The sequence below is a fragment of the Pseudoalteromonas sp. MQS005 genome, from assembly GCF_001661605.1.
GTDB lineage: Bacteria > Pseudomonadota > Gammaproteobacteria > Enterobacterales > Alteromonadaceae > Pseudoalteromonas > Pseudoalteromonas tetraodonis.
Genome location: NZ_LYRQ01000013.1, coordinates 1 through 57671 on the forward strand (window position 1 = coordinate 1; position 57671 = coordinate 57671).

Sequence of the window (57671 nt, forward strand, 5' to 3'; positions counted from 1 at the left end):
AAAAGTAAAAAGTAAAAAGTAAAAAGTAAAAAGTAAAAAGTAAAAAGTAAAAAGTTTAGGTTTTAGTTCAAAGGTTGATCAAGATCATAAAATTATTTTTATAAAGTGGCTAATATTGTAGGTGATAAATAAGGAATTAAAATGTTTGGACTTTTCAAGTGGTTTAAAATAGTGGTAATTACTCTGTTGCTTACGCAGCATGGCTTTGCTATTGCTAAACCAATGAATTGTGAAGAACATCAAAATGGATCTTCCGACACGCATATTATACAACCAAGCAAAAATATGCATCATCAATCAATGAATGACAATAGTCACTATCACACTGAAAATTCGCAAGATTCTAAAAACCGTCATGGTGATGAAGACTGTGAAAAATGTAAAGCTGGTGATTGTGTTTGTTGTGAAGGCGGTTTTTGTACAAGCTTTCATTTAAATGCCTATCTTGTGGAAGCGCAAGACGAAGGTATTTGCAATATTCATTCTGAGCTAATTCTACAGCGTATACCCCTACCAAAATCTGGTATCCATCTCTTACTTTATCGTCCACCAATTATTGGCTAATCACGGGATCAGTGCGCCTTTTTTTCGCCAGTCCCATCAAAAATAAAACGATTTACTGATTGGTTTAAATTACCAACCGTTTTGAACAATTAGCACAATATTTTTTGGAGGCATGATGAACATGCTCAAACTATTGCTATTTACAGTACTTAATGCTGTCGATTTTGACCGAGATTTCTCTTTTACCAAAAAATTAGTTTTTAGCTTATTCACTAGAATTAGTACTTGACCTGTGTCTTAGACACAGGTCTAAGCTGAAGATGAGAGTACAAACTTAGCTAAAAAACTGAGGAGTGAATATGAAAGTTGCGGAGCTGGCAAAAAGCCTTGGAACGACTGCTGATACGGTGCGCTATTACACCAGATTAGGATTGTTAAAACCTGCTAAGTCAGTGAACGGCTACAAGTCATACTCGAATAAAGAAGTATCGAGACTTAAATTCATTTTAAGTGCCAGAAACCTTGGTTTTTCCGTTGCAGATATCAAGGAAATTATTAATGAATCTGAAGATGGTAAAAGTGCGTGCCCATTAGTCAGAAGCCTGATCAAAGAGCGGCTTGAAGAAACAGAAAAGCAGTTTCAAGCAATGTTGGCACTTCGAGGAAAAATGTCTTCTGCGCTTTCTCGATGGGAAGAAATGGAAGACAAAGCACCGACTGCAAACATGGTTTGTCATCTCATCGAAAACTTTGAGCAAATTAAAAAAGCATAGGAGGAAAAAGGGTGGCTACTAACACAAATATAAAAACTGAATCAGGCTGTTGCTGTCAGGCAAAAGCTCAATCCTCTTCGTGTAAAAGTAAGGAGAATACGTTGGAGAAAGTATCACATAACCAACAGCTTATCATTGAAGGTGCTGGGTGTGCTAGCTGTGTAGGCAAAATTGAAGGGGCGTTGAAGGCAACTCTTGGAGTCGTCAGTGCGGAAATGAATTTTGCTGATAGGACAGTAACAGTTTATGGGACAGCTAAAACAAAAGAGTTGATCAAAGCTGTTGAGTCAGTGGGGTATAACGCGAAGCCAATTGATGATAGCTCAGCAACAGATGCGCTTGATGAGAAAGAGGCTGCGGATTTTGCATATTACAAAAAGCTAATGCGCGATACGTTTATTGCCCTTTCACTCGGCGTTCCTTTGATGATCTACAGCATTGTAGTTGGAGAAATGACGGTTGAAACAAACCTTGAACGAATTTCTTGGTTGGTTGTAGGCATTTTAACTTTTGGTGTTATGTATTTTTCAGGCAAGCATTTCTATGTAGGAGCATGGAAGAGCTTCAAAAATCATTCAGCCAATATGGACACCCTAATTGCTTTAGGAACAGGCACGGCTTGGTTGTATTCGATGGTTGTCGTGTTTGCACCTGACGCTGTTCCATTGATGGCACGGCATGTTTATTTTGAAGCTACCGCCATGATCATTGGCTTAATTGATTTAGGTTTAGCATTAGAAATCAAAGCCAGAGGTAAAACCTCTGAGGCCATTAAACGTCTTATCGGCTTGCAAGCCAAAACAGCAACCGTGGTTCGTGACAACAAAGAAGTTCAGATAGGTATTGAGCAGGTTTTATTTAACGATATTGTGAAGGTAAAACCGGGTGAAAAAATTCCCGTCGATGGCGTGGTATTGGAAGGACACACCTCTATTGATGAGTCCATGCTGACAGGCGAACCTATGCCTGCTGAAAAAGCTGAAGAAGATGAGGTTGTCGCAGGTACTTTGAACAAATCAGGCATGATTTTATTTAGAGCCACACGCGTTGGTAAAGACACGGCGCTTGCACAGATCATCAATATGGTGAAACGAGCACAAAATTCGAAACCGCCGATTGGCCGTTTGGCCGATGTTATTTCAGCTTTTTTCGTACCTGTCGTGATGATCACCTCTGTGTTAAGTGCGCTAGCATGGCTTAACTTTGGACCTGAGCCAGCCATTGCTTTTGCCATCGTTTCAGCAACTACTGTGCTTATTATTGCCTGCCCGTGTGCTTTAGGCTTGGCAACACCCATGTCTGTCATGGTGGGAGTAGGAAAAGCAGCAGAAGCCGGAGTGCTTATTCGCAACGGTGAGGCACTGCAAACCGCCTCTAAAATCACTGCCATGATTTTAGATAAAACGGGCACTATTACTGAAGGGGCACCTAAGGTAACCGATATTATTTTAGCAAAAGCTACTGACGAAAAAGACGTACTACAGCTTGCAGCAAGTTTAGAAAGCGGCTCAGAGCATCCTTTAGCGCAAGCGATTGTTGAAAGTGCGTTAGATCAGGATATTGAGTTACTAAAAATTGAAGCCTTTAACGCCATTACGGGTTTTGGTGTAGAAGCAAGCTGCAACAACAAAGCCCTGCTTTTCGGAAACGATAAACTAATGAAGTTAAAAGGCATAGACCTCACAGGCTTTGTTGAACAAGCACAGTCTTTAGCCAAAGAAGCCAAAACACCTATGTACTTTGCTGTAGATGGTGAACTTGCAGCAATCATTGCTGTTGCAGATCCTATCAAGTCAGACTCAATCTCTGCTATCAAACGGCTTCAGGCTAATGGTATACGCGTCATCATGTTAACGGGTGATAACAAGGAAACCGCTGCCGCCGTAGCTAAAAAAGTGGGTATTAGTGAGTTTCTTGCTGAAGTGCTGCCAGAAGATAAAGCCAACAAGGTGAAAGAGCTACAAGAAGGCGGCGAAATTGTTGGTATGACAGGAGATGGCATCAACGATGCTCCTGCGCTAGCGTTAGCCGATGTTGGCTTCGCCATAGGCACAGGGACTGATGTAGCTATCGAAAGTGCTGACATTACCCTAATGCGTGGTTCACTTCATGGCCTTGCTGATGCCATAGCGGTAAGCAAAGCTACTTTACGAAATATCAAACAAAACTTGTTTGGCGCGTTTGTCTATAACGTAGCCGGGATTCCTTTTGCTGCGGGGGTTCTATATCCCTTCTTTGGCATTCTGCTTAGCCCTGTAATTGCAGGTGCTGCAATGGCGTTTTCGTCATTGACTGTAGTGTCAAATGCAAATCGACTTCGCTTTTTTAAAGCAAAAGAGCATTAAGGAGAATCACAATGATGGTTATTAACTTATTAGGCTTAATGTTAATCGCGCTGATTGTTTGGTGGTTTTGGCTATATAAACCCAATAAAACAATCGTTCAAGGTAATGAAGTACTCATTGAAGTGAGGGATGGTGTGTATTCCCCATCCTCAATTCAGGTGTCTGCTAGCCAACCTGTCACTCTGAAGTTTATGCGCAAAGATCAATCCCCCTGCGCTGAAACAATGCTTATTCCTTCATTGGATATAAGCGAACAGCTTAAATTAAATGAAATTACTCAAATTACCCTATTGAACTTATCACCGGGAGAGCATGAGTTTCACTGTCAGATGCAAATGTATCGCGGTGTCTTAAAAGTCGTTTAGGAGGGCAATATGAAAAATCAACACCCTAATTTTTGGTCAACACCTACAGGCTGGGCTGCACTGGCACTTATTGCCGCAGTGACCTACTTCTTAGTGCTTGAGCATGGTCAACATATGCTGCAATTTCTTCCCTACTTGATTTTATTGCTATGCCCCTTGATGCACGTATTTATGCATGGCAGTCATGGTAAACATGGTCACGATCATTCACATGCGCCTGATGAAAAAAAGGAAGAGAGCTTTCAAGAACTCACGGATAAAAATGCAGCCTATCACGATGGCTACATACAAGGGTTAGAAAAGGCACGTAAGGAATCACATAAAAAGGAAAGCAGTGATGAATGAAACATATGATTATGACTTATGGTCAATGGTGATACTGAACTCAGCAATTTTTATCTTTTTTGCCTTTAGTTTTGTCAAACCAAAAACATCAACTGATTGGAGAAGTCTAAGCGCGTTCTCTGCCTTTATTGTTGCCCTATTTACTGAAATGTATGGCTTTCCTTTAACTATCTATTTTCTGTCGGGGTGGCTGACGGAGACCTATCCAGAAGTAAATTTCTTTGCGCATGAAAATGGGCATTTATTACATACTTTCTTTGGATTTCAAGGTGATGCCCATTGGGACCCATTTCATATAGTGAGTATGGTGTTAATTGTTGCAGGTTTCTTTATGTTGTCTTCAGCATGGAATGTATTGCATCACGCGCAAAAACATCATCAATTGGCTACAACTGGATGGTATGCAAGGTGTCGCCACCCACAGTATGTAGCTTTCATTCTAATCATGTTCGGCTTTTTATTGCAGTGGCCGACAATCCCAACACTTGCGATGTTTCCGATCTTAGTCGTTGTTTACGTCAAGCTAGCGAAACGCGAAGAAGCACAAGCGATTGCTGAGTTTGGTTCGGAGTACCACAGGTATATGGAATCGACACCAAGTTGGATCCCAAATTTTAATAAAAGTGTAGAAGGTAAAAATCATGAAAACGTTAACTAAATCAATTTTATTTATTAGTTCACTACTTATAACCACTAGCTCATTTGCCCAAAACAATGAGCATAAGCATGAAGGTGCGAACAAAGCTGATATGCATCAAGGCATGGCAATACCACATGAGAACATGGGAGAAATGCACAAAAAGATGATGGAAATGAAAAAGGAAGTCCATGCCATTAAAACTGAAAAAGATCCTGAAAAGCAACAGCAGATGATGGTTGAACATCACCGTTCAATGATGAAGATGATGCAATCCATGCACAAAAACATGGAAGAAATGCCAATGCATCAACAAATCAAGATGGCTGAACATCATTTAGAAATGATGGGGAACATGATGCCGCAGATGAACCGTAAAATGGAAGAAATGAAAGATAGCAATCAACAGCATTCACACAAACATTAGGAGAAAAATTATGAGCGATTTAAATCATAGAGTTGGCGTTAAAGAGCAAAATTTAGTTGTTCGAAACCTAAAGCTTAGCAATGTCACAGAAGAAAGCTGTGACGAGTTAGTAAAAGAAATAGATCAGCTTTTTGGTATAGATGAAGTTAGTTACAACATCAAAGAAGGTGAAATACACCTTGCCTATGATGCCGCAAACGTAAGCCTTGATGGGATTGAGGAGGTAATCCGTAAGTATGGCGCAGATGTTCATGATGATTGGTGGACACATACTAAAGAAAGTTACTATAAATTTGTTGATCAGAACATCAAAGATAACTCTGTTCATAAGCCTTGGAGTTGTCATCAAGCACCTTCGGGGGCTGGCCGGAAAAACAAATGAATTCATAAAAAAGTGTATAGATAATTAGTTAGTCAAATGAGGTAACAGTGATGAAAACACCCTATATAAAAGCTCTTTTATTGCTTACATTCGGTTTATATTTAGTGGGTTGTTCCAATACCACTTTTTATCATAAATACATGATGAGAGGTCAGGTAGTAGAAAGTTCTGATAATCGAACTCTAATCTGTATTGGTGCTAAGCATGGCGCAGAGGTTGGGCAAAAATACAGTGTTATTAGATTCCATGAAAGAATAGTATTGAGTGAAGGTGAAGATCCCTACACTATCGAAAAGGTAGGAACGGTACAAATTACTAAAATTGTGAATGATCATTTCGCAACTGTAAAGCTAGTGTCTGGTGACATTGCAGCGAAAGATATGGTGGAACTTGAAAACTAATAAAGTGGTGGCGAAAGCCACCACAAGAGCATAACAATAAAACTTAATGAAAAAACTTTAGTGTTATTTTGTACAACCTTTGAGATTGTTTGCTCAGTTCTGGTTATCTTGATGCCAGTACGACAGAAAAAATGTTACATATGAATTAGAAAGGTATGGGCTGGCATCCTAAATAGCTGTTCCAAATAGTAGATCACCCGAGGAAGGGAACTCAATGCGGTTTGCGCGATCAGATCAGTCGCCAAACATAACCAATCAACAACCGCATTGAGTATGAACAAAATAGCATTTTTATACGGCGCAGAAACCCGCCGCTTGAAGAAAATTGTACATAAAACCCGAGATAAAGACCTGTGCCGCCGGGCAAATGCGGTGTTATTGGTGCTAAAAGGTGAAACCAAGTCGCAAGTAGCCCGTGTTTTGCAAGCAGGCCGTTCATCAGTAAACCGGTGGGTAACCTGGTATGAAGCAGCAGGTATAGATGGCCTTAAAACCAAGGGTGCTGGGCGACCACCAAGTCAGCCCAAAGGCTTTATCTGCGGTGTTTTAAAACTGTTGGTGAACCATGTACCCAGGACACTGGGTTATCAGCGGTCGCGTTGGAGTAGTGAATTATTCGCACTGCTACTGCATAAGCTTTACCGTATCGTTATTCATAGCTCAACTCTCAGGCGGTGGTTGCCACAAGTCGGCATCGTCTGGCGTCGTGCGGCACCGACGCTGTATATCCAAGACCCAGATAAAGAAGCTAAGTTAGCAGCCATGCGGGAGGCACTTGAAAATTGCAGCGTGGACCATCCGGTGTTTTATCAGGATGAGGTGGATATCCACCTGAATCCGAAGATTGGTGCCGACTGGGGCTTTAAAGGTAAACAGCGTAAGGTAGCTACACCCGGCCAGAATAAGAAACACTATCTGGCGGGGGCACTGCACAGCCAGACAGGACAAATCAGTTATGTTGGTGGTGAGCGCAAGACCAGTGATTTGTTTATTGCGCTGTTGGAGCAACTGAAAGGGCAATACCGGCGAGCGAAAAGTATCACGCTAATTGTGGATAATTACATCATCCATAAGAGCAAAAAAACGCAGAAATGGCTGAATGAGAACCCAAAGTTCAAGCTCTTGTTTTTACCGGTATACAGCCCGTGGCACAACAAAATTGAAAAGCTATGGCATGCGTTGCATGAAACGATAACCCGTAACCATCAGTGTAAGAACATGGATGACTTACTGGAGCAGGTATACCACTTTATGGACACAGCGGCTCCGTTCCCAGGTGGCAAGCATGGCTTGAAGCAGGTGTATCACAATTAGGATCAGTTATTTAGTCAGCAGTAAATCCCTAGCATGGACTTGCATCTGGCACCAAACTCTACGCAGTTCTTTTCCATGTGCCGCGCAAAAACTTTAGCTCAAAACCGTTCAGTATTCGGTAATGCTGAAGTGAACGTTGATGTCCGCTATTCGCTCTTTGCCGAAGTTTGGCTAAGTGCCATGAGCAGTCATTCATGATTAACTCGTTTCTGCCCCAAAGTGAGTTGCGAGCGATTGAGAACTAGCTTAGCCAAATCGTCACTTGACTTACTTTTCGTAATGTCAGTAAGGATTGAACAGGGTTGGAATAGCATAATATTGCGCAACCCCCAAGCTACTGACATAGTGAGCATCACAGTTTGAGTTAGTTAAGACCATTAGCATATTTGACTTATGGTTATAAAATGAATATAAATTCTCAATGCGTTACTATGATGTGAAATTAATTTAACGGCGCGCTATATGTATGTCAGAAAATGTCTTGAATTCAACTGCTCTTGAAGTGCTGTCAATGAAGGCTGATGAGTTTTTGATAGGTAATGATCATGAAAAGATTAAAACGTTCTTAGAACCGTTGTTAGGCGTTGATTATAAGTTTGAAAATCTCGTTGATGAAGCTCGTTTTTACTATATATTGGGTAATTGTTCAGCAGCGATTTTTAGTTACCATAAACTAGATTGGTTTTCTGATGAACTAAGTAAATCCGTTATATTTTTCAGAAAAGCTCTATACGTCATACGACAAATCAACTTTCCAACTGATGAAGAACTTTTTCTGCAAAGCTGCATTGAAACCAATTTAGGCAATAATCTAAGTTCTCAAGGTCGTGCTTTCTGCTGTATTCCATTATGGGATAATGCCTTTAATTGCATACAAAATCCTGTCTCTATAATATCTAAAGCAAACAACGAGCTTTTTCTTGCGAGTAATGTTTACGATCCTAGTCATAAGCACTACCACTACTTTACTGCATACCTACTCATAAATTTAGGTCTTGAAAGCCTTGAGCAGCTCCATCCTGAGCAAATAATTGCTTATTCAGAAAACAGCAATTTTATGAATTTTAAAGCATGGTTTGAAGATACTTTTAAACCAGAAGATTTTGACTATTTTGAGTCATTTGAAGAGGAAGTTGAGACAAGAAAGCAGGGGGAATATTTAAAGTGGTGTGGAGATAACAGGCTTTTTATAAATGATTTAAATGACGTTTGCGTATCTGAAATTGTCTATCAAGACATTATGACTCTCCCCTCTTTTTCTCAACAAATAAACTTCGCTTTATCGATGCATGAAGAGCTTATGTATCATGGAAACTTCGATGAATTAAAGAACGATTTTTGCTATGCGCGTTATCTAATTTTTTCGGCTAGAAACATACCTAGTGACCATACACATTTCTTCAACAAAACATATCCTCACGTTGATGATATGTCACACTCCATTACCAACCTAAAAGCTAGTCATTATAAAAGCGCGTTCAGAACGCTTTACTCGCTATTTGATAAAATTGCTTACTTTATCAATCGCTTTTTTGATCTGAATGATATCAAGTATGATCATAAAATCAGCTTTGACAGTATTTTTAGTGAGCTGAAAGGAAGTAAGAGCTGGAAACCACACAGTAAGCTTAAAGACAGTCAGAATTGCTTTATCCATGCCTTATTCTACATCCTGAAAGACATTCGAGATGTGAAAGATTCGACTTCTGTCAGTCGGTGGCTTGATCCTGATGCAAAGGCGTTTTCTGAAATTAGAAATGCTATAGAGCATCGTTCTTTAAAGATTGTTGATGATTTTGGTTATACCCTAACTCAATCAGGTAAAGCTTTTAAGCAATCACAGCTTGAAAAGCTTAATGGTGATATAGGTGACTTTGAAGAACAACTTCAAGAGCTGTATGGTGAAATTGCTTCGGCGAAAAAGGCTCATAATATAACTCTTAAAGCCGAACTAGAGACCAAAAAAAAATTACTTGATGAAGGTTTGCGTCAAGCACAGTCAAAAATTTATGAGCACCAAAAGCTTTCAAGTCATTCTGTGCTGATAAAAGAGAGCGAATTTGAATCAAGGCTCATGACGCTGATAAAGCTCGCTCGAAATTCGATTATGTACCTTTCACTAGCAATTCATGTAGAAGAGAAAAATAAGCCAGATAATGGTGCAGTGATGATGCCTATCGAAGTACCTTTGAAGTAGAGCATTGTATCCTATAAATATTTTTTTAGGAAAGTATGGCTGAATCATTTCTTGAATCGCCATCGACTCAGTAGACACATGTGAGCTTTTTTTCACAACTTATCCTAAGCCACTTTTGCCCAAATCCTAATCAGTAATACATCCACTATCCTCATAGTGACTTTTAAATAGGAGGTCACTATGAAACCAGAACTAAATCACAATGCTACTAGTGTGAAACGTCCTTTCAAGCTTGAAGAGATTTGGCGTATTCGCACTCGAATTGAAATTCAAAATAACTTGATGCAATTAGCTTTACTTAATTTGGCTATAGATAGCAAGCTAAGATCATGTGACTTACTCTCTTTAAAAGTTCGAGACGTCACTACTCTCGATCAAGTATTTGAAAGGGTTCAATTAACGCAGAAGAAAACTGGGATCGAAGTTCAATTTGAGATAACTCCGAGAACACAACAAAGTATTATCCATTGGATTCAAGAAGTTAAATTGCAACCCAGTGATTATTTGTTTCGGAGTATACGCCGCTCCAATCAACCAATAAGCTATTCATATTACAGGTCTATCATCAGGAGCTGGGCTGAGCAATTAGGACTTGATTGCAAATTTGGACAGCATGATGTGCATGACCATCATTATCAGGACTGATTCCGATGTAAATCGCTTTGTAGGGCCACATATGAATATGCATGGCTGACTCAGTATCAAAAGTTCAGGCTATTGATTTTTGCCTTATAAATCTACACAAATGACGAATGTTAGCCGATAGATACAAGTTAAGGTGAGCGCGCACAGTGAAATTGTGTTCTTCTTAAAATTTTAAGTGTGTAAATAATTTAAAATACCACAGTCCCTAATGGTTTTGTCTTGGTCACACGATGACGCCATATTTTCGAGTGATGACTTTAATACGTTTAGCTCTTCAATGCGAATAATGACGTCTGATAAATGCTTAGCTATTAACGTATTGATATTTGAACAGCTCTGATCTGGCCTCGAACGACTGTCCATTAGCGTTTTTACTTCCATGATAGACATATCTAATGAACGACACTGTTTGATAAACAGGAGTTGTTCAATAGTCCCCTTGTCGTAGACACGATAATTTCCACTTGAGCGCTTAAGCTCAGGCAAGAGCCCCTTCTTTTCATAAAAACGAATGGTCTGAATACTACAACCTGTCGTCTTTGCGACATCACCAATTTTCATTTTTTTCTCCTAACCGTTGACTCTATACCAAGTATAGACTTTATACTCATACTATTCATCAGTAAAGAGTGTGTTTCTAATGAGCGGATGTGGGTGCGAAGTTGAAATAAAAGACCAGTCTCAACGACAGGTTTTGTATTGGCTTTTGGGAATAAACGCGACAATGTTTGTTATAGAAATGGGGATCGGGTTGCTTGCTAATTCAACCGCATTAATAGCCGATTCACTTGATATGCTCGCCGACGCAGTTGTCTATGGTGTTGCCCTTTATGCTATTGGTAAATCGCTATTGCACAAAGCCAATGCGGCTAGAATTAGCGGCTTTTTTCAGATGGCACTGGGTGTGTTGATTATCATTGATATTGTAAGACGGTCAATTTACGGTAGCGAACCTGTATCGGGACTAATGATGGCTATGGGGGCAGTTGCACTGGTTGCTAATGTCATTTGTCTTGTGATCATACGCAAACAAAGAAATGAAGAAGTGCATATGCGGGCAAGCTGGATATTTTCAGCCAACGATGTGATTGCCAACTTAGGTGTTATCTCTGCTGGCGTTTTGGTGTTTTGGCTCGATTCTCGATGGCCTGATCTGGTTATCGGTGTGATAGTTTCGTGCGTTGTGTTGCGCGGGGCAAAAATGATCCTCGAAGATGCTGGAAATGAAAGACAGCGAGCGCTTAATGCGCAAAGTTGATAAGAAAATGCCAATTTTTAATTGCACATCAAAACTGCGTAGGTTGGCATGGCTACTTATTACTTTGCTCATGTGTCAATCGGGCTTTTCGTTCGCCGCTCAATGCGATGAATACTCTAAAACGTTTTTGTCCATCGACGATTTATCAATATAACTCACCTTTGCCCCAAAACGTGTTGAGGCGAATGCCTCAAAAGAGCGAAAACCAGTCATTGTAGTTCGAGCAATTTTACTTCGTATTGATATACTAATGTCATGATTAAAGTTGATTTTATGGTTGGACGATGAAAACAATAGGCAAGTTGGCTAAAGAACTTGATATAGGCGTAGAAACTATACGGTTTTATGAGCGGGAAGGCTTGATAAAACAGCCTCAAAAACCTCAAAATGGTTATCGTGTCTATGACGACTCAATCACCAAACAATTACAATTCATCTGTAAGGCCAAAGCACTTGGCTTTACTCTAAAAGAAGTGGCTTCATTGATGTCAATGGATGGCGATTGTGCCAAAGTAGAATCCCTAGGCTTGCTGAAATTGAACGTAATTCAAAATAAGATAGCTGACCTTCAACGCTTAGAAGTCGTCATAAAAGAAATGACTAATTCATGCCGCAACAATAACGATCAATCCCACTGCCCAATAATCGATTCGCTAAAATAGTATTGACTCCGTACCTACCTACGGAGTTCATACTCAAATCATTCAAATAATGTTAGACGTTAAAAATGATTAATAAGATTTTAGATAAAGTTAGCTCAGGTGGTGTTTGGCTTGCGGCTCTTAGTTGTACGGGGTGCTTCCCCGCACTCGGCTCGTTAGCATCAGCATTAGGATTAGGCTTTCTCTCTCACTTTGAGGGAATTGCTGTGAATACCTTGTTACCTATATTTGCAACTCTGGCATTGTTGGTAAATTTGTATAACTGGTATAAAAACCAAAATCATGCGAGAGGTATTCTTGGGGTTATTGGCCCTATAGCGGTTTTGTTAACCCTCTATCCACTATGGCAATACGAATGGAGCACTTATTTGTTTTATGTAGGTATTTGTTTGATGATTGTAATGTCCGTATTAGACATTGTTAAACCTTTGAAGGAGCAAACATGCAAAGTATAGAGTTAAATTCTACCATTACTTGCCCTGAGTGTGGCTTCAGTAAAACTGAAGAAATGCCAACCAACGCTTGCCAGTGGTATTATGAATGTGAATCTTGCAAAGTTCTCCTAAAGCCTTTGAAAGGCGATTGTTGCGTATATTGCTCTTATGGAACAGTGAAATGCCCGCCAATTCAAGAAGGTCAAAGTTGTTGCGATAGCTAAATGACAGTCTATTAATGGCAATGAGAAGGCATAAAAAGAAATAGTGAAATGTCAGCAATCGTATCATTGCAGCCTTTATCACTAAGTCACTCAAGGGCTGCTTTTGGCACAAACCAGAAATAGCTTCCAATGAATTCTGTATTTAAATTTTAGGTTTAAGCTGGGCTCTAATTAATAAATCATAATCTAATTGCAACACCTTGCTTAAATTCAAATTATTCTTAAGTTAACGCAAATTTTCAATTTAACTGGTGCTGGCCTAATAAAGGCTCATATGAGAACCAAATAGCCAACTTATTAAATGGAAACTAAAAAATGTGGCTGTTAAAAGGTTTATACTAACTAAAAAGTAACTACTCTTAGCTATGACTCAGTTTTCTCTTTATAGTCACACAAATCCTCGATTATACAGCTTCCACATTTTGGTTTTCTCGCTGTACACGTATAGCGCCCATGTAAAATAAACCAATGATGGAGGTTAAACATAAACTCTTTTTTATTTGGCGTATTTTTAATTATGGCCTGTTCTGTCTGCTCAACAGTTTTACCTTTAGCGTAACCCGAACGGTTTGCAAGACGTTGGATGTGAGTATCTACTGCTAAAAAGTATCTACCTTCATTATCCTTTAGCCAGCCGAAGGCGGTGTTGAGTACCACATTGGCAGTTTTACGGCCAACGCCGGGTAGGGCTTCTAGGGCTTCACGATTCTCAGGCACTTCACCGTTATGCTGATCTACCAATATTTGGCACATTTTATATACATTGGCGGCTTTTGAATTAAATAAGCCGATGGTTTTTATGTAATCACGCAGTGTGTCGTGGCCAATATCTAAAATAGCTTGCGGTGTGTTTGCCACTGGAAAGAGTTTTCGGGTGGCTTTATTTACCCCTACATCGGTGGCTTGTGCTGAGAGTGTTACGGCAACTAGCAACTCAAACGGGCTTGAATATTCAAGCTCCGTTTCAGGATGTGGGTTGTCATCGCGCAAGCGCGTGAGTATTTGGTAACGTTTTTCTTTATTCATCTCACTTAAAACGCATTAGCTTTTATTAAGTTAATGTGTTTTCCCCTTAGGTTAAGCTAGTAACACGTGCACGTGGGCCTTTTTCAGCTTCTGGCGGCGTTACTTGTTTTGATTTTATTTGTGCATCAATGACGTTTTTTGCGGCGATCAGCAGCCCAAGCCCTAAGAATGCGCCTGGTGGTAAAATGGCCAGTAAAAACTGACTATCAAAGCTAAATACTTCGATGCGTAAAGCTGAAGCCCAAGGACCGAGTAATAAATCGGCGCCATCGAATAAGGTGCCTTGGCCAATCAGCTCTCGCATAGCGCCAAGTACAACTAGTACCAGCATAAAGCCTAAGCCCATCATCAAGCCATCAAAGGCAGATAAATGCACTGGATTTTTAGAGGCAAATGCTTCAGCACGACCAATAATGGCGCAGTTAGTCACAATCAACGGAATGAAAATCCCCAGAGATTGATAAAGGCCAAAAGTGTAGGCGTTCATTAACAGCTGCACGATCGTCACAAAACCGGCAATGATCATTACAAAAACCGGTATTCTGATATCTTTAGGCACCCAATTGCGCACAAATGATACGGTAATATTAGAGCCCACTAAAACTAACAAGGTTGCTAAGCCTAAACCTAGCGCATTAGTAATCGTGGAGGTAACAGCAAGTAAAGGACATAAACCTAATAACTGTACTAAGGCGGGGTTATTTCCCCATAAGCCTTCTTTGTAAAGGGTTTTTAATTCACTCATGGTGTTACCTCAGGGCAAGCATTCGCTGCTGCAAAAAGATCATCAAAGTTATTTTGTGCATACACTACCGCATTTTTAACTGAGCCAACAACGGCGCGAGGCGTAATGGTTGCGCCAGTAAACTGATCAAACTGACCGCCATCTTTTTTAACGGCCCAACGCGTGTCACTTTCGCTTTGTACTGTTTTTGAATTAAATGAGGTGATCCAGTCTGACTTTTTAATTTCGACTTTATCGCCCAAACCAGGGGTTTCTTCATGCTTAGTAACCCTTACACCAGCAACGCTGCCATCGCGATATACCGCGCTAAGTAAGTTTATATCGCCACTGTAGCCGCTAGGAGTGACATGACGAATGACTAATGCAACGGGCTCGTCATCTTTACGTGCACGGTAAATTACTTGGTTGTCGTATGGCCCAAGTAAAGGGTCTGATATGATCACACAATCTTGAGAAAGTTCATTAGTGTACTTGCTGTGTGGTAATACTTCTTGTAACTGATTAGTTAATTGCAGTTGCTCTTGCTCTGCAATCTTATCGGCCGTTAACGAGTTTATGGTGGCCACTAAACCTGTTGTAAGGAGTGCGAAGCCGCATAATATTGCGCCATTTTTTACCATTGAAGAAATAATCATTTTACTGCTCCATGGCCATAGGTTCTTGGTTGTGTGTAGTAATCAATAAGCGGAACTGCAATATTTATCAGTAATACGGCAAATGCAACAGCATCCGGAAAGCCACCAAAAGTACGAATTAAATACACAATTAAACCAATCGCGGCACCATAAATAAGGCGGCCTCTGTTAGTGGTCGCAGCTGATACAGGATCGGTGGCGATAAAAAAGGCTCCGAGCATAGTCGCACCACTAAATAAGTGAAACACCAGACCCGGCTCAGTGCCTGGCGAGGCAATATAACCAATTGCAGCGCATAGGCTTAAACTGGCAATAAAACTCACTGGTATATGCCAGTTAATCACTTTTGTTTTTAATAAATAAAGGCCTCCGAGTAAGAAGGCTAAATTAACCCAACCCCAACCTAGGCCTACCCATTCATTAAATACCGGTTTTTGCATACTTTCAGTGACGGTAAGACTATGAGCAATATCTGTTTTTAAGGTATCAAGAGGGGTGGCCATCGTGCTGCCATCAATACCCACTCTGAGCTGATCTAAGCTATATCCAAGAGTTGTAAAGTCACTAAATATTAGACTAAGTTGCTGGCTAAAAGTAATGCCCGTATTGAGTAACTCTGTAACCGGTAACCAAGCCGTCATTTGCACAGGGAACGACACTAATAAAAGTACATAGGCTGCCATTGCAGGGTTAAATAAATTAAAGCCTAAACCACCATAAAGTTGCTTAACAATAACAATGGCAAACAAACACCCCATAACAATAACCCACCAAGGCGCTAAAGGCGGAATACTAATCGCTAATAGCACGCCCGTTAGCCATGCGCTGCCATCGCTTAATGCAGGCCAAATAGGGCGCTTACGCATTAACATAACGGCTGCTTCAAACGCGCTTACACACACTAACGCTAATAATAATTGGATAAGGACACCGGTGCCAAAAAATACAACTTGCGCAATAACACCAGGAATACAAGCCGCAATCACAGTTAACATTAACCGTGTCACAGACTTGTGACTATGATTGTGGGGTGAACTGGCCATGGTTAGTTTCATGACTGATCATTTCCTTCTTTTTGTTGCTTTTTAGCTTTAGCGCGAGCAATAGCGGCGGCTACGGCGGCTTTCTTTTTTTCTTGAGCTGTTTGCTGTGAACCTTCTGAAGATTCATCGTTGCTTTGTGGCTCAGTGTTTTCACTTTGTTTTGCTAATTCATCAGCCTGTGCTGCTTTTTTGGCTTTAGCACGGGCAATAGCGGCAGCCACGGCGGCTTTTTTATCATCGGCGGCGACAGGTGATTCACTTATTGCGTCATCATTTGGCGCTTGCTCATTAGCGTGCGCTGCTTTTTTGGCTTTAGCACGGGCAATGGCGGCAGCGACGGCAGCTTTTTTATCATCGGCAGCGACAGGTGATTCACTTACTGCTTGCTCATTTGCTTGTGCTGCTTTTTTGGCTTTAGCACGGGCAATAGCGGCAGCGACGGCAGCTTTTTTATCATTGGCAGCAACTGGAGATTCACTTGCAGTGTCATCAGTTGCTGTCTGCTCATTTGCTTGTGCTGCCTTTTTAGCTTTTGCGCGGGCGATAGCAGCGGCTACCGCGGCTTTTTTATCATCGGCAGCGACTGGCGATTCACTTGCAGTGTCATCGCTTGCTGCTTGCTCATTAGCTTGTGCTGCTTTTTTAGCTTTAGCGCGGGCAATAGCGGCTGCAACTGCTGACTTCTTGTCGTCTACAGCTTCGTCATCACCATTATTTTGTGCTTTTTGCTCTTTATAAAGGCGAGCTTGCTCTTTACGGGCTGCACGCTCTTTTGCAACTTCACTGTTATCTGGCTCGAGTTCGCCACCTTGCTTTTTAGCTTTAGCACGCGCAATTGCCGCTGCTACAGCTGATTTATTGTCACCATCGCTGGTTTTATCTTTAACGCGAGCAAGGGCATCGGCTACTTTTTGCTGCTCTTCGGTCGATTTAGGGGCAGGTTTACGTTTGTGGCGATTTTTTCGCTCAGCTTGTTCTTGCTCTAAACGCGCTTTACGCGCATCAAAGCGCTCTTTAGCGCGATCAGATTTTATCTTCTCGGCAATTTGCTCTTTAATTTCAACTTTTGCAACGCGGTAATACTGAACAAGTGGTATTTCACTAGGGCATACATAGGCACAGGCACCACATTCAATACAGTCAAATAAGTTATGCTCTTGGAGTTTGTCGTATTCTTTTGACTTAGCAAACCATTGTAATTGTTGTGGCAATAACGAGGCAGGGCAGGCATCGGCACAGGCACTGCAGCGAATACAGGCTTTTTCTGGGCCAGGCTCTGCTAATTCCTTATGATCTGGGGCAAGTATGCAGTTTGTTGTTTTAACAACGCCAATACGAACTGTGGGTAAGGTAAAGCCCATCATAGGGCCGCCCATGACCACGCGTTGTTGTGGCACCGGTGAAAAACCTTGGCAATCAAGTAAGTGCTTAATTTCAGTACCTAATAACGCCCATACATTGCCAGGATTATGTATAGTATTACCGGTAACGGTAACGACACGTTCAATTAACGGTTTACCTTCGTATACAGCTTGCTGAATCGCAAATAAAGTGCCGGTGTTATGTACTAAAATGCCGATATCAGCAGGGATACCGCCGTTTGGTACTTCACGGTTAGTGAGCAGCTTTATTAGCTGTTTTTCACCGCCAGAAGGGTAAACAGTAGGCACGGTTTGTATTAAAATATGCTCGTTATGCTTCGCCGCTTCTGTCATGGCTGTGATAGCCTCGGGCTTATTGTCTTCAATGCCAATAATACACAGCGTCGGATTGAGTAACTGCTGCATTAGCTCAATACCTTTGACTATTTCAGCGGCGTGCTCACGCATTAAGGTATCGTCAGCCGTGATGTAAGGTTCACACTCAACCGCATTAACAATCAAAAATTCAATAGGTTGTTTAATATCAGCTTTTACATAGGTTGGGAAGCCTGCGCCGCCCATACCAGAAATACCCGCATTATGTATAACATCAACTAGTTCATCATGTGATGCTGTTTCTGGGTTTGTAACTGGCGATAACTCACACCAGGTATCGTTGCCATCGGGCTCAATAATAATGCTTAATTCAGGTAATGCCGAAGGGTGCGCCGACGGCATAGGCGTAATATCAATAATAGTGCCGGAAGTCGGTGCATGTATTGGCACCGACCAATTAGCTGATGGCTTTGTTAACGCTTGGCCTTTTAACACGTGCTGGTTTTTTTCAACTATTAATTTACCACTAGCGCCAATGTGCTGCTTTAAAGGCAGAACAAGTTTTTCAGGCAAAGGGAGTCTGGCTATAGGCGCACTATTAGATAATGATTTCTGCTGAGGAGGATGTACGCCGCCAGGAAATGCCCAAACGGTGCCTTTTTTTATTTGTTCAAGTAACTTTTCCACTCAAACCTCTAATCTATTTGGGTAACAGGAATAGCGTCTAATTGCCATTTCCAGGTTTGTTTTGTTGGTGCAACAGGTAGCATGTCAATACAATCGACCGGACAAGGTTCAACGCACAAATCGCAGCCAGTGCATTCGTCAATTAGAACGGTATGCATTTGACGTGTTGCACCCACAATGGCATCAACAGGGCAGGCTTGAATACATTTAGTACAGCCAATACATTCATCTTCGCGGATATACGCCACTGTTTTAACCGGATCTGCTTGTTCGCCGCCAGCGAGGGGTTTAGCCTCAACCCCCATTAAATCAGCTAGCTTTTTAACGGTCGCTTCACCACCTGGAGGACATTTATTTATTTCATCGCCATTGGCAATGGCTTCTGCATAAGGACGACAGCCCGGGTAACCACATTGGCCGCATTGTGTTTGCGGTAAAATGGTGTCGATTTGTTCTACAACAGGATTACCTTCAACTCGAAAGCGTACTGCTGCAAACCCTAAAATTAATCCGAAAATTAACGCCAGCAAACCCAGCGCTATTAAAGCGTACAACAAGGTCATATTAAAACTTCACTAATCCAGTAAAACCCATGAAGGCCATTGACATTAAACCTGCCGTTATCATTGCGATTGAGGCACCTTTAAATGGGGTTGGTACGTCTGCTGCGGCTAAACGTTCGCGCAATGCAGCAAATAAAACCAATACTAATGAAAAACCCACCGCAGCACCAAAGCCATAAACGGCCGATTGTAAAAACGTGTGATCTTCTTTGATATTTAATAAAGCAACACCCAATACCGCACAGTTAGTGGTTATTAAAGGTAAAAATATTCCCAGTAACCGGTAAAGCGTTGGACTGGTTTTTCTGACAACCATTTCAGTAAATTGTACAACAACAGCTATCACTAAAATAAAGCTCATTGTTTTCAGATAGGTAATATCCAATGGTAATAAAATATACTCATTTACTAAATAGCTTGTCACAGAGGCAAGCGTTAGCACAAAGGTAGTTGCCAAAGACATACCTATGGCTGTGTCAAGTTTCCCAGACACACCCATAAACGGGCAAAGGCCTAAAAATTGTACTAATACAAAGTTGTTGACTAACACTGTTCCAATTAATAACAAGACGTATTCTGTCATGTGTGCCTCACGCTAATAAAATCCCGTGTATTATCCTTTTTTCTACTGTGATTAACAACACGTTGAGTGATTATCAGTTAAATAAACAACGTTAAATAATGGGCTAATTGTAAAGGGTTAAAATCAAGGGACATTGCAATTAAAAAACTGTCAGCATTTTAACGGCTGAAAATTCATAAAAGCACACTTTAGAACGTAAAAAAGAGCATACATGCTCTTTTTTTACGTTAATTGGAGTAGAGGCGTTAGATGTCTTTGGGCTTTTCAATGTAGTAACCTTGAACACCATCTAGGCATAACGTTTCTACAATGTGTTTTTCTTCTTGGCTTTCAACGCCCTCAGCAAAAACACTGACACCAATTCGGTGAGCAAGGTCGACCATTAAACGCATAAAGTACTGATTATTTTTATCATCCTCTAAGCCTCGGGTATAACTTGCATCCATTTTAATAAAGTCTGGTTTTAAATCTCTGAAAAACTTAAATGATGTGAGTCCTACACCAAAGCGTTCAACAGTAATTCTGGCTCCAACGCGATGCACCATATCAATAAAACGTTTGCTTGCTTTAATGTTTTGTTGCAGACCAAATTCACTCACCTCAAAAATTAACTTAGAAGCAATATGGGTATCTTTAAGCAAACGACGCTCTAACCAAATCATAAATTGGTCACTGTGCGCACTTGAAGGGGTGATATTTAAGCCAAAGTATTTTTCAGATAAATTACTCGATTTTATTCTTTCTAATGACGATTCTATAATTAACTTATCAATTTCTATTGCCATATCGAGTTTTTCGGCCATTGCTAAAAATGAAGCGGTAGGCAAAGCTTGATTTTCTTCTGTTTTGAAGCGGGCTTGAATTTCAGCATAGGCTTTAATGCTTTTACCTAATGGCATAATATTTTGGATCACTAAATGGACGCTTTTAGACTCGATCACTTCGTTAATCACTTTACGCCAGTTTTGATTACCAAACCCTGCGCTCACATTATTAACAAGATCAGTATCGCGCTGCACATGCCACGCATTAGCTTGCTTAGATTGCGCCATACTCATTGCGTTATCAACGATAGAGAGCAACTCACCTAAAGGTTTGGCTTTTTCGTAACCCACAATACCTGTGTTTGCAACCGAGCTAAGCTCTTGGTTTTGCATGTATTGAGTAAAGCGAGATTGTAAGTTTTCACCAAATTTTTCAGCTTCTTTTAACGGGGTATTCGGCAATATAATTATAAAGTCAGAGCTGTTTACTCTAAAAACTTGACTGCCGGAATAGGTGCCACTGATATTTACTATGATATCTGCAACCGACTTAATGTACTCATCACCTTTTTGATAGCCTCGACTTTGATTAATTGACTGTAACTCACTACAGCGGACAAGTGCTAAAGAGCCAAATGTGCTTATTTCGGTGTTTTCTATATTTTTTTCGTAGTAATCAACAAACATATTGCGATTACCTAATTCAGTAACACCGTCTTTGTAGGCTTCACGTTTAATATCGTGGGCTGCATTTTTTATATTGTCGTTTTTACTTTTTAAAAAGTGTGATAAACGATTAAAGCTAGGAATTAAACTTTTCCCCAACTTAGCTAACTCAGGTGAATCAATTTTAGTTGCAAAATCATCACCTAGTTGGTTTTGATTAATATATACATCAATAACATCAGCAACGTCCGTACATATATTGTCGTTAATGTGCTTAACAATGGTTTTCATCAATATAATAGGTATTAGGGCGAGTAGGGTGCTAACAATTAAAATAACAAAAAACGCGGTTTGAAACTGCTCACCCAAGTGAGTAATGTTTAATTTAAATTCAATTTTTATATCGGCGTTATTATTTGTGACGTACTGAGGACGTACTGAGTTGCTACTAGATTGAATAAGCTCAGCAATAAAAGGTAATTGCACTGCATTGTTAACCGAAAATACTTCAACGCCTTGATAGTCACGTAAAACAAAATTTGAAAAGGTTTCACTAGTTGCAAGCGTGTTTTTAAGATTTTCTGCTGATATATCTGTCGCAGAGAGATTTTTAATGTATTGCTCAACGGTCGCTTGTGCATTTTTTTGAGCATTGCCGATGGCATTATCAAAATTTTGGCTAATAAAATAACTACCAGCGGACACAAGTACCAGCCAAGCTAACAGTTGTATAAGAATAAGTTTTTTGAAAGCTGCCATTATTTAATCTTTTTATGTCAAATGGGGGAGGACACAACCTCATGATTATTAAACTAATTATAGCTCGATATCAATAGTTATCAAATGGTTAGTTTTTTAAGCAAAAAAGTTTTTATTTTAAAAGAAGAATGGTAGAGCAAATTGGAGGGTATGTCTATGTGATTGTAGTAAATTGGCTCCCCCTCCCCGACTCGAACGGGGGACCTGCGGATTAACAGTCCGTCGCTCTAACCAACTGAGCTAAGGGGGAACTAAAATATACTTTTTATGACTTGGCTCCCCCTCCCCGACTCGAACGGGGGACCTGCGGATTAACAGTCCGTCGCTCTAACCAACTGAGCTAAGGGGGAACTACATCATAAACATAAACTTGGCTCCCCCTCCCCGACTCGAACGGGGGACCTGCGGATTAACAGTCCGTCGCTCTAACCAACTGAGCTAAGGGGGAATCGTTTATGGCTGAAAAACTTGGCTCCCCCTCCCCGACTCGAACGGGGGACCTGCGGATTAACAGTCCGTCGCTCTAACCAACTGAGCTAAGGGGGAAGCGTCTTGCCTTTCAACGGGGCGAAATATTAATGACCGCATAGCAAAGTGTCAACATATAAAAGATCATAAATTCAAAAAAGAGGTCTATTCGTTGTTTTTATGTGCAATCTGCGCGTTTTGTAACACTATTTAAGTAAAGCGCAGTGATATTGTTTTATAAAAACAGGGTAATATTTGCATGAAGTTTGTAATTTGAGCTAATAAAGTGATGAGTAAAATTTAAGAAAACGGCTTTTAATAGCAAAAACGCGTTCTATTTCCTGTATTTTTATAAAGCGATAATTAACTTATTTAAAATAAATGGCTCCTTTTTATTTTGGTACGTTAAAACGATTGAACTAAATGCCTATTAGTTACGTAAACTAAAACTAGCGCTAAAACATAATATAAATTTTGACCGCACCAATAACGTTTTGTACAAAAATAAAACAATCAATGAGTTAGCTACCTGTTTGAGTGTGCTACTCACTGTTATTAGTCTAAGAAAAAATCACCTTCATACACATAACAGGGGCATGCAATGCTGTTTGCATATTGGTAACGGAAAAAACCAAATGATCAGACAATCTAGCACCCGGTTGTAGCCCTTTATAAACGTGGGGTTGATTGAGTTATCCACGGTTTCTGTGGATAACTCTGTTTATGAAACTTTAAGAACATCAGCACCCCCAGCATTGTAGGGCGCTACAACGATTTCAAGTATTTAAAAGCTTTTTTTTTATACATTTAAAAACAATAGCTTACGATTCAGCTAAGTTACTCACTTAATCGATAAATAAAATTTTTCGTGACGATAAAACACAGTCTCTGACTGTGTGATAAATCAACAAAACCTAAAAAATAAATGTTGCAAAAGTTACATAAATGTATTTTATTTGGTTTTTAGTGTGTTAGCGCAAAATTTGTTTACAAAGGCATAAAAATAACAGTTTGTAGATTAAACGTTTAATTAATTGTTTAGATTTAATAAAGCATGGCTTGAACAGCTCGGATGCTTTAAAATATGCCGTTCAGTAAAAGAGGCTTATTTATTTTATGCGCGCACATTCTCAATCACATACTCGCCCTGATTTACTCACCGCCCCAATCTTGCCTACATTAAAGAAAATGACCATTCCGATGATCTTTGGGATGATCACCCTAATGATGTTCAACATAGTTGATACTTTTTTCATTAGCTTATTGGGTACTGAGCCGCTTGCTGCAGTGAGCTTTACATTTCCCGTCACTTTTACCGTTATTAGTTTAGCGATTGGTTTAGGCATAGGTACCTCAGCGGTAATAGCAAAAGCATTAGGCAGTAACAATATTGAAGAAGCGCGTTTTGATGCCAGTATATCGTTGTTGATTGCGGTGGTATTAGTGTTGGTTTTATCTACGTGTGGCTATTTATTGATTGATCCTATTTTTACTTTACTCGGAGCTGGGGAGCAAGTATTACCGCTCATTCATGAATATATCAGTATTTGGTTTTTAGGCAGTGTATTTTTAATTACCCCGATGATTGGTAATTCTGTACTGCGTGCCAGTGGCGATACTAAAACACCGAGTATTATTATGGGTGGAGCGGGGCTTATCAATGCGGTACTCGATCCTGTACTTATTTTTGGTTTTGGCCCCATTCCTGCGTTTGGCATTAAAGGAGCCGCCATCGCCAGTGTTATAGCATGGGCAGTTGCTGTGGCAATTATTTTATACTTATTAATTGCTAAAAAGCGCTTATTGAGTTTAAAAGCAGGGTCGCAAACGGTTATTGGAGCTATTCGTAAAATATTAAAAATAGGCTTACCCGCAGCAGGTGCTAACATGCTAACACCGGTTGCTATGGCAGTAATGACAGCATTGGTTGCACATCATGGTCCAGAGGCTGTGGCTGCTTTTGGAGTAGGGAGTCGAATAGAATCAATAGCGAGTTTGGTGGTATTAGCATTATCGATGACTTTGCCACCTTTTATTAGTCAAAACTTTGGAGCCAGTCATTTTTCTCGCGTAAAGGATGCCTACCTAGGAACCTTAAAATTTGTGATGTTATGGCAGTTTGTTATTTATATTTTATTAATTATGTTCTCAGGCGTCATCAGTGAAATATTTGGTAAGGAGCAAGCGGTTGTTGATGTCATCAAGCTGTTTATTTATACCATTCCATTAAGTTATGGTTTGCAAGGAGTGATCATTTTATCCAACTCCTCGTTTAACGCTTTACACAAACCCATGAACGCCTTAGTTTTGAGCGTCATTCGGTTATTTATTTTTTATGTTCCCTTTGCGTATATCGGGAATGAACTGGCAGGTTTAATCGGCTTGTTTATTGGCGCGGCCATTGGTAATTTATTCACAGCCCTTGTAGCCTATAAGTGGTTTATGAAAGAAATTGAAGCGTTAAGCAGTCAAGCATTACAGGAGTGTAGTCATTGAGCGATCATTTTCAGTTAGAATCAAAATTTAAACCCGCTGGGGATCAGCCTACCGCTATCGCTCAGTTGTGCGAAGGTTTAGAAGCAGGGCTTGCTCATCAAACCTTATTGGGCGCAACAGGGACGGGAAAAACCTTCACGATGGCTAACATCATTAGTGATTTAAATCGCCCCACTATTATTATGGCGCACAATAAAACCTTAGCGGCGCAATTATACGGCGAGATGAAAGAATTTTTCCCGCATAATGCGGTTGAGTACTTTGTATCTTACTACGATTACTACCAACCAGAAGCCTACGTGGTAGCCAGTGACACCTTTATTGAAAAAGATGCATCCATCAATGAACATATTGAGCAAATGCGGCTCAGCGCCACTAAAGCGCTGTTAGAGCGTCGCGATACCATAATCGTTGCGTCGGTATCGGCGATTTATGGTCTGGGCGATCCTGATTCATACATGAAAATGATGCTGCTTTTAAAAGTGGGCGAAAAAGTCGACCAGCGCGATATGCTGCGCCGCCTTGCAGAGCTGCAATACACCCGTAACGATATTGATTTTAGTCGTGGTACATATCGTGTTCGCGGCGAAGTGGTGGATATATTTCCCGCTGAATCAGATACCTATGCAGTACGTGTAGAAATGTTTGATGATGAAGTTGAACGCCTAAGTATTTTTGACCCCCTCACTGGTGCTGTTGAAAAACATATAGTGCGTGCAACTATTTACCCTAAAACTCACTATGTAACGCCACGAGAAAAAATACTCGAAGCCATCGAAAAAATAAAAGTTGAGCTTAAAGAGCGCAGGGCACAATTACTCAGCGCTAATAAATTAGTTGAAGAGCAACGTATTGCGCAGCGTACACAATACGACATAGAAATGATGACCGAACTTGGTTATTGCTCAGGCATTGAAAACTACAGTCGTTACTTATCGGGGCGCACACCTGGCGATCCACCGCCGACATTACTTGATTATTTACCCGACGATGCATTAATGATTATTGATGAATCGCACGTAACTGTCTCGCAAATTGGCGCTATGTATAAAGGCGATAGAAGTCGTAAAGAAAACCTCGTTGAATACGGTTTTAGAATGCCCTCGGCCATGGATAACCGTCCACTGCGTTTTGAAGAATTTGAAGCCATTGCACCGCAAACTATTTATGTGTCGGCCACACCGGGTGATTTTGAATTAGAGCGCAGCAATGGCGAGGTTGCTGAACAAGTTATTCGTCCAACCGGCTTACTTGATCCATTAATAGAAGTGCGTCCGGTTGGCGATCAGGTTGATGACTTACTCTCAGAAATTTATAAAAGTGTTGAAAAAGGCGAGCGCGTGTTAGTAACAACACTGACCAAACGCATGGCTGAGGATTTAACCGACTACCTGAGTGAGCACAATGTAAAAGTACGCTACTTGCACTCTGACATAGACACCGTAGAGCGGGTTGAAATTATTCGTGATTTACGAGCCGGTGTGTTTGATGTGTTAGTAGGCATTAACTTACTACGTGAAGGCTTAGATATGCCAGAAGTGGCACTAGTTGCTATTTTAGATGCCGATAAAGAGGGCTTTTTACGTTCAGCTCGCTCGCTTATTCAAACCATAGGCCGTGCTGCGCGCCACCTTGATGGTCGTGCTATTTTATACGGTGATAGAATCACTAAGTCGATGGCCAAAGCCATTGATGAAACCCAGCGACGCCGCGATATACAGCATGCTTATAATGTTAAGCACGGTATTGAGCCTAAAGCACTGATCAAAAAGATACTCGATGTAATGGATGTAGGTGAAGATGCTTCACCGCAAGATAACTTACAGCTTATTCGTAAAGAGTCTAAAAAAATTCTTAGTGCGAAAGAAATTGCCACGCAAATTAAGCAGATTGAAACCAAAATGCATGCCTACGCCAGTGATTTAGAATTTGAAAAAGCCGCCTCTGTACGCGATGAAATACATGAACTACAACAACAGTTGATTAATTAAATGACAATCGATTTTACTCCTCTTATTAATGCATTAGCAGACACGCCTTTTGCAGATAACGAATTATGCCGCGTATTTCATGGTCGCGGCCACAGCGTAGAAGCGCTAAGCCATATTAACTTAGACTTTTATCCACCGAGTTTGTTTTTGGTGTCATACAGTGAAATTGATGAGGTAACACTCACTACGCTCACCGATACGTTATGGCAGTGGGCACAACAACATCATCCAGAGCTAATTACTGCATTGGTGTATCAGCAGCGAGCGGGGCTGCAAAGCCATAACACCCTTGTTCACGGGCAATTGCCCGCGCGCCATAGCGTAGCCGAAAATGGTGTGCGTTTTTTGGTTGATTTAATGAGTAAGCAAAACACCGGTATTTTTCCAGATATGCGAAAAGGCCGTGAGTTTGTCATGCAAAATAGTAAACATGCCAAAGTACTTAACCTGTTTTCTTATACTTGTGGTTTTTCGGTAGCGGCTATGCACGGCGGTGCCGATCATGTGATGAACATGGATATGAGCAAAGGCGTGTTAAAAGTCGGTAAGCAAAACCATCAATTAAACAATGTTGATAGGGGCGTCAGTTTTTTACCGCATGATATTTTAAAGTCGTTTGGTAAGCTAAAAAAAGCCGTACCGTTTGATTTAATTATTGTTGATCCACCCAGCTTTCAAAAAGGCAGTTTTATATTAACAAAAGACTACCAAAAAGTGCTGCGCAGACTTCCTGAGCTTTTAAACGATACTACACAGCTGTTGTTATGCGCTAATAGCCCAGAGCTTTCAGAAAACGACTTTAAAGCACTTATTCAAGAACATACTCAAGGTGCTATTGAGTTTGTTAAACGCCTAGAACCGACTGATCGCTTTATTGAAATTGATAGCGATAAAAGCTTAAAAGCATTGGTGTACAAAACAAAAACATAGTGAGTTAAATGAAACTGAGTAAACGTTTAAACGCCATCAATTCATTAATTACAGAGCCTTACGATATTGTTTGGGATTGTTGCTGCGATCATGGCTTTTTAGGGATGGCGTTACTTGAGCGCGGTATAGCAAAACATATAAATTTTGTGGATATTATTCCAACGTTAATGGAAGCGCTCGAACAGTCGCTGCAACAATTTGAGCAAGGTAAATTTTTACCTTCATGGCAAGTGCGCTGCGAAGATGTTGCGCAAATTAAATTGCCAACAGCTGCAAAGCAAGTGGTGGTTATTGCTGGTGTGGGGGGCGATTTATGTTTAAAGCTTATTGAACAAATTATTGCCAACAACCCGCAAAGCTTGCACCAACTCAGTTTTATTATTTGCCCCATTCAGCATCTTTACAAAGTGCGTGCAGGTTTAAATGCCTGTAATTTAAAGCTCGAAAACGAGCAAATTATTGTTGAAAACAAACGTTTTTACGAAGTATTACACGTTAGTGTAAATGCCAGCCAAACACTCACTCAAACCGGTGCTCAAATGTGGGATAAACACAATCCACAACATCATCAATATCAGCAGCAATTGATTAACCATTATACTCGAATGCTCAATAAAGATAGACTTTACTATCAAAAAGTTATAACAGAGTATCAACGAGTATTTGAATGCTAAATACTCCTGTCAGTGTGATCGGTTTTTGTGATTAACTACGTAAAGTGCTTCATAGTTAATATCCTGCCATCAGGCGGATTTATTTGGTTTATATATGTCAGATAAAAATATAAAAATTGAGCCATTATTAGGCGATGGGCAAAAGTGGCAACACAGTTACGAGCAACCGATTTCGTATGCACCGTTAGTGCAATTGGCCAATAATAATTGGATTGTTCCCCAGCATTTTTTACGTTACAAACATACGCTAGCCAGCGTTAATGAAGTGCTTAACGACATTAGTTTTTCTACTCACTTTAGTGTGTTAGCTGCAGAAAAAAACAGTGATATTTATCTGCAAGTGGCGGTACTTAGTCCAGATAATTACCGTGCTGAGAACAAAGCAAAAAAGTTACTGTTTGGTCGTCGCTGGCCAGTAGAGCAAAATTTGCCAACCTCAGAGCTTATTCAAACAGCATTTTTAGCATTGAAAGTGGCACGCGAGCATGAAGTAAGAGAGCTTTTTCAGCTGCAGCATCAAGGCGCAACCAGCACGCCGTTTAATAATCATCATGATTTACCTGTTATGGCGCAAAACCCTGAGCTTGTTAAAAGCACATCGTTTAAAAATATTCCATTGAACGACCTGATAGAGCGCCTGGTGTTTGCGGATAATAAAATTGCGCTAATTAACTGCCAAGCCATAATCACCGGCGAGCAGGTGTATACGGTTAAACTTCATTGCGATAGTTGTCAGCTAAGCGAATTTAATAATAAAACTTTGTCATTTTTAGCACCTGATGCAACAACCAACAGCTTTTTACATAGCTTTATTGCCGCACTGGTTGCTGTAAGTAACGAGTATGTGAGTGAGCATTTTAAATACCAAGGCTTTGCGCGCTTTAGTAAAGATGTACACGCAGAGCAGGTCGGGGAGCTAAGCATTGCCATGCGTTCACCAAGTTCAGTTAGTTTATGTTCTATGGGTAAGCAAGAGGCGAATCAGTTAAACTTTGAAATAGACAGCGGCAGGGCACCCCAAGGGTGTGGACAAGCCATTGGCGGGTTTTTAGCTGCCCATGGTATAGAGCAGCCAGAAAATGCACATTTATACCCTAATTATTTATAACTAAGGTACAGCTATAGTTTGTTTATTTCTTGTTTTACGCTATAGCTTGAGTCGGTAACAATGGCTTCAAGTGTTTGTACTCGCTGTTTGAGTTCAGTCACTTGCGCGGTTACTTCTGCTAGTTGCTTATGAGCATCTTGATTGTTGTCTTGAACTTTATGTTTAAACTCAAGGTGCTTTTTATACATATCGTAAATAACCCCCGAACCTACAGAAATAAGTACAATGAGAACTATCATTGTTGTGCCAGACATAATTACTTCCTTTAATTTTATTTTAAGTTTAAATTATAACCATAATTAAGCGCCGATAAAGCTAATTAATTGTAACTTTATTTGTATTTATAAAGTCATTGTTATTATTTGTGCCGCCACCATATAGTAACCATGTAGTTTTTTTAATCGATACAAGGAATAGGTATGTTAAATAATAAAATTCCACCGGTTGTCGTTGTGGTATTTTTCGCTGCTGTTATGGCACTGATTGCGCATTACACAGTAATAGACTTTACCGCCTTCATAACTTACCTAGCATTAGGATTAGTCGCTATAGGTTGTTTCTTTTGTATTGCTGGGGTCGTCAGTTTTCGTTTAGCCAAAACCACGGTACTACCAAATAAACCTGAGCAAGCAACAAGCTTAGTTACCTCAGGGGTATATAAACTCTCACGTAACCCTATGTATTTAGGCTTTGCTTTTATACTGGCGGGGTGGGGCGTGTGGCTAAGCTCTATTTGGGCTTTTTTAGGTATTGTGGGCTACGTTGGTTATTTAACGCTGTTTCAAATCATTCCCGAAGAGCGGGCGTTACATCAGTTATTTGGTGAGCAATTTGAGGATTACAAATCGCGGGTAAAACGCTGGCTTTAATGTTTTTTCATACTATAAGGCTACCCTTGGTAGCCTTATAGTGTGCTTATTTTAAACTTTACTCGTATTCAAGCGGGTCGGTTACGTTGTTCAGCTCAAAGGCTTCTAAACGTTCTTGGCAAGCGCCACATTTGCCACAGGCCTTATCACGACCGTTATAACAGGTCCATGTTTGGCTGTAGTCTAATCCCATTTTAATACCATCGGTTAAAATATCGATTTTAGTATTATTTAAATACGGGCTAAAAATTTCTACCGCATCGTAATTAGCAATACGACACACATCATCCATCTTTTTAACAAACTCAGGGCGGCAATCTGGGTAAATAGCATGATCGCCCGAATGCGCACCGTAATATACTTTGCTTGCTTTAAGCGACACCGCATAACCTACCGCTAAAGAAAGTAAAATCATGTTGCGATTAGGCACAATGGTGCTTTTCATGCTTTCTTCTTCGTAATGGCCTTCTGGCACATCAATATCGTCTGTTAACGACGAACCACCAATAAGCTGATTAATTGCCGATATATCAACAATTTTGTGCGGTACATTTAGCTTTTCACATACGCTGGCGGCGACTTTAAGTTCTTTGACATGACGCTGACCATAATCAAACGAGAGGGCATAAACATCATGGCCTTGCTGCAGGGCTTTATTTAATACAGTAAATGAGTCCATACCGCCGGAATAAATAACAACTACTTTTTGCGTCATACGTGGTTTGCTCTTTAGTTTTGATAGAGGTTTATATCAGGGCGCGATATACTACACGGCCAAGGCATAAATGACAATTTTTGCACCGTGCTTTGTGATTTCTAATAGTAACAATTTTGCCGTCAGGTTGTAAGTGAGATTTCTTTTGTACAAAATTAATGAAGTGTTTGAAACCATTCAAGGTGAAGCGAGTTTTACTGGTACGCCGTCTATTTTTTTACGCCTGCAAGGTTGCCCTGTGGGATGTTCATGGTGCGACACAAAGCAAACCTGGGATGTTGATAACGTATATAAAGTATCACTTGATGACACGGTAGAAAAAAAAGCCGACTCAGATCATTGGGCCGAGGCCAGTGCAGCGCAGGTACTTGAGTTATTTAAATCCCGTGGCTATACCGCCAAGCATGTTGTTATAACCGGTGGCGAACCTTGCATGTATGATTTGAACCCAGTATGTAATTTACTGCATGATCATGGCTTTAGCACACAAATAGAAACCAGTGGCACCTTCGAAATACTCGCCCCTGCACAAACGTGGGTCACGGTATCGCCAAAAATTAATATGCGCGGTGGTTACAAAGTATTGAGCAGTGCTATGCAACGCGCCGATGAAATTAAACACCCGGTTGCTATGCAAAAACACGTAGAAGAACTGGAAGAGCTATTTACCGCCACCGGCGTAAACCCAAAACTGGTATATTTGCAGCCAATCAGCCAAAAAACCTCAGCCACTAAATTAGCCATTGATACTTGTATCGTCAAAAACTGGCGCTTATCAATTCAAGTACATAAGTATTTGGGGATTAGTTAAAGAGCAGCTGTAAGCTGCTCTGCGTTAAGTTATATTACGTAGATACAAGGTTGGGTTATAAACCCAACCTAACTAAACAAATTTCAACTCATAAAGTTAAGCTGGCTTTAAATATAATTTTCATCAATAAACTGACACCACAGCTGTGTATTTAATTCTGGTACATTTGGCTTATCTCTAATACCGAGTTTAAACATGATCACAGAGCGCCATTCTAAAGAGCCAATGTCTGGCCCATGTCCATAACCGTCACCGGTATTAATTTGCTGTTCAACATAGTTAAACCATGCCTCAGAGCACGGCGAATATTGTTCATCTTTTTGCGCAACACTACTGCATCCAGCAATAAGGAGTAATAAAGGGGCCATTAATAGTTTCATATTTTACCTATGTGTTTATTTTGCTAATCGCTGCTGTGTTAAGTTTAAACGCTTATCTGAGCTGTATACTTGCAACCTTTCATCGTCCGTAATTAAAAATGCATCCATTTCTACAGATATTAAAGCAGATATGGGGAAAATCTCTAAAATACCAAGGTCAGCAAGTTTAGCTGAAAGAAGTGCCGTTTTGCCATTAGCAATAAAAGTAGAATGTTGATCACGAAAATCGCCATCAACATATAGTTTTGCACCACCAAACCATGAGTTAACAATTTTAATTTTATGACCCTTAACTGTGAATTCGAACTCTTTTCTCATTTTCAAACTCCATTATGGTTGTTATGTTTTTTCTTTAAACTCAACAGGTACTTCAATTTCAATGCCGCAACCTTTTCCATAGCTAAAAATAAATGCATACTTTTCGCCATTAAGAGGTTTAGCAATAAACCAAGCTTTTGTCTTTCCTTCTTCTTTGACCACAGTTGTTGGTATGGCAAATAGTGGGTCATCTTGCTCACCTACTGCAACCCAAACAAAATTAAACATCTCTTCTTTAATTTTCTCTGGTAAATATACTGTAACGGAAAATGAACTATTATTTTTCTGTACACTTACATTAAATAAATGATTGTATTTTAAGTTCCATGCTGCAACTTGATCATCAGTTTGAATGCATGATGCAGCAGAAGAGCCAAATCTAAACAGATATAATAAAAATAAACATCGCATTATCGATTTACCTAAAACCAATAGTTATTTCTCCTGATTAGTTGCTTGTTAGGTGCATTATGATTCTATTTCAGCTTCTGACTTAATAAGCTCCGAGATCTTAGATAAATCGAATTCATCGTGAGGAATAATTTCAATTTTATCAGTAAACTTTGATGACATGGATTTAAGATTTTTGGCTAGGAAATGATCCCACTCATATAAGAGTTCGAGGATGTCTGCCTTTACAAAATGATCTTCACCATTTGTATTTGACGAATAGCCTTCAACAGAACCATTTAATAGTGCATGTCGGTCGAGAATATAAGAACGTCTATCAGAGCTATATCCTGTGTTTACGGTGTGTGAAGCGTAATACGTCCTAAATAGAAAGATTGGTAACTGGTCCGCCTCACTCTTTGAAAATGGTATTTTTAATTTAGAAGATAGTGCTATTAAAGCTTGTAGCTGAAGATAACAGGCATTGAATATTCCGTACATGCGTAAGTATGCTTCACCAAATTTTTCGTTTCTCGATTCATGTATATTGATTCCATGATTGTAGAAGTCATCCTTAGCTAGTTGAGTATCTTCGAGCAGATACAAAGAATCTATTACAAATCCATAGTCACGGATATTGTCTAATTCGAGTATTGAAATAATTTGAGAATTAAAATCATCAGAGATGTTTATTGAGCATAAGCTTAAAACTTCTAGCATTATTTTAATGCGTAAATCAATTAAATTAATATTGCTCATTCGCTTGATATTTACTCCTTGCACCTTACTATTTTCTAGTCCGCGCGTCGCGCAGGTTTCTACTATGTCACGCTCATTTATTTAATTTATATAGTTTTAACAAATTACCTAAGATATTACTATCACAAACTTTTCTATGACTTTTAAGCAAAGCTAATACTAAAAAACGTTGTTATTGAGCAGCGCTTTTGTTTTTATTTTGTTGAACCTTGAACCTTGAACCTTGAACCTTGAACCTTGAACCTTGAACCTTGAACCTTGAACCTTGAACCTTGAACCTTGAACCTTGAACCTTGAACCTTGAACCTTGAACCTTGAACCTTGAACCTTGAACCTTGAACCTTGAACCTTGAACCTTTTTAAAGTACCAAACTAACACCTAAGTTTGCAAAGTGCACTGGTGGTGCATATATTAAACTAAGTGATTGGGAGAATGCGCTTGGTTAAATACCTACTACTGTTGTTTGTTTTTTCTTATGTTTTTATAAACTCGGCTTTTGCTACTGTAAAAGTGGGCGTGACTCACTGGGTTGATTACACTAATCCGGATGAAACAGGCGTTTATATTGAATTATTAAAAGAAGTTTATGCGGATGAACAGCTCGAGTTCGATTTTAGTACTTACAAACGAATCACCAATTTATTTGAACAAAAACAATATGATATTGTTGTTGGTGTTGCTAAAGAGGATATTCCTTTAGCTTATTATCCTAATTGGTATTTAGACTACGATTACCCAATTAATGCGTATTTTGTAGATTCTGCTCATAAGTTTAATAAACTGTCTGATTTAAACAACAAAGTATTAAGCTGGCTTGATGGCTACAATTTCGATAAGTTTATTGAATACCCACACGATTATTACCCGGCTTCTACTATTGAAAACGCAGTGGCACTGCTACTCAATAAACGCATAGATGCTTTCGTTGATTTTGACTACAACATTCCCAAAGAGTACAAATCAAAGCTTAATTATGTAGAGGTTGTGCCAGCAAGGCCTATTTATTTAGCCTTTTCGAATAATGAAAAAGGGAAAGCCTTGGCGAGAAAATTTGACCAAACAATGCCAAAATTAAAATCATCGGGACGGTTGCAGGCATTATATAAATCAGATTATGAAAATACGCGTTTTGCAGAGTTTGACGCAAATAAAACAAAAATCGTATTAAGTAGTAACGATGAGTCTTTGCTACGACTGAACTCAGTTACCGAAGGAAAATCACTCGACGCGCAGCTTTATAAGTTAATTTTGGCTGAAATGCGAGATTACAGAATTGAGTTTGTAAAAGCGCCAGATACCAATGCGGAGGTGCAATTTGGCATTAGTCATTGTTTTGCCAATAAAATTAACACGTCAGAACGAGCAAGCCGCTATTTAATATCAAAGCCGTTCTCTTTGTATCTCGCACCGCGACTTTATTCTCCAAATAGCTTGGCTCAATTTAAACATATAAAAAATTTAGACGAGTTGGTGTCACAAAGTGAATTAAGGTTGGGGTTATCAAAATTCAGAATATTCTCCGAAGACATTATGTCTCTACTTGAAGAGGTAGATAAAACAAAAATAAAACCAGCTCCCACTAATATATTCTCTAGATTACAACAATTAGCGAAGTTGCAAGAGTTTGATGCGTCTATTGAATACCCCAGCGATGTAGCCACGTATTGGCACGATATAACAGACGCTGATATTCACTCCTTTGATTTGAAATTAAAAACATCGTTTACTGTTGGGCATTTAATGTGTGAGCGCAGTGAAGAAAATATAAAATTTATGCAGGACTTTAATAATACACTCTCAAAATTAATTCAAAGCGATGAGTATAAAGCGCTTATCTACCACTTTGCGGCAGACTTACCTGCTGAACAGTTTAATAAAATTTATCAGCAAGCACTGTTAGATGAAGAGTGAGAACGCAAACACAACGTGGTTTTTTAACCGCTAGGGTAGGCATATTTATCATTGAAATAATAAGCCTATGATAAAAATAAAGCCGCCTTTGTAAGGTAGATTTGTATAAGGCTGAATACTTGGCTCTGAAAATTCAAACAATGGCACTAACAAGTGCACCTGCGTCAGTAATACCGGCGTCTTTCATGGCTTGGCTAATCATTTGTACCAGCGCGACTACTTGAGATTGTGTTGATGAAACAATATTTGCCTGTGCTTCAATTTGTGCTTGTATGACCTCGTCTTCCGGATCGAATTGAGCTTGTAATTGAGTGAGTTGTTCTTTTTGTTCTTCAAGCTGCTGTTTTAGCTCTTTAAGTTGCTCTATCATTTTTGCGATATATTCAGGCATTTCTGAATTTGTTGCTTTTTCAGCGTTTTGCTCAGCCTCTTTTCCTGAGAGCTTATTACGCTCTCTGTCTGATAATTGATAATCAGTGTTGTCCTGATTTTTTGTTGTGTCTTTTGTTTGTTGTGTAATATTTGTTTTTTCGGCTGTAATTTTAATGTCAAAGGCTGAGTGTTTATTTAGCTGTATCACGATTTATTATCCATAATGTTATTCGTTACTAATTTAACTATCGGCAGGAATGCTAAAGTACTAAAGCGATAAATACAAAAAAGCGTTGCCCTTGAGCAACGCTTTTATTTTATCTTGTTTAGCCTTTAGCCTTTAGCCTTTAGCCTTTAGCCTTTAGCCTTTAGCCTTTAGCCTTTATTCAGCTGCTAAATAATCTAATACCACTTGGTGGTGATCTTTGGTTTTGAATTTATCAAACAAGTGTTTAATTTTACCGTCTTGGCCTACTAAGAAAGTGAGGCGGTGGATACCGTCGTACTCTTTGCCCATAAACTTTTTATAGCCCCACACCCCAAATGCCTCAGCAATGGCATGATCTTCATCTGAGAGTAGGTCAAAGTTAAGCTCTTTTTTTGTTTCAAAGTTTTTAAGACGCTTAATCGGATCTGGGCTTATGCCAACAACATGGGTGTTAAATTTAGCAAGCTCGGCTTGTTGGTCACGCAGGTTTTCGGCTTGTACGGTACAGCCAGGCGTTGACGCCTTAGGGTAAAAGTACACCAGTACTTGTTTTTCTTTTAATAACTCGCTGAGCACGACGGTTTCATCATTTTGGTTTTGTAAGCTAAAAGCCGGTGCTGTGTCGCCACTTTGTAATGGGGTAATTTTGTTCATGCTAAACTCCTTAGCGAATACGTCGAAAGATGTAATCTACGTTTAAAACGTGCGAAAGGTTTTCAAAACTAATTTTAAATTGGTCAATATCAACATCAACGGGAATATTAAATTCAAGTTCACAACGCATTTTTAGCTCAGTTTCTTCTTCGTAGGTGTCTGACTTTAATGAGCAAATATTAATATTATTATCTGCAAAAAAACGCGTTACTTTACTTAATGTGCCAGGGGTGTCTATGCCGGTATATTCTAAGGTATAGCCTGCACAAAACTCGCTTTGATTATGGCTTGAAGTACGCTTCATCATAGTGAGCAGGCCAAGCTCCATGCCTTTGGTCGGTAATGTATGCTCTATGCGGCTAATGGCTGACATATCACCGCTAAGTAGCATAATAAAGGTGAATTCGTTGCCTAAAATTGCAATACGGCTATCTATAATATTACAGTGGCAATCGCTTACGAGTTGCGTAAGTTCACTGACGATGCCCGATCTATCCTCGCCAATTGCGGTTAAAACAATTTGATGATTTGAAAATGCAGTCATGGGTTTTAAAGTACCTAAGTTACTTGGATGAAAACAACCGACTTGGCAACAAAAAAATAAACACGTAGCGTTGCACGGCGGCAAAGTTTAACACAAAACCCGCGTTAAACTATAGCAGCGGTTAATTTTAGGCGGTTAATAGTGCAGTGTTTCTTGTTTTTACAAGCTTGTGAAAGTACCATAGCAAAAATGTGTCTATTTGTAGCCTAGTCCGTTTGTTATCTCATAGGCTGAATGCAGTTAGGCAAGCAAATTATAAATGTAAAGTTAATATTGATTTTACACTGAACCAAATCGGCATTACCCACTCATATATTTGTTAAAACAATTAAGGGTATGCTAAGGAGAATTATCTGTGCAGTATTGGATCCCAAAAGCACTAGCAGTAAGTGTATTGGTAAGTTTGTCAGGGTGTAGTGTATTTACAAGTGATGCTCATAATGAGCGTAATTACCGCGCCCATGAGCCGGTTAAAGCGCCTGCATCGTTATCTCAACCCGCTCAAGATCCTGTTTATAAAATGGATGTTGGTCAATATGATAATAATCCGGAGGCAACAAACTATCGTCCGCCGGCGCAAGTTTTAACCATTGCTAAAGGCAGTTGGGTTGAGGAAGCAGATAAACAAGCGCGTATTTATTTTGATAAAAATGACGGCATTGAAGATTTAGATGTGTTCATTTGGGATTCGATTCAAGCCGTGCTTGCTGATAATAACATTAACGCAACACAGCAAGATAAAACGCAAGGAACACTCGTAACCGATTGGTACGCTATTGTAAAGCCTGAAGAAAGCTGGTTATGGGGCAATGATGAAAGCGTTGATTTAGAGCGTTTTAAATTTACCATTGAAGAAAAAGAACACCAACGCACTGCCTCGTTAACCGCTGAGCTTATTGATTTTAAAGGTGATAAGCCGCTAACTGATTTATTAAAACAACAGCTTGAAGTGCGTGCACTTAACCAAGTAGTGAGTGAGTTTGATTACCGCTACCGTCAGCTTGAAGTTGATATGCGTAAGCGCCAAGGGATCATCTCGTTAGAACTCGGGTTTGATAACAAAGGCAATGCCGCACTTGTTACTGAGCAGGCTTACGATACGGTATTCGATCGCTTTTCTGGATTCTTAGAGCGTTTATCTTTTACTATTGTTGAAATAAACCAAGAGACAGGTTTAATTACAGCAGATTATGCGAAAGTAGAAACCAGTGTGTGGGATTCAATTTGGGGCGATGAACCAACAGAGCTTCCAATTGATGAAGGTCAATACCAAATTTTGGTTAGCAAAACCAAACAAGGTGGCACCAGTCTAACGTGGATGGATGACAAAGGCGAAACGCTTGAACCAGGTACAATGAATGGGTTACAACAAGCATTAGAAGCGGCGCTAATTAAGCGCGGTATTAAAATTTAATAATTATAAATACTTCCCACAAAAAGAGCTTTTTGCTCTTTTTGTGGTTTTTACAGGTTGAAAATATGTCTCAGTTAGATTCATCACGCCCAGCACCAGTCCAAAAAAGTTATGATTTGAAAGTGTGGTTGGTTTTTTTAATTCCTTCATTAATCGGTGTGTTTTTGTTTATGACGCCAGTACCGTCTGGCGAAATAATGACGATCCCTATTGCGGTAATGGCAAAAGCAATTCAAGCCTTATTTAGTGAAATAGCACTAGGGCTAATAGCGACAATTATTTGTATTACTGGCGTTATATCGTTGATATTTAGTGTGTTTAAACCGAAAAGCTTAACCAAATTTCGCTTATTAAATCATTTGTTTAATGTGAGTTGGATTTGGTTAGTAACACGGTTATTTGGTATGGCGTTTGTGCTTTTAACTTATTTTCAAGTTGGGCCGCATGCTATTACCTCAGAAAATACCGGTTTATTAGTATTAAAAGATTTACTACCGGTGTTGTTTTCGGTGTTTATTTTAGCGGGCTTGTTACTGCCGTTATTACTTAATTTTGGTTTACTTGAGCTGGTGGGTACCTTACTTACTAAAGTAATGCGTCCATTGTTTGGCGTACCAGGGCGCAGTGCAGTTAACTGTGTTGCTTCGTGGTTAGGTGATGGCAGTGTCGGTATTTTGATGACTGCACGCCAGTATGAAGATAAATACTACACTCAACGTGAAGCTGCGATTATTGGTACCACTTTCTCTGCTGTATCAATTACCTTTTGTTTGGTTGTTATTGGCCAAGTAAAGCTTGAATATTTATTTGCACCTTTTTACCTAACCGTGTGTTTAGCGGGTGTAGTGGCTGCGATAATTGTTCCGCGTTTACCGCCACTGCGTTTTAAAAAGGACGTGCTTATTGATGGTGAAGAGCCCGATGGAAACGCTGAATTGGTTCCTGAAGGCAAAACATTATTTAAGCATTCACTTGATGTTGCATTAACTAAAGCAGAAAAAGCACCAGGCTTAAAAGGCACAATTGAAGAGGGCTTACACAACGCATTTGATATGGTGTTTGCAGTATTACCTGTGGTAATGGCTGTGGGTACATTTGCTTTAATTATTGCTGAGTACACGCCAATATTTCAATATTTAGGTATGCCGTTTATTCCATTTTTAGAATTACTACAAATACCTGAAGCCGAAATGGCGGCGCAAACGATTATGGTGGGATTTGCAGATATGTTTATTCCGTCTATTTTAGCCGCAGGCTCAATTGAAAGCGATGTAACACGTTTTATTATTGCGGCAATGAGTGTAACGCAACTTATTTATATGTCTGAAGTGGGCGCACTTTTATTAGGTAGTAAAATACCGGTTAATATTTTTGAGTTATTTGTTATTTTTATTCTCAGAACTTTAGTAACCTTGCCAGTTATTGCCTTAATGGCACACTGGTTAGTTGGCTAGAACAATCATTTAAACGAAAAAAAGCCCTGATTATTCAGGGCTTTTTTGTTTCTTTGCTTTGCGCAGATGAGCGTGGTGCTGAGGGTTTAAACTCGCTTTTTGCACTTAAACGCAGCAGTACTAAATTGCCGATAACAATAGCCAGTACAATCACGATAACGAGTACGATTTGCCAAATTTGCATTGCGATGCTCTTATTTTTTATTAAGCGATAATTATGACCACTTTAAATAAAAGCTGCAATCCTCTCTAGGGCTGTAAATAAGCAATTAAAACCGTTGTGCCACCGATAACGTTAAAAAGTTAATGCCTGGGTTTGGCGCTTTAAACCCGGCGTTTGAATAGTGAATAATTCGCAGCGCTACATTAGTTTCACCAAAATCTGCCACTAGGCCTATCCTATCTTCAAACTGATAGTGAGTACTTAGGTTTTTACCAGCAAAATAGCGCTCATCAAGTAATGAAAAACCAATGCCAGCCTCTACATAAAAGGGGGTGTTGTATACACTAAATGCTGGAAATTGCACTACCGGTGACACAGCTAAGACTCCGTTGGATTGCGATTGTTGATCATGGCGGTATTGCCACACGTTAACGCTGGTTTCTAAATAAAAACGAGCATCGCCGACAAAGTTTTGCATTTCTTGAGGGTGATATTGATACGCAAGCTTTGCCCCTGTTACATTGCCTTCTCCTTTTAATAAATCGACGGCATAACCATGGTTAGAGGATGCATAAGCGGCTTTGGTAGCCAATATAAACAGGGTAAAAACAAGAACTAAAAGTCTGTTGTATGAGGTTTTCATAACGGCCAACTAGGGTTTAAGTCAAAATAGTAAAGGGATAATAAGGGCGGTGAATTGGTGTTTTCAATGAGGACAAAAAGCCGCTTGTATATGGCTTGTTAACTGATTTATTTAACCAATTGAATTTATTTAATTAATTCAATTGGTGCCAATTAAGCATTAATAAGTTGCTTATTTATGCCTTTTTTATTGCCTGTTATTTGCGTAAATTACGCTTAAATTAATTATTTAAACTATGCATTTTTTATGAAACTTATAAAGCTTTTAGTGGTTATTGCTGTTTTTTTCAGTAGCACTTTGTATGCACAAACGCAGCCATCACCTAAGCAGTTATTGCAAACTGTAGCAGAATCATTATTTAACGATATTGGACAGGTAAATGCCAAAGGCGATGCCAGCAAAGAAGCCATGTCGTTAATTGTTCAGCAGCGTTTAATGCCACATATTGATGTTAAGTTTGTGTCGTTTAAATTATTAGGTAAGCATATTAAAGGTATTAACCGCGACCAAGGTGTTGCGTTTATTAATGCTGTAGAGCATTACTTAACAGGGACTTATGCCGGTGCGCTTATGAAGTACACAGGGCAGGATGTAATATTTGAGCAAGACGCTGCTGCAAGCGACTCTAAATTTGCTACGGTAAAAACGCAAATTATTGAACCCAATAAGCCAACCATTGATTTGCATTTTAAACTGCGTTTAGGTAACAACAACCAGTGGAAAGTATACGATATTGTTGCAGAGGGAATTTCGTTACTCAGTGCTAAGCAAAAAGAGATCATTCAACGTATTTCTGATGTGGGATTAGACCAAGTCACAGCAGAACTTCAGCAAAGCTAGTACTTTTGCAATTAACAGCTCCAACCTTAAAAGCAGCTAATGGCAGATGTCGTTAGCTGCTTTTGTATTTTGGCCTATATTGCATGAGTTTACGCTAGCTTGGCTACCTAGCTGTGGTAGAATATTGGCTTCTTTGATTAAGCGTGGTGTCAGCTAAATACTGTTATAACTGACTACTCACCCGAGCTACACTGGAGTTGTGTTGTTTTAATGGAAAATGTACTAATTTGGCCAAAGGAATACCCGTTACTGGTCAAAGGGCTGGTTGAACAAAACGGTGCCTTCATTTTAGATGCTTTAGAAGCTTGGCCCGCCTGTCGCTCTACTGAAGAAGATAATGGTGTATGCACCACTGTTTTACCCCCAATTTATTATTTAACCTGGTTAACCCCCTTAGAGCCATTTGAAGAGTGTTATTTTCAGCATATTTCTGAATATGATGAAAACGCACAAGAGTATATTGCTGCACTGAAAGAGCATTATTTTGCCAATGATTACAGCATAGAAAATATTGTGCTAATGCTGTGTCAGCGACTTGAAAAGTATGCAAGTGTGTCGGCACAAAATAACATTGAAACGCCACTTTCTTTAATTAGCTTATTTTTTAGTAAACGCTTTTTTACTCTGATAGAGCATGCGCTAGAGCAAGGTGCAAAGCTCTCAGCTGAAGATACCTTATCTATTTGGAAAGAGGTCGATTTTAGAGAGCGTTTAAGTGCGCATATTCCCCAGTCGATTGCTGATATTGATCACTTAGCAGAGCTGACCAGCGAAAAAGTGGCTGCTGGCAAAGATTACTTTACTTTATTAACTCAGGTGTCTCCTGATGTTGACTCTATTGTGTTGTTAGAAAATGCCTTACTTGCGCATTTAAACAAGAAAAAAGCTAAGCAAACCATGGCAATGCGCTTTATTGAGCAAGGCGCCACGGGCACCTTAACCGATACAGATGATAAAACAGCATTTATGTGGGCGGCAGAAAAAGGCTACGTAAATGTAGTAGAAACACTCCTGCAGTACCAAGATAAAAAAGCGGTAGACGGCCAAGGTAATACGGCGCTGCATTACGCGGTGATAAGTAAAAACGAATCGTTAATGATTTTACTGCTCAAAGCAGGGTATGACTTTAGAGCGCGAAATAACGAGGGGTTAAGTTGTTACCGATTAGCGGTTAGTATAAAAGCCAGCAACTTAGTTAAGTGCCTTGAGCGTGACTTTGGTATTAAAGAGTTATCGCCAGAGGGACAGCTAGAGCGAATTAAAAAGGTGCATGTGCTACATGCGGTTGTGGCTTTATTATTACCGCTACAGTTATTCTTCTTTTTTGATGAAAACATCACTATAAAAAGTGAGCTTACTCTTTTTATGACCATGACGGCGGTGGTGTGTTTTTTCTTTGCAACGAACTTAAAGCGTTGCTCATTGTATCCGCATGTAAAACACCCATGGGGATTGTTTTTAATACGAATGATGTCGGTTTTTAGTCTTGTTGCACAACTAGGTTTAGCCTGTATTGTGGGGCTGGCAGCTTTAAGCGAGTTAGTTTAAAAGTTAATGTTTTGCTACAAAAAAACGCGCTAATTAGCGCGTTTTTGCATTGTTGGGTATTTATTACGGATTGTTTTTATCGTGCTCGTGTGCGGCTTTTTCTTCAGCGAGCTCATCTTTAAGCTTGCGAATTTTAAGCCCAAGTTCTTGCCCTCTATGGCGCGCATAATAAGTACAGCCAATAAACATAGATGAGGCAAATAATAACTCAAGTAATACCCATATAAGCTCATCTTGTGCGACCCACAGCAATGTAAAGCCATGAATAAAGTAAAACATAACAATAAAATTAGCCCACGCATAGGTGTAGGTTTTATCTTGTAATATGCCTTTTAATGGCAGTAATAGTGGCAATACATATACTAAGAAAAGAAAGGTGTTACTGTGGCCGTCTCTAGGGGCTAATACAAACATCCATAACGGCATTAAAATAAGCAGACCAATATAACCAAATAAGGCTAGGCGCTGAAATTTAATGGTAATCGGTTTTTTAGCAGGCTCGCTTGCTTGAATCATTTAAGTTTACTCGCAACTTGAGTCAGGCGTTTTCCTACGCTTTGACATATTTTAATTTCATCCTTACTCAGGGTTGAGCTGTTATTGCTACCTGCAACGTGAGAGGCGCCATAAGGTGTTCCTCCTGTTTCGGTGCCGAGCAACTCAGGTACATCGTAAGGTACGCCCATCAACATCATCCCATGGTGTAACAAAGGCAATGACAAATTGAGTAGGGTTGCTTCATTGCCACCATGCATACTGCTTGATGATGAAAACACACAGGCAGGTTTATCGATAAGTTGGCCTTTGAGCCAAAGATCGCTGGTGGTTTCCCAAAACGTTTTTGCTTGTGAGGCCATCATGCCAAAGCGGGTCGGCGTACCAAATGCAAGCCCGTCGCATGCAACTAAATCATCTTTACTGATCACAATGTCATGCGGGTTTTTGGCCACAAAAGTACGCAGTAATGCGGTTGCGCCTTGTTGCTCTATTGACTCTGCAATCTCATGCGCCATAGCCTCTACTGAGCCATGGCTTGAGTGATACAGCACCACGATGGTTGTGCTCATTATAGAACGCTTAATACGTTTTCAGGCGGGCGACCTAGGGCGGCTTTATTGTTATTTACTACAATAGGGCGCTCAATTAGTTTTGGGTGATTGACCATGGCATCAATAAGCACTGACTCGCTGTTTTCATCTTTTAAATTAAGCGCTTTGTACTGCTCTTCTTTGATGCGCATCAAATCTCGTGCCGAATTAAACCCAAGTTGAGAAACTAAGGTACTAATTTGCTCATGAGAAAGGGGTGTTTTTAAGTATTCAACAACACTCGGTTCAATGTTTTTACTTTGTAATAGGTTAAGGGTTTCGCGTGATTTTGAACAACGCGGATTATGATAAATAGTAACTGACATAAAAATACATCCAAAGTATAAATTGTGGCTATTTTAGGTGAACTCACTAAAGACTTAAAGCCTCGCAAGCTCTTTTTGCAATAACCGATACTGTGTGAGTAACGCTTTTAAGCGCTGTTGCTTAACATTTTCACTTGGCTCTACAAAATTAAGCGCTTTTTGTATTTCATCGGCCGCTTTTAAATACGCACCATACTGAGATAATACATCGGCATTGGCTTCATGGTAGGCCGCCAATTTTTCTTGTTTTTTGTAGGCGTCAGTTAAAAGCTGTTTGCCTAAACTGTGATCGGGTTTTTCCAGTAAAAACGACTTTAATATATTTTCAGCTAACTCATATTGCTCAGCCTCTAGTGCCGCGTTGGCGTAATTTAAGGTGATCACTTGGTTATTTGGCCGATAATTATTTAGCTCGCTTAAGTAACTAACAGCCTCTGCGGCTTTTTTTTGTGCAATGAGTAAATCTGTTTTGGTATCAATATAAAATAAGTTTTTAGGATCGTCTGCTAGTAACTTATCAAGTATAGGCTGTGCTTCATCCGTCTTTTTTTGATCAAGCAAACTAATAGCTAAGCCGTACTGTAATGCTACGTTGTTATAGGTGTTTTCGCGCATTAACTTTCTAAATAAGGCTTCTGCGTTTTCGGGTTTGTTATCGTAACGCGCCAGGACTCGGCTTTTTGCTAAGTCAAAATCAAGGCTCGAGCTTACCTGGCGTTTAGGGTATTGCTCGGCGCGAAGGCGAACATCTGACACACGACTTTCAGGAAGAGGGTGAGTGAGTAAAAACGCCGGTGGTTTATATTTATAACGAATTTGTGCGGCAAGTTTAGTTAAAAATTCACTTGATGCTCTGGCATCAAACCCTGCGTTGTTGAGGGTTTGCATGCCCATTCTGTCTGCTTCTTGCTCTGCAGAACGGCTATGTGTCAGCTGACTGAAAGCTGATTGTGTTTGGCTGGCTGAAATAATAGCCATACCGGCATCAGGGGCTACAACCGCGGCTAAAATACCAGCAATCATGCCTGCAATGGTAAGCCCGCTATTATCTTGTTGCTGCTGAATGCGCCTTGCTAAGTGGCGCTGTGTAACGTGTGCAATTTCATGGCCAAGAACCGATGCAAATTGACTCTCGTTATCGGCTTGGGCTATTAATCCGGTGTGTACACCAACATGGCCGCCATAAAATGCAAATGCATTGATTTCGGGATTATTTAACCAAAAGAATGAAAACCCAAAACGCACATCATTGGCGTTAGCAACTAACTTTCTACCTAAGGTTGTTAGGTATTCATCAAGCACCGGATCGTTAATCAAAGGCGATGAGCCTCTGATCTGCATCATCATCACTTCACCAATCGCTTTTTCTTTTTCAATTGGCAATGCTTGTAAGGCTGAAGTGCCTAAGTCGGGCAGTTGAAGATTGGTTTGTGCCTTTAACGGCTCACTTATCAGTAGGCTAAACGTAAGCGCTGCACTGCATAAAGTGATAAAGGCTGATTTTAGCTGCATTATATTCCTTGTTTATTTTTTATCAGGGGCACTAGCACTTGAAGGATCATCTGTGTATAAACGGCTGTCCTTTTCACATAGTTGATAAAACGCCTTTATTGTGACCCCATCAACCTTAACAATGTTCAATTGAGTTTGTAAAAAAGCAATAATTTTATGAACCACTTTGTGAGAATGTAATATAAGCGCTTTATCTGCCTCATCGCCTTGGTCTAAGTAAAAGCCAATGAATTTATGTAACTGATTAATGCGAATAACGGTTTTCATCGTCAATGGATCCCATAACCTAAACTCCATTGTCTCATCATGTCGTGCGTACCTATCGATGGCGGTATCATTAGAAAAAGGGAAGGCTTGTAATTCAAAACCACGCTCGGTAAACACTTGATGCAGTGAAATTCGTGGTTTGTTATTGCTTTCTTTTTCATAAAGTTCGTTGGGGTCTATTCCCAGCGCTTCTAAATTCCAATTGCGTTTGTCGATAATACGCTTGATGGCATTATCAAATCCGTGATCTAAAATACTTTCACATTCACTTACCGACGAAGCCACTAAATGATAAAAATGCGGCAGCTCCCCCCAATTAATTTGCTTTTTAAACCAATTAATTTCTTTGAGAGTTGGATTGCTAGGCAATTGCGCTTTATTATGCGAATTAGGCATTAACGTATCCTGATAGCTAACGATGCTATAAGGATAAACCATTGCAGAGGTTGTTTTAAGGAAAAGTTAAATTTAACTGCGGTTAATCTCAATTGACCCTGTTATAGGACTTATTATTAATGTGAATAGGTAGCGAAACGAGTATGCTAGAGCTAAATTTACGCACTTATAAATGCCCACAGCAATTTATTCAGTTTAAATTAGGGCTGCGTGATGCAATATCGTTAAAACAAGCAATTACCTTTAATATCTCACAAGAACAAAACACTGATGATATTGAACGATATTTGCAAAAAAAAGCGTATTATTACAAGTTAAATAAACAACAGGGGTTGTTATTAGTGGAGCCGTTACGTGTTTGAATATGTAAAAGCATGGTATGAAAAAAAGTTTTCTGATCCCGATTCAGTCACTTTACTTTTTTTATTGTTGGCACTGGTTGCCATGTTGTATTTTTTTGGCCCATTAATTGTGCCTGTGTTAGTGGCACTGATCATAGCTTATTTATTAGATTGGCCTGTGGTTCACTTAGAACGGTTTGGCCTTAAGCGTTTTACTGCCACCAGCATAGTAATGCTGATATTTATTGGCATTATGCTCACTTTAATATTGTTTATAGGCCCTGTGCTTTGGCAGCAAAGCAGTAACTTAGTCCAAGAAACACCGCATATGGTCGAACAAGGTAAATCGTTTTTACTCGATCTGCCTGATAAATACCCCAGCCTTATTAGCGCAGAGCAAGTACAGTCAATTGTAGTAACCGTTGAAACCAAAGTACTCGACTTTGGCCAAGTGGTATTATCTGCGTCGCTTAATTCATTAAAAGACGCTGTAGCATGGTTAATTTACCTTATTTTGGTACCGCTACTGGTGTTTTTTATGCTCAAAGATAAAGTAGAGCTCAGTGCCAGCATTGCTAAAATGATCCCACGCCAACGCCGCTTAATTTTACAAGTGTGGCATGAAATGAATCAGCAAATCATGAATTATATTCGTGGCAAAGTATTTGAAATTTTAATTGTTGGTTCTGTGTCGTTTATTGCTTTTACCATACTGGACTTACGGTACGCCGCGCTTTTAGGCGTTCTCGTAGGCTTTTCGGTGCTTATTCCATTTGTGGGCGCAGCGTTAGTAACTATACCAGTGGCCGCAGTAGCGCTGTTTCAGTTTGGTTTAGAAACTCAATTTTGGACCGTTTTAATTATATACGGCATTATTCAAGCGCTCGATGGCAACGTATTGGTGCCTTTATTGTTCTCTGAAGCGGTTGATTTAAATCCGGTATTTATTATTGTTGCGGTGCTATTTTTTGGTGGGCTATGGGGTTTTTGGGGAGTGTTTTTTGCCATTCCATTAGCATCATTAGTCAAAGCACTTATTAATGCCTGGTCATCCAAACACGAAGAACTCGCGCAAGAGCTCGGTAACTAAAAGGTATAGTAAACGCACTTTAATTACGAAAGATTATTACTCATTCCTGTCAAAACTATGTACTATTGGGAATAAGATATATTTTTTAGTAATAAGGTGCGTTTTTAATGTCAGAGTTTTTATTGCCAGATGAACCCAAAGCTCAAGTTTATCTCGATGCAAATGCGACCACACCTGTATTGCCATGTATTGCAGAGGTGGTGTGCCATGCTATGCAAATTTGTTTTGGTAATCCCTCAAGTCCTCATATAACCGGTATTCAAGCTAAACACTTATTAGAACAAACTAGGCAAAAAGCCCGTACCGTCATTGGCGCGCAGCAAGGTGATATTTTATTCACCTCGGGTGCCACTGAGGGGATTCAAACCGCCATCGTATCGACGCTCATTAATGCAAAACACCATACAAAGCCAAATCCCGTTTTATTGTATGGGGCAACCGAACATAAAGCGGTGCCTAATACGCTAAAGCATTGGAATACAGTGCTTGAGATTAACGCTGACATTATTGCTATTCCGGTTAATCGTGATGGTATTTTAGATTTAGACTTTATTGCTCAGCATATTGATGACGCTTTGATGATTTGCACGATGGCCGTTAATAATGAAACCGGTGTTTACCAAGATTTAAGCGCCATAGAAAAGGTGATTCGTAGTCGTAATAGCCAAGTCACTTGGATGGTTGATTGTGTACAAGCGCTTGGCAAACAACAGCTCAACCTAAGTGAAACAACGATTGATTATGCGCCTTTTTCAGGGCATAAACTTTATGCACCTAAAGGCATAGGTTTATTGTATATTCGTCAAGGCAGCCCATACACGCCTTTTATAGCCGGTGGCGGCCAAGAAAGTGGCATGCGCTCTGGTACAGAAAATCTCCCCGGTATAGCTGGGCTCAATAAGCTGTTTAGTTTGCTGCTAGATAAACAAGACGAGACTTTTAAATCAATAGATGTACTTAACTTGTATCGGGATAAACTGCATAGCGCCTTAGTTGATACTTTTGGAAGTATTACCTTTAATCATGACTTTGCCTGCTCTGTGCCCACAACGCTTAATTTTGCGGTTAACGATTTAACTAGTAAAGAAGTTATTGATTTGTTTGACGCTGCAGGTATTAGGGTCAGCGGTGGCTCTGCATGCAGCACGGGAGCTACGCAGAGCTTTGTGCTTGATGCGATGGGAGCCTCACAGTGGCAAAGTGAAAACGCTATTCGTTTATCATTTGGCCCTGCTGCTACGATGGCGCAAATAGATGATGCATGTGAACAAATTAGAGCGCTTAAAACGGTATTACAAGCTAACTGTTTAGTGATTTCTGATAGCAGTTTTCCTTTGCAAGAAGTATGTGCTTTAGGGCTTACCCAATTTAGACACCAAGGTGCATGTAGTTGGTTGTATGTAACAGATGATCAACATGCATTTATTATCGATCCGATTATTGAACTGATCCCTCGCTTTGAAAAAATAGTAACTACGCAAAATTTAACTATTACCGCTATTTTAAATACGCATGAGCATCAAGAACGTCACTGCGCACTTGATTTAATGCGCAGCGCACTTAAAGAATACTTAGTCGCTGGAGAGTTTGATAAATTAGGCTGGCCAACTAATAGCGACAAATTGCAATTAATCACTCACGTACTCGAAAAGCTAGCCACACCCGGGCATAGCCAAGATAGCGTGAGTTATTTATTAAAAGCGAATAATGGAGATGTTCAGTATTGCTTTTGCGGTGATTTAATTTTACCTGCAGGGCTTGGAAATACCGCGCTTGATGGCGGGGATGCAATGAAAATGGCGCATTCTTTGACGATTTTAGCAGCAGAGCTGAATCCGCAAAGTGTGGTGTGTTCAGGGCATGATTACCAACAGTGCTTTGCAATGAACTGGGCTGTTCAACAGCAGCAAACGCCATTGTTACAAAAGCTAATTAAAGGTGATATTGATGACGCTGAATTTGCCGCACAAAAACAGCAAGCAGATTTACAACAACACACACAAGCCAACACGCTCTGTGGTTATGTTAATGCTAAGCCTGCTGTAGAAACTTCGCAATTAAGTTTTAACCAAGCAAAAGAAATACTGGTAGAGGGCAATGCGTATTTAATTGATACCCGAGAACCTTATGAACACGGCGCTAATAATTTAAGCGCATTGCTAAACGTACCCATAGCTAAAACCTTAAATATTCCTTTAAGTCGAATGGCTCATGCACTTACGCAAGGCCAATTGGACAAAAACAACCAGTATATTTTAGTGTGTCGCAGTGGTAACCGTTCAAAAATTGCGGCAGCAAATTTGACTGAGCTTGGTTACAGCAGTGTTTATAACTTATCGGGTGGTTTAGCGTTAACCGGTTAATTATTTATTTAGAGGAAAGGCCGACATTTGTCGGCCTTTTTTTTGCTCGCTTTAATTTGGATCAGTTAGAAATTAATAAAATCTTCATTAAAGAGAAGGGCTGATCAGTTGTTAAATTCAATTTTTAATTTTATGATACCGGTGTCAAAAGCAAAAAATTGCGCTATTATCTGCATCAAAGCTTATAAAAATAACGCAAATTAGACTTTTTAAGCTATAATATTGGGCTTTGCTTTTTACAAAATTCGGTTATTTTGCGTCGTAAAAAATTAAATAAAGCGCTTTAAATCAATAGATTAATAAATTAGGGGATGTTTACATGGCGAGCCGTTCTGAGTTAGTAAGTTGGCAAGCACTAGAAAATAGTGCACAAAAGATGGCACAAACACATCTGAAAACTTTATTTGCACAAGACGATTCTCGTTTTTCTCAATTTTCTACTCACATTCCTGGTGTATTGTTTGATTATTCAAAACAACGTATTGATGAGAAAGTTTTCGCTCAATTAATCTCATTAGCTAAAGAGTGTGATATTGAAGCGTGGCGTGAAAAAATGTTTGCCGGTGAGAAAATAAATATCACCGAAGACCGTGCCGTATTGCATACCGCACTTAGAAATCGCGCCCATACACCGCTTATTGTTGACGGTGAAAATATTACTGAGGCGGTCGATAGCGAACTTGCTAAAATTAAAACCTTTGTTGAAAAAGTACGCAGCGGGCAGTGGTTAGGTTACACCGGTAAAGCGGTGAAAGATGTAGTGAGTATTGGAGTAGGGGGTTCAAACCTAGGCCCTCAAACAGCGACTGAAGCACTTAAAGCAGTGGTTGATAAGCCGTTAAACGTTCATTATGTTTCTAATGCTGATGGCGTACAAATTGCGTCAGTATTGAATAAAGTTGACCCTGAAACAACGTTATTTGTTATTTCGTCAAAAACCTTTACTACCTCAGAAACCATGACCAACTCAAAAACAGCGGTTGATTGGTTTTTAAATAGCGCCAAAGATAAAAGCGCCATAGCAAAGCATTTTGTGGCAGTAAGCACCAATTTAGAAAAAACCGCGGCATTTGGTATTAGTGACGAAAACGTATTTACCATGTGGGATTGGGTTGGGGGTCGTTTTTCACTTTGGAGTGCCATTGGTTTACCTATTGCACTTTATGCCGGCTTTGAAGCATTTGAAGCTATTTTAGAAGGGGCGTTTGAAGTTGACGAGCACTTTAAGTCGGCGCCGCTTGAGCAGAATATTCCTTTAATTATGGCGCTGTTGAGTGTATGGAATACCAGCTTTTTAGGATTTGATTCGCAAGCTATTTTACCTTATGACCAAGCATTACATATGTTGCCTGCGTATTTACAACAGGGTGAAATGGAAAGTAACGGTAAGCACGTCACTTTTGATGGGCAAACCGTACCTTACACTACCGTGCCTATTATTTGGGGCATGACGGGAATAAATGGCCAGCATGCGTTTTATCAATGTTTGCACCAAGGCAATGTAATTGTCCCTGCGGACTTTATTGGCTCTGTAAAACCACAGGTTAACGTTGATAAGCATCACAATATTTTATTATCGAACTTTTTTGCACAAACCGAAGCATTAATGAACGGGGTAGATGCGCAGCAGATAACCGCTGATTTAGCAGCCAAAGGCAAAACGCCTGCGCAAATTGAAATGCTACTAAAGCATAAAATTCATCAAGGAAACCGCCCAACAACGTCTATATTATTAGACACGGTTGATGCAAAAGCGGTGGGTCGTTTAATTGCACTGTATGAACATAAGATTTTTTGCCACGGTATTCTTTTACAAATATGTTCATTTGATCAGTGGGGCGTTGAGCTTGGTAAAGGTTTAGCCTCTAAAATTGAAGCTGAATTAACCGACGATAACGTGGTTAATGAGCACGACAGCTCAACACAGGGCTTGATGGCGTACTACAAACAACACCGTACGCTAACACATTCACTTATTACACAATAAGTAACCAAATACCTTTGAACGGGTAGCGCTGGAGTCCTAGGGCCTGTATTTTTGTGAGAGGAATTACAGTGTCCCTAGACCCATTTTTATGGCGCATATAACGAACAACATTAGTAGGCTTTGTGCTAAGGCCTGCATATCCAGATAATAAACCGCTATAACTGATTACCAATACGGTAGTGGCAGGTAGCATAAACGTAGAGAGTAACTATGCTTAATCCTTTTGATATTATAATTTTTGGGGGCGGTGGTGATCTTGCGTTACGCAAATTACTTCCTGCAATGTATCGAGCATATCAAGAAGGTAACTTACCGCAAGGCTCACGTATTTTGCCTACCGTGCGCGAACAAAGTAAATGTGATGAATACATTGATACCGCACACAAAGCATTACAAGAATTTTTAAGCGAAGGCGAGTATAACGCTAAGGATTGGAAATCGTTCTCAGCGTTTTTAGTGCCTGTAGTGAGTAATGTTACCGAAGCGGATGATAACTGGGATGTGCTGAAAAAAATTCTTGATGAAGACGACAGCGATAAATCTCGTGTGTTTTACTTATCTCTTCCGCCAGCTGTGTATGGCACTTGTTGTGAAATTCTATCCACTAAAAAATTAATAACAGCCAATTCACGTGTTGTTGTAGAAAAACCAATTGGTTATTGTGGCGAGTCTGCAGAAGTTATTAATGCGAAAATTGCACAGTACTTCGACGAAGATCAAATTTTCCGTATTGACCACTACCTAGGCAAAGAAACCGTTCAAAACTTAATGGCATTGCGTTTTTCAAATTCATTATTTGAAAACATGTGGGATGCTAAATCGATTGATAATATCCAAATTAGCTTATCAGAAACGGTAGGGCTTGAGAGCCGCGCTGGTTTTTATGATAAAGCCGGTGCTTTGCGTGACATGGTGCAAAACCACTTGTTACAGCTACTTTGCTTAGTCGCAATGGAGTCACCGCATAAACTTAAAGCCAATAGTATTCGCAATGAAAAGTTAAAAGTATTAGAAGCATTACGCCCATTAGAGGGCAGCGATGTTGATGACAATATTATTCGTGGGCAATACGTACCGGGTGATTTAAACGGTAAAATAGTCCCAGGTTACTTAGAAGAGCTAAACGAAGGGGCAAGTAAAACTGAAACCTTCGTGGCTATTCGTGCGCACATTGATAATTGGCGTTGGGCAGGTGTGCCTTTTTACCTGCGTACCGGTAAACGTATGGCAAAGCGCTGCGCTGAAATTGTGGTTGAATATAAAAAAGTATCTCATAACGTGTATGAGGACAGCGTAGGTAATATCGAGCCAAACCGTTTAGTGATCCGTTTACAACCACAAGAAAGTATTCAATTAACGCTGATGTCGAAGCGTTTAGATAATTTAGACATGCAACTTGAACCTGTAACGATGAACATTGAGCTGTCGCAAGCATATAGTAATGGCTTTCACTCAGATGCTTACAAACGTTTAATGCTTGATGCTGCAGCGAATAATCCATCATTATTTATTCACCGCGACGAAGTACGCCAAGCATGGAAATGGATTGATCCAATAATTGAACGTTGGCAAGAGAAAGGTAAACCAGCACTGTATAGAGCCGGTAGTTGGGGCCCTGAAGATGCAGATGAATTATTAGCAGAGAATAATCATGTTTGGTTTAACACTGGCGATAAGGCATAAGTGATGGCAACAATAGTAGAAAAGTTTTTTGACGATAAAGCTGCGCTGACTGATGAATTATCTCAGTCACTAGAGTATGCTTTACGTGATGGCATTGAACGTGATGGCCGTGCAGTATTAATGGTTTCAGGCGGTTCTTCACCTGAGCCGGCTTATAAACATTTATCGACCCTTGATTTAAACTGGGCAAACATTGATGTTGCTATGGTTGATGAGCGCTGGGTTGAGGCAAGTCATGAAAAGAGTAATGAAGCATTTATCAAGCGTACTTTGTTACAAAACCATGGTGCAGCGGCTAATTTTATTAGCATGAAAAATACAGCAGCCACTGCAGAGCAAGGGGTTGATGCCTGTGAAGCGCAGTTTCAAGCATTAAAACGTCCTTTTGATGTGACTATTTTAGGCATGGGCCCAGATGGCCACACCGCGTCATTATTCCCACATGCACAAGGCCTGAAAAACGGCTTAGATTCAAGCCAACTTGTGTGCGCTATCAACGCGATACAAAGTGACGTAACAGGCAGTATTACTGAGCGCATGAGCTTAACGTTAAATGCGATTGCACAATCTAAAGTGGTTAAATTGCTAATTAGTGGCGATGAAAAGTTGGCTGTTTATAAACAAGCTTTAGCGGGGGGCGATGTGAATGACATGCCGTTACGTGCGGTATTAAATCACCCTGAGATCAACATTGAAGTGTATTGGGCGCCCTAATTTTAATATAAATTAGATGTGCGCTAAACCTCTTTGTATTGATGGTTTAATGAAAGGTCAGTCGCTTTTGCTACTGACCTTTTTTATTGCTGATCTGTTTTACTCTTTGCTGAATTATAAAAAGCCGCGCAGAGATAAAGATGAAATGCTGAGTATTGCCTCCACAATTAGCAGTATAAAATAGGCTTTTACACCGATTGTAAATACTGAATAAATTTTACTTATAGCCAAAAAATCAAATGGTTAAATTTATTAAACACTAACTCACAAGCATGTTTTACGGTTTGAAAATTCCTACTCACCACGTCGTTTTAAACAAAATCAATTTAAAAATGCTTCAAGTACATGCTGGAAATGTGAACGAATTAAACAAATTTAATTCGGCTTTTTCATGCAATAATTAATTTCTTTAAAATCATTTGCTTAATGTTGAATTAGCTATTTTTCATACAAAAAGAGCGGAAAAATGTAGCAAAATTGTAATTTTGCATGTATGGTTTGTTACTACTATGACAGCGCTGTCATGGCGGTAGGCAAAATGATAAACAAAAACCAACAAAATGATTCAAGGGGAATCCTGTGTTAGCTAAAAATTTTAAAAAAAGCTTATTAGCAGTAAATATCGGCTTAGTAATGGGAGCCGGGTTCACTGGTGCTGCATTCGCAGCCGATGAAACTAAAGTTCAAGAAGATGTTGAAGTAATCCAAGTTACGGGTATTCGCGCTTCAAATAAAGAAAACTTAAACGGCAAGCGTTTTTCAAATGCCGTTGTTGATGTTGTAACAGCTGAAGACGTTGGTAAGTTTCCTGATGGCGATGTAGGTGAATCTCTTGGTCGTATTTCTGGTGTCAGTGTATCTCGTCAATTTGGACAGGGTCAGCAAGTATCTATCCGTGGTGCATCAGCACAATTAACACGCACATTACTTGACGGTCATACTGTTGCCTCAACTAGCTGGTTCGATCAACAAGCGGTCGATCGTAGCTTTAATTATTCATTACTACCTTCTGAATTAGTAGGTGGCTTAGAAGTTTATAAATCATCTCAAGCTAATCTAGTTGAAGGTGGTATCGGCGGTACTGTAATTGTTAAAACTCGTAAACCGCTAGATTTAGATGCAAACACTGTATTTGCTAGTGTTAAAGCTGATTACGGTACAGTATCTGAGGAGACAGATCCTGAGCTTTCAGGCTTGTACAGCTGGAAAAATGATGGTGAAACATTTGGTATCTTAGCTGCGGGTTCATTATCAGAAGTAGATTATCAACGTAACGGTATTGAATCGTCAGGTGGTTGGAGTGGCGGTATGGCACCCACAACCTTCCAGCAAGCTCGTGAGCGAACTGCGTATAACGTAGCTATGCAATATCAGCCATCAGACTCGCTAGTTTTAGGTCTAACTTATACAAGTTTAGAGCTAGATGCTAACAATGCTAACTCGCAAATCATTATATTCCCAGGTGATGGTTCATGTGAACAAACGAACGCCTCAGGTAACTGTGTTTCGCGTAATATCGACGGCAATGGCACGGCTTTTTTCCAAACATGGGCGCGTAAAGCAAGCATGAAGTCTGATACTATTGACTTAGATTGGAAATATGACTCAGAGTTATTCACCTTTAAAGGTCGTGTAGGTAAAACAAGCGCAGACAGTGATGTAACAACGGCAAACTATGGTATGTTTGCAAATAACAATAGCGACTTAAATGGGTCTATTGATATGACTGGCGACGTGACTAGATTTAATTTAGCTAATCAATCATACGATGCTAGCATTTTACCTGATACCATCAGCCCACAAACTTGGGCGCCTGAATACAACCCTGATTCAGATGAAGAAAGTTACTTAAATTTAGACTTTGAAATTCCTGTTGAGCTTGGTGTTATTACCGCAATTAAAACGGGCTTAAGATATGCCGATCACAAAGTTGTACAAGATGGTAATGCAGCCAATGTGAATGCCGATTTAGTACCTGTACGTAATGCTAATGAATACTACCCAGGTACCGTGACTGCCGGTGGTGGTTTTGTAATACCTGAACCCGATATGGATCTAATGATTGCTGATTCATTAGCAATGACAGAAGGTTATACAGCACGTCCACAAGCATACGGCACCATAGAAGAAGAAAATTTTGCTTTATATGCGATGGCTGATTT

60 protein-coding genes and 4 tRNA genes (1 of these 64 running past the window's edge) are annotated in these 57671 nt (G+C 39.8%); 35 read left to right on the top strand and 29 right to left on the bottom strand.

The window, feature by feature from the left end; translation table 11 throughout:
- Positions 1 to 141 precede the first annotated feature (141 nt).
- From A9479_RS06420 to A9479_RS06475, 12 genes are all read left to right on the top strand, one after another.
- Positions 142 to 564, top strand: coding sequence for a hypothetical protein (locus tag A9479_RS06420; RefSeq protein ID WP_010558026.1), 423 nt, complete (start codon positions 142 to 144; stop codon positions 562 to 564).
- A gap of 299 nt (positions 565 to 863) precedes the next feature.
- The gene (locus tag A9479_RS06425) at positions 864 to 1277 is read left to right on the top strand and encodes a MerR family transcriptional regulator (protein ID WP_008467855.1); all 414 of its coding nucleotides are present in this window, start codon (positions 864 to 866) and stop codon (positions 1275 to 1277) included.
- A gap of 101 nt (positions 1278 to 1378) precedes the next feature.
- Positions 1379 to 3622 carry a heavy metal translocating P-type ATPase gene (locus tag A9479_RS06430; RefSeq protein WP_008467856.1) on the top strand — a complete coding sequence of 748 codons (2244 nt, stop codon included), beginning with the start codon at positions 1379 to 1381 and terminating at the stop codon, positions 3620 to 3622.
- Positions 3623 to 3633: 11 nt separating this feature from the next.
- The gene (locus A9479_RS06435) at positions 3634 to 3987 is read left to right on the top strand and encodes a cupredoxin domain-containing protein (protein WP_004589267.1); all 354 of its coding nucleotides are present in this window, start codon (positions 3634 to 3636) and stop codon (positions 3985 to 3987) included.
- A gap of 9 nt (positions 3988 to 3996) precedes the next feature.
- A complete protein-coding gene (locus tag A9479_RS06440; RefSeq protein ID WP_016899208.1) occupies positions 3997 to 4332 on the top strand; it encodes a DUF2933 domain-containing protein in 336 nt (111 codons plus the stop codon).
- A complete protein-coding gene (locus A9479_RS06445) occupies positions 4325 to 4990 on the top strand; it encodes an isoprenylcysteine carboxylmethyltransferase family protein (protein WP_010558024.1) in 666 nt (221 codons plus the stop codon). Before A9479_RS06440 ends, A9479_RS06445 begins: the two co-directional genes overlap by 8 nt.
- The gene (locus A9479_RS06450) at positions 4974 to 5396 is read left to right on the top strand and encodes a hypothetical protein (RefSeq protein WP_008467863.1); all 423 of its coding nucleotides are present in this window, start codon (positions 4974 to 4976) and stop codon (positions 5394 to 5396) included. The genes A9479_RS06445 and A9479_RS06450 overlap by 17 nt, the downstream gene beginning before the upstream one ends.
- Positions 5397 to 5406: 10 nt before the next feature.
- Positions 5407 to 5778 carry a hypothetical protein gene (locus A9479_RS06455; RefSeq protein WP_008467865.1) on the top strand — a complete coding sequence of 124 codons (372 nt, stop codon included), beginning with the start codon at positions 5407 to 5409 and terminating at the stop codon, positions 5776 to 5778.
- A gap of 50 nt (positions 5779 to 5828) precedes the next feature.
- Positions 5829 to 6179, top strand: coding sequence for a hypothetical protein (locus A9479_RS06460; protein WP_004589646.1), 351 nt, complete (start codon positions 5829 to 5831; stop codon positions 6177 to 6179).
- Between the two features lie 273 nt (positions 6180 to 6452).
- Positions 6453 to 7493: an IS630 family transposase gene (locus tag A9479_RS06465; protein WP_010558023.1), complete on the top strand. Its 1041-nt coding sequence runs from the start codon at positions 6453 to 6455 to the stop codon at positions 7491 to 7493.
- Between the two features lie 466 nt (positions 7494 to 7959).
- Positions 7960 to 9690, top strand: coding sequence for an LA2681 family HEPN domain-containing protein (locus A9479_RS06470; protein ID WP_064662973.1), 1731 nt, complete (start codon positions 7960 to 7962; stop codon positions 9688 to 9690).
- 180 nt (positions 9691 to 9870) lie between these two features.
- Entirely contained in the window at positions 9871 to 10335 is a 465-nt protein-coding gene (locus A9479_RS06475; protein WP_082918299.1) for a tyrosine-type recombinase/integrase, read from the top strand.
- A 171-nt stretch (positions 10336 to 10506) separates the two neighbouring features.
- Here the strand turns inward: A9479_RS06475 and cadR are convergent, their stop codons facing one another.
- On the bottom strand, positions 10507 to 10896 hold the full coding sequence (cadR, locus tag A9479_RS06480) for a Cd(II)/Pb(II)-responsive transcriptional regulator (protein WP_024606396.1): 390 nt from the start codon (positions 10894 to 10896) through the stop codon (positions 10507 to 10509).
- A 79-nt stretch (positions 10897 to 10975) separates the two neighbouring features.
- Here cadR and A9479_RS06485 point away from each other — a divergent pair, with 79 nt between their 5' ends.
- The 4 genes from A9479_RS06485 (at position 10976) to A9479_RS20080 (ending at position 12913) form a co-directional block, all read left to right on the top strand.
- Entirely contained in the window at positions 10976 to 11593 is a 618-nt protein-coding gene (locus tag A9479_RS06485; RefSeq protein ID WP_010554767.1) for a cation transporter, read from the top strand.
- A gap of 284 nt (positions 11594 to 11877) precedes the next feature.
- Positions 11878 to 12255 (top strand): MerR family transcriptional regulator, encoded by a 378-nt coding sequence (locus A9479_RS06490; protein WP_010557530.1) that lies wholly within the window; start codon positions 11878 to 11880, stop codon positions 12253 to 12255.
- A 65-nt stretch (positions 12256 to 12320) separates the two neighbouring features.
- Positions 12321 to 12710 carry an organomercurial transporter MerC gene (gene merC, locus A9479_RS06495; protein ID WP_024601094.1) on the top strand — a complete coding sequence of 130 codons (390 nt, stop codon included), beginning with the start codon at positions 12321 to 12323 and terminating at the stop codon, positions 12708 to 12710.
- A complete protein-coding gene (locus tag A9479_RS20080; RefSeq protein WP_076916053.1) occupies positions 12698 to 12913 on the top strand; it encodes a GDCCVxC domain-containing (seleno)protein in 216 nt (71 codons plus the stop codon). The genes merC and A9479_RS20080 overlap by 13 nt, the downstream gene beginning before the upstream one ends.
- Positions 12914 to 13276: 363 nt before the next feature.
- Here the strand turns inward: A9479_RS20080 and nth are convergent, their stop codons facing one another.
- The 12 genes from nth to A9479_RS06555 all read right to left on the bottom strand — a co-directional run bounded on the left by nth (position 13277) and on the right by A9479_RS06555 (position 22627).
- Positions 13277 to 13939, bottom strand: coding sequence for an endonuclease III (gene nth / locus A9479_RS06500; protein WP_064662974.1), 663 nt, complete (start codon positions 13937 to 13939; stop codon positions 13277 to 13279).
- A gap of 46 nt (positions 13940 to 13985) precedes the next feature.
- Positions 13986 to 14684 carry an electron transport complex subunit E gene (locus tag A9479_RS06505; protein WP_028835009.1) on the bottom strand — a complete coding sequence of 233 codons (699 nt, stop codon included), beginning with the start codon at positions 14682 to 14684 and terminating at the stop codon, positions 13986 to 13988.
- Positions 14681 to 15319 (bottom strand): electron transport complex subunit RsxG, encoded by a 639-nt coding sequence (rsxG, locus tag A9479_RS06510; RefSeq protein WP_036954083.1) that lies wholly within the window; start codon positions 15317 to 15319, stop codon positions 14681 to 14683. The genes A9479_RS06505 and rsxG overlap by 4 nt, the downstream gene beginning before the upstream one ends.
- Positions 15316 to 16374, bottom strand: a complete 1059-nt coding sequence (gene rsxD / locus A9479_RS06515) for an electron transport complex subunit RsxD (RefSeq protein ID WP_064662975.1) — start codon at positions 16372 to 16374, stop codon at positions 15316 to 15318. Before rsxD ends, rsxG begins: the two co-directional genes overlap by 4 nt.
- On the bottom strand, positions 16371 to 18746 hold the full coding sequence (gene rsxC, locus A9479_RS06520; protein WP_064662976.1) for an electron transport complex subunit RsxC: 2376 nt from the start codon (positions 18744 to 18746) through the stop codon (positions 16371 to 16373). The genes rsxD and rsxC overlap by 4 nt, the downstream gene beginning before the upstream one ends.
- Before the next feature lie 8 nt (positions 18747 to 18754).
- The gene (rsxB, locus tag A9479_RS06525; protein WP_013465282.1) at positions 18755 to 19309 is read right to left on the bottom strand and encodes an electron transport complex subunit RsxB; all 555 of its coding nucleotides are present in this window, start codon (positions 19307 to 19309) and stop codon (positions 18755 to 18757) included.
- 1 nt (position 19310) lies between these two features.
- Positions 19311 to 19892 carry an electron transport complex subunit RsxA gene (gene rsxA, locus A9479_RS06530; RefSeq protein ID WP_008115244.1) on the bottom strand — a complete coding sequence of 194 codons (582 nt, stop codon included), beginning with the start codon at positions 19890 to 19892 and terminating at the stop codon, positions 19311 to 19313.
- Positions 19893 to 20137: 245 nt separating this feature from the next.
- A complete protein-coding gene (locus A9479_RS06535; RefSeq protein WP_064662977.1) occupies positions 20138 to 22081 on the bottom strand; it encodes a GGDEF domain-containing protein in 1944 nt (647 codons plus the stop codon).
- A gap of 173 nt (positions 22082 to 22254) precedes the next feature.
- Positions 22255 to 22331, bottom strand: a tRNA-Asn gene (locus A9479_RS06540).
- 23 nt (positions 22332 to 22354) lie between these two features.
- A tRNA-Asn gene (locus A9479_RS06545) sits at positions 22355 to 22431 on the bottom strand.
- Positions 22432 to 22452: 21 nt separating this feature from the next.
- Positions 22453 to 22529 (bottom strand) — tRNA-Asn (locus A9479_RS06550).
- Between the two features lie 21 nt (positions 22530 to 22550).
- Positions 22551 to 22627 (bottom strand) — tRNA-Asn (locus tag A9479_RS06555).
- Positions 22628 to 23665: 1038 nt separating this feature from the next.
- Here A9479_RS06555 and A9479_RS06560 point away from each other — a divergent pair.
- The 5 genes from A9479_RS06560 (at position 23666) to A9479_RS06580 (ending at position 29748) form a co-directional block, all read left to right on the top strand.
- Positions 23666 to 25045: an MATE family efflux transporter gene (locus A9479_RS06560; protein ID WP_033104422.1), complete on the top strand. Its 1380-nt coding sequence runs from the start codon at positions 23666 to 23668 to the stop codon at positions 25043 to 25045.
- Positions 25042 to 27036, top strand: coding sequence for an excinuclease ABC subunit UvrB (uvrB, locus tag A9479_RS06565; RefSeq protein WP_064662978.1), 1995 nt, complete (start codon positions 25042 to 25044; stop codon positions 27034 to 27036). The genes A9479_RS06560 and uvrB overlap by 4 nt, the downstream gene beginning before the upstream one ends.
- Entirely contained in the window at positions 27037 to 27966 is a 930-nt protein-coding gene (locus A9479_RS06570) for a class I SAM-dependent methyltransferase (RefSeq protein ID WP_064662979.1), read from the top strand.
- An 8-nt stretch (positions 27967 to 27974) separates the two neighbouring features.
- Positions 27975 to 28640 carry a tRNA (adenine(22)-N(1))-methyltransferase TrmK gene (locus tag A9479_RS06575; RefSeq protein WP_064662980.1) on the top strand — a complete coding sequence of 222 codons (666 nt, stop codon included), beginning with the start codon at positions 27975 to 27977 and terminating at the stop codon, positions 28638 to 28640.
- Between the two features lie 94 nt (positions 28641 to 28734).
- Positions 28735 to 29748 (top strand): hypothetical protein, encoded by a 1014-nt coding sequence (locus A9479_RS06580; RefSeq protein WP_013465275.1) that lies wholly within the window; start codon positions 28735 to 28737, stop codon positions 29746 to 29748.
- Positions 29749 to 29759: 11 nt separating this feature from the next.
- Here A9479_RS06580 and A9479_RS06585 read toward each other — a convergent pair whose 3' ends face one another.
- A complete protein-coding gene (locus A9479_RS06585) occupies positions 29760 to 30002 on the bottom strand; it encodes a hypothetical protein (RefSeq protein WP_013465274.1) in 243 nt (80 codons plus the stop codon).
- A gap of 165 nt (positions 30003 to 30167) precedes the next feature.
- Between A9479_RS06585 and A9479_RS06590 the strand changes: the two genes are divergently transcribed.
- Positions 30168 to 30617: an isoprenylcysteine carboxylmethyltransferase family protein gene (locus A9479_RS06590; protein ID WP_013465273.1), complete on the top strand. Its 450-nt coding sequence runs from the start codon at positions 30168 to 30170 to the stop codon at positions 30615 to 30617.
- A gap of 58 nt (positions 30618 to 30675) precedes the next feature.
- Here the strand turns inward: A9479_RS06590 and queC are convergent, their stop codons facing one another.
- Positions 30676 to 31332 carry a 7-cyano-7-deazaguanine synthase QueC gene (gene queC, locus A9479_RS06595; RefSeq protein ID WP_013465272.1) on the bottom strand — a complete coding sequence of 219 codons (657 nt, stop codon included), beginning with the start codon at positions 31330 to 31332 and terminating at the stop codon, positions 30676 to 30678.
- Positions 31333 to 31477: 145 nt separating this feature from the next.
- Between queC and queE the strand changes: the two genes are divergently transcribed.
- On the top strand, positions 31478 to 32143 hold the full coding sequence (gene queE, locus A9479_RS06600; protein WP_036954123.1) for a 7-carboxy-7-deazaguanine synthase QueE: 666 nt from the start codon (positions 31478 to 31480) through the stop codon (positions 32141 to 32143).
- 107 nt (positions 32144 to 32250) lie between these two features.
- Here the strand turns inward: queE and A9479_RS06605 are convergent, their stop codons facing one another.
- From A9479_RS06605 to A9479_RS06620, 4 genes are read right to left on the bottom strand one after another with little or no spacing between them, the layout of a single operon-like run.
- Positions 32251 to 32523 carry a hypothetical protein gene (locus A9479_RS06605; RefSeq protein WP_036954102.1) on the bottom strand — a complete coding sequence of 91 codons (273 nt, stop codon included), beginning with the start codon at positions 32521 to 32523 and terminating at the stop codon, positions 32251 to 32253.
- Positions 32524 to 32538: 15 nt separating this feature from the next.
- Entirely contained in the window at positions 32539 to 32841 is a 303-nt protein-coding gene (locus A9479_RS06610; protein WP_064662981.1) for a hypothetical protein, read from the bottom strand.
- A gap of 21 nt (positions 32842 to 32862) precedes the next feature.
- Positions 32863 to 33252 carry a hypothetical protein gene (locus A9479_RS06615; RefSeq protein ID WP_064662982.1) on the bottom strand — a complete coding sequence of 130 codons (390 nt, stop codon included), beginning with the start codon at positions 33250 to 33252 and terminating at the stop codon, positions 32863 to 32865.
- A 57-nt stretch (positions 33253 to 33309) separates the two neighbouring features.
- On the bottom strand, positions 33310 to 33990 hold the full coding sequence (locus A9479_RS06620) for a hypothetical protein (protein ID WP_064662983.1): 681 nt from the start codon (positions 33988 to 33990) through the stop codon (positions 33310 to 33312).
- A 433-nt stretch (positions 33991 to 34423) separates the two neighbouring features.
- Between A9479_RS06620 and A9479_RS06630 the strand changes: the two genes are divergently transcribed.
- Positions 34424 to 35902 carry an ABC transporter substrate-binding protein gene (locus tag A9479_RS06630; protein ID WP_064662985.1) on the top strand — a complete coding sequence of 493 codons (1479 nt, stop codon included), beginning with the start codon at positions 34424 to 34426 and terminating at the stop codon, positions 35900 to 35902.
- Between the two features lie 133 nt (positions 35903 to 36035).
- Here the strand turns inward: A9479_RS06630 and A9479_RS06635 are convergent, their stop codons facing one another.
- From A9479_RS06635 to A9479_RS06645, 3 genes are all read right to left on the bottom strand, one after another.
- The gene (locus A9479_RS06635) at positions 36036 to 36482 is read right to left on the bottom strand and encodes a hypothetical protein (RefSeq protein WP_064662986.1); all 447 of its coding nucleotides are present in this window, start codon (positions 36480 to 36482) and stop codon (positions 36036 to 36038) included.
- Positions 36483 to 36656: 174 nt separating this feature from the next.
- A complete protein-coding gene (gene bcp / locus A9479_RS06640; protein WP_024601114.1) occupies positions 36657 to 37136 on the bottom strand; it encodes a thioredoxin-dependent thiol peroxidase in 480 nt (159 codons plus the stop codon).
- A 10-nt stretch (positions 37137 to 37146) separates the two neighbouring features.
- Complete coding sequence (locus tag A9479_RS06645) at positions 37147 to 37680, bottom strand: glycine cleavage system protein R (protein WP_013465263.1); 534 nt, start codon at positions 37678 to 37680, stop codon at positions 37147 to 37149.
- 355 nt (positions 37681 to 38035) lie between these two features.
- Between A9479_RS06645 and bamC the strand changes: the two genes are divergently transcribed.
- Together bamC and A9479_RS06655 are read left to right on the top strand one after the other, a co-directional pair.
- The gene (gene bamC, locus A9479_RS06650) at positions 38036 to 39094 is read left to right on the top strand and encodes an outer membrane protein assembly factor BamC (protein WP_064662987.1); all 1059 of its coding nucleotides are present in this window, start codon (positions 38036 to 38038) and stop codon (positions 39092 to 39094) included.
- A gap of 65 nt (positions 39095 to 39159) precedes the next feature.
- The gene (locus A9479_RS06655) at positions 39160 to 40548 is read left to right on the top strand and encodes a YjiH family protein (RefSeq protein ID WP_064662988.1); all 1389 of its coding nucleotides are present in this window, start codon (positions 39160 to 39162) and stop codon (positions 40546 to 40548) included.
- Positions 40549 to 40582: 34 nt separating this feature from the next.
- Here A9479_RS06655 and A9479_RS19655 read toward each other — a convergent pair whose 3' ends face one another.
- Both A9479_RS19655 and A9479_RS06660 read right to left on the bottom strand, forming a co-directional pair.
- Positions 40583 to 40732 (bottom strand): DUF2897 family protein, encoded by a 150-nt coding sequence (locus A9479_RS19655; protein ID WP_076916055.1) that lies wholly within the window; start codon positions 40730 to 40732, stop codon positions 40583 to 40585.
- Between the two features lie 85 nt (positions 40733 to 40817).
- Positions 40818 to 41354, bottom strand: coding sequence for an acyloxyacyl hydrolase (locus A9479_RS06660; protein WP_064662989.1), 537 nt, complete (start codon positions 41352 to 41354; stop codon positions 40818 to 40820).
- A gap of 246 nt (positions 41355 to 41600) precedes the next feature.
- Between A9479_RS06660 and A9479_RS06665 the strand changes: the two genes are divergently transcribed.
- Both A9479_RS06665 and A9479_RS06670 read left to right on the top strand, forming a co-directional pair.
- The gene (locus A9479_RS06665) at positions 41601 to 42194 is read left to right on the top strand and encodes a phospholipid-binding protein MlaC (RefSeq protein ID WP_064662990.1); all 594 of its coding nucleotides are present in this window, start codon (positions 41601 to 41603) and stop codon (positions 42192 to 42194) included.
- A gap of 210 nt (positions 42195 to 42404) precedes the next feature.
- Positions 42405 to 43742: an ankyrin repeat domain-containing protein gene (locus A9479_RS06670; protein WP_013465257.1), complete on the top strand. Its 1338-nt coding sequence runs from the start codon at positions 42405 to 42407 to the stop codon at positions 43740 to 43742.
- A 63-nt stretch (positions 43743 to 43805) separates the two neighbouring features.
- Here A9479_RS06670 and A9479_RS06675 read toward each other — a convergent pair whose 3' ends face one another.
- The 5 genes from A9479_RS06675 to A9479_RS06695 are packed head-to-tail and all read right to left on the bottom strand — an operon-like array spanning position 43806 to position 47331.
- A complete protein-coding gene (locus A9479_RS06675) occupies positions 43806 to 44258 on the bottom strand; it encodes a DUF2069 domain-containing protein (RefSeq protein ID WP_013465256.1) in 453 nt (150 codons plus the stop codon).
- Positions 44255 to 44809: an NAD(P)H:quinone oxidoreductase gene (gene wrbA, locus A9479_RS06680; protein ID WP_013465255.1), complete on the bottom strand. Its 555-nt coding sequence runs from the start codon at positions 44807 to 44809 to the stop codon at positions 44255 to 44257. The genes A9479_RS06675 and wrbA overlap by 4 nt, the downstream gene beginning before the upstream one ends.
- Positions 44809 to 45156 (bottom strand): arsenate reductase (glutaredoxin), encoded by a 348-nt coding sequence (gene arsC / locus A9479_RS06685; protein ID WP_013465254.1) that lies wholly within the window; start codon positions 45154 to 45156, stop codon positions 44809 to 44811. Before arsC ends, wrbA begins: the two co-directional genes overlap by 1 nt.
- 54 nt (positions 45157 to 45210) lie before the next feature.
- Complete coding sequence (locus A9479_RS06690) at positions 45211 to 46668, bottom strand: M48 family metalloprotease (protein ID WP_013465253.1); 1458 nt, start codon at positions 46666 to 46668, stop codon at positions 45211 to 45213.
- Between the two features lie 12 nt (positions 46669 to 46680).
- On the bottom strand, positions 46681 to 47331 hold the full coding sequence (locus A9479_RS06695; RefSeq protein WP_013465252.1) for a hypothetical protein: 651 nt from the start codon (positions 47329 to 47331) through the stop codon (positions 46681 to 46683).
- Between the two features lie 143 nt (positions 47332 to 47474).
- Between A9479_RS06695 and A9479_RS06700 the strand changes: the two genes are divergently transcribed.
- The 7 genes from A9479_RS06700 to A9479_RS06735 form a co-directional block, all read left to right on the top strand.
- Positions 47475 to 47693 (top strand): hypothetical protein, encoded by a 219-nt coding sequence (locus A9479_RS06700; protein WP_033104406.1) that lies wholly within the window; start codon positions 47475 to 47477, stop codon positions 47691 to 47693.
- Positions 47686 to 48762, top strand: a complete 1077-nt coding sequence (locus A9479_RS06705; protein ID WP_064662991.1) for an AI-2E family transporter — start codon at positions 47686 to 47688, stop codon at positions 48760 to 48762. Before A9479_RS06700 ends, A9479_RS06705 begins: the two co-directional genes overlap by 8 nt.
- Positions 48763 to 48869: 107 nt before the next feature.
- Positions 48870 to 51125, top strand: coding sequence for an aminotransferase class V-fold PLP-dependent enzyme (locus A9479_RS06710; RefSeq protein ID WP_064662992.1), 2256 nt, complete (start codon positions 48870 to 48872; stop codon positions 51123 to 51125).
- A 319-nt stretch (positions 51126 to 51444) separates the two neighbouring features.
- A complete protein-coding gene (pgi, locus tag A9479_RS06715) occupies positions 51445 to 53112 on the top strand; it encodes a glucose-6-phosphate isomerase (RefSeq protein ID WP_064662993.1) in 1668 nt (555 codons plus the stop codon).
- A gap of 210 nt (positions 53113 to 53322) precedes the next feature.
- Positions 53323 to 54795, top strand: a complete 1473-nt coding sequence (gene zwf / locus A9479_RS06725) for a glucose-6-phosphate dehydrogenase (protein WP_013465247.1) — start codon at positions 53323 to 53325, stop codon at positions 54793 to 54795.
- Positions 54796 to 54798: 3 nt separating this feature from the next.
- The gene (gene pgl, locus A9479_RS06730; protein WP_064662995.1) at positions 54799 to 55509 is read left to right on the top strand and encodes a 6-phosphogluconolactonase; all 711 of its coding nucleotides are present in this window, start codon (positions 54799 to 54801) and stop codon (positions 55507 to 55509) included.
- Between the two features lie 579 nt (positions 55510 to 56088).
- Positions 56089 to 57671: the 5' portion of a TonB-dependent receptor gene (locus tag A9479_RS06735; RefSeq protein WP_033104402.1), read on the top strand. Its footprint extends 1036 nt past the window's final position; the window shows 1583 of its 2619 coding nt (coding positions 1–1583); its start codon is at positions 56089 to 56091; its stop codon lies off the right edge, out of view.

Coding starts and splice junctions, on each gene's coding strand:
- A9479_RS06420 (WP_010558026.1), top strand. CDS start 142: ATGTTTGGACTTTTCAAGTGGTTTAAAATAGTGGTAATTACTCTGTTG.
- A9479_RS06425 (WP_008467855.1), top strand. CDS start 864: ATGAAAGTTGCGGAGCTGGCAAAAAGCCTTGGAACGACTGCTGATACG.
- A9479_RS06435 (WP_004589267.1), top strand. CDS start 3,634: ATGATGGTTATTAACTTATTAGGCTTAATGTTAATCGCGCTGATTGTT.
- A9479_RS06440 (WP_016899208.1), top strand. CDS start 3,997: ATGAAAAATCAACACCCTAATTTTTGGTCAACACCTACAGGCTGGGCT.
- A9479_RS06445 (WP_010558024.1), top strand. CDS start 4,325: ATGAATGAAACATATGATTATGACTTATGGTCAATGGTGATACTGAAC.
- A9479_RS06450 (WP_008467863.1), top strand. CDS start 4,974: ATGAAAACGTTAACTAAATCAATTTTATTTATTAGTTCACTACTTATA.
- A9479_RS06455 (WP_008467865.1), top strand. CDS start 5,407: ATGAGCGATTTAAATCATAGAGTTGGCGTTAAAGAGCAAAATTTAGTT.
- A9479_RS06460 (WP_004589646.1), top strand. CDS start 5,829: ATGAAAACACCCTATATAAAAGCTCTTTTATTGCTTACATTCGGTTTA.
- A9479_RS06465 (WP_010558023.1), top strand. CDS start 6,453: ATGAACAAAATAGCATTTTTATACGGCGCAGAAACCCGCCGCTTGAAG.
- A9479_RS06470 (WP_064662973.1), top strand. CDS start 7,960: ATGTCAGAAAATGTCTTGAATTCAACTGCTCTTGAAGTGCTGTCAATG.
- A9479_RS06475 (WP_082918299.1), top strand. CDS start 9,871: ATGAAACCAGAACTAAATCACAATGCTACTAGTGTGAAACGTCCTTTC.
- cadR (WP_024606396.1), bottom strand. CDS start 10,896: ATGAAAATTGGTGATGTCGCAAAGACGACAGGTTGTAGTATTCAGACC.
- A9479_RS06485 (WP_010554767.1), top strand. CDS start 10,976: ATGAGCGGATGTGGGTGCGAAGTTGAAATAAAAGACCAGTCTCAACGA.
- A9479_RS06490 (WP_010557530.1), top strand. CDS start 11,878: ATGAAAACAATAGGCAAGTTGGCTAAAGAACTTGATATAGGCGTAGAA.
- merC (WP_024601094.1), top strand. CDS start 12,321: ATGATTAATAAGATTTTAGATAAAGTTAGCTCAGGTGGTGTTTGGCTT.
- A9479_RS20080 (WP_076916053.1), top strand. CDS start 12,698: ATGCAAAGTATAGAGTTAAATTCTACCATTACTTGCCCTGAGTGTGGC.
- nth (WP_064662974.1), bottom strand. CDS start 13,939: ATGAATAAAGAAAAACGTTACCAAATACTCACGCGCTTGCGCGATGAC.
- A9479_RS06505 (WP_028835009.1), bottom strand. CDS start 14,684: ATGAGTGAATTAAAAACCCTTTACAAAGAAGGCTTATGGGGAAATAAC.
- rsxG (WP_036954083.1), bottom strand. CDS start 15,319: ATGATTATTTCTTCAATGGTAAAAAATGGCGCAATATTATGCGGCTTC.
- rsxD (WP_064662975.1), bottom strand. CDS start 16,374: ATGAAACTAACCATGGCCAGTTCACCCCACAATCATAGTCACAAGTCT.
- rsxB (WP_013465282.1), bottom strand. CDS start 19,309: ATGACCTTGTTGTACGCTTTAATAGCGCTGGGTTTGCTGGCGTTAATT.
- rsxA (WP_008115244.1), bottom strand. CDS start 19,892: ATGACAGAATACGTCTTGTTATTAATTGGAACAGTGTTAGTCAACAAC.
- A9479_RS06535 (WP_064662977.1), bottom strand. CDS start 22,081: ATGGCAGCTTTCAAAAAACTTATTCTTATACAACTGTTAGCTTGGCTG.
- A9479_RS06560 (WP_033104422.1), top strand. CDS start 23,666: ATGCGCGCACATTCTCAATCACATACTCGCCCTGATTTACTCACCGCC.
- A9479_RS06570 (WP_064662979.1), top strand. CDS start 27,037: ATGACAATCGATTTTACTCCTCTTATTAATGCATTAGCAGACACGCCT.
- A9479_RS06575 (WP_064662980.1), top strand. CDS start 27,975: ATGAAACTGAGTAAACGTTTAAACGCCATCAATTCATTAATTACAGAG.
- A9479_RS06580 (WP_013465275.1), top strand. CDS start 28,735: ATGTCAGATAAAAATATAAAAATTGAGCCATTATTAGGCGATGGGCAA.
- A9479_RS06585 (WP_013465274.1), bottom strand. CDS start 30,002: ATGTCTGGCACAACAATGATAGTTCTCATTGTACTTATTTCTGTAGGT.
- A9479_RS06590 (WP_013465273.1), top strand. CDS start 30,168: ATGTTAAATAATAAAATTCCACCGGTTGTCGTTGTGGTATTTTTCGCT.
- queC (WP_013465272.1), bottom strand. CDS start 31,332: ATGACGCAAAAAGTAGTTGTTATTTATTCCGGCGGTATGGACTCATTT.
- A9479_RS06605 (WP_036954102.1), bottom strand. CDS start 32,523: ATGAAACTATTAATGGCCCCTTTATTACTCCTTATTGCTGGATGCAGT.
- A9479_RS06610 (WP_064662981.1), bottom strand. CDS start 32,841: ATGAGAAAAGAGTTCGAATTCACAGTTAAGGGTCATAAAATTAAAATT.
- A9479_RS06615 (WP_064662982.1), bottom strand. CDS start 33,252: ATGCGATGTTTATTTTTATTATATCTGTTTAGATTTGGCTCTTCTGCT.
- A9479_RS06620 (WP_064662983.1), bottom strand. CDS start 33,990: ATGAGCAATATTAATTTAATTGATTTACGCATTAAAATAATGCTAGAA.
- A9479_RS06630 (WP_064662985.1), top strand. CDS start 34,424: ATGCGCTTGGTTAAATACCTACTACTGTTGTTTGTTTTTTCTTATGTT.
- bcp (WP_024601114.1), bottom strand. CDS start 37,136: ATGAACAAAATTACCCCATTACAAAGTGGCGACACAGCACCGGCTTTT.
- A9479_RS06645 (WP_013465263.1), bottom strand. CDS start 37,680: ATGACTGCATTTTCAAATCATCAAATTGTTTTAACCGCAATTGGCGAG.
- A9479_RS06655 (WP_064662988.1), top strand. CDS start 39,160: ATGTCTCAGTTAGATTCATCACGCCCAGCACCAGTCCAAAAAAGTTAT.
- A9479_RS19655 (WP_076916055.1), bottom strand. CDS start 40,732: ATGCAAATTTGGCAAATCGTACTCGTTATCGTGATTGTACTGGCTATT.
- A9479_RS06660 (WP_064662989.1), bottom strand. CDS start 41,354: ATGAAAACCTCATACAACAGACTTTTAGTTCTTGTTTTTACCCTGTTT.
- A9479_RS06665 (WP_064662990.1), top strand. CDS start 41,601: ATGAAACTTATAAAGCTTTTAGTGGTTATTGCTGTTTTTTTCAGTAGC.
- A9479_RS06670 (WP_013465257.1), top strand. CDS start 42,405: ATGGAAAATGTACTAATTTGGCCAAAGGAATACCCGTTACTGGTCAAA.
- A9479_RS06675 (WP_013465256.1), bottom strand. CDS start 44,258: ATGATTCAAGCAAGCGAGCCTGCTAAAAAACCGATTACCATTAAATTT.
- wrbA (WP_013465255.1), bottom strand. CDS start 44,809: ATGAGCACAACCATCGTGGTGCTGTATCACTCAAGCCATGGCTCAGTA.
- arsC (WP_013465254.1), bottom strand. CDS start 45,156: ATGTCAGTTACTATTTATCATAATCCGCGTTGTTCAAAATCACGCGAA.
- A9479_RS06690 (WP_013465253.1), bottom strand. CDS start 46,668: ATGCAGCTAAAATCAGCCTTTATCACTTTATGCAGTGCAGCGCTTACG.
- A9479_RS06695 (WP_013465252.1), bottom strand. CDS start 47,331: ATGCCTAATTCGCATAATAAAGCGCAATTGCCTAGCAATCCAACTCTC.
- A9479_RS06700 (WP_033104406.1), top strand. CDS start 47,475: ATGCTAGAGCTAAATTTACGCACTTATAAATGCCCACAGCAATTTATT.
- A9479_RS06710 (WP_064662992.1), top strand. CDS start 48,870: ATGTCAGAGTTTTTATTGCCAGATGAACCCAAAGCTCAAGTTTATCTC.
- pgi (WP_064662993.1), top strand. CDS start 51,445: ATGGCGAGCCGTTCTGAGTTAGTAAGTTGGCAAGCACTAGAAAATAGT.
- zwf (WP_013465247.1), top strand. CDS start 53,323: ATGCTTAATCCTTTTGATATTATAATTTTTGGGGGCGGTGGTGATCTT.
- pgl (WP_064662995.1), top strand. CDS start 54,799: ATGGCAACAATAGTAGAAAAGTTTTTTGACGATAAAGCTGCGCTGACT.